A 57,114-nucleotide genomic window follows, 5' to 3' on the forward strand; every position below is an offset into this window, starting at 1 on the left:
TGCTGGCGGCCGGCAGCGTGGCCATGGCGGCCGCGCCGGCGCTGGGCGCGCTGCTGGGCGTGCGCCTTGCCGTCGGCCTCGCGCATGGCGTGTTCATGGCCGTCGCCTCGCACGCGGCCACCAGCCTGGTCGACTCGTCGCGCGCGGGCAGGGCGCTCTCCATCGTCTGGCTGGGCCTGACCCTGGCGCTGGCGGGCGGCGTGCCGCTGGGGACCTGGCTGGGCGCCGTCTCGTCGTGGCGCTGGGTATTCGCCGCCATCGGCGTGCTGGCCCTGTGTGGCGGCGCGGGCTTGCGCCTGGCCATGCCGGCCGCGCGCCAGCCGCTTGCCGCCGCATCGGCCCTGGCCAGCCTGCGCGCCATCCTGCAACCGCCCCTGCTGCTGGCGGCGGGCGTGGCGGCGCTGGTCAGCGTGGCCACCTTCAGTTTTTTCACGTATGTCTCTCCCTTCCTGCTGCAGCTGGGTGGACTCGATGCGGGCTGGCTGGGCGCCGCCATGCTGTGCTTTGGCGTGTGCGCCATCGGCGGCAACCTGCTGGGCGGCTGGTGCGCGGATCGCCCGTCCGCGCTGCGCGCCACCATGCTGGCCCTGGCCGCGCTGGCGCTCAATCTGCAGGCCTTTTATCTGCTGCGCGCCCATCCCCTGGCCTTGCTGGGCCTGTGCGGCACCCTGGGCTTGCTGTTCTTCGCCCTCGTCACCCTGTCGACCATGCGCTTGCTCCGTCTGGCGCAGCAGCATTGCCCGGGCAGCGACGCCGTGGCGGCGGGCTTGAATATCGCCGCCTTCAATGCGGGTACGGCCGCCGGCGGTGCGCTGGGCGGTGCGCTGATCGTCGCCTTCGGCTTGCCCAGCATCGCCATCGGCGGCGCGCTGGCGGCGCTGCTGGCCATGCTGCTGCTATGGTTCCAGTCGCGCAAACTAGACGGCCCGCTCTAGTTTTTGCGTTCAAACGCCCACTGCCTTTGGCGTACACTGGCCTGCGAAAGGCGGTACAAAACAAGGGGAGAGATGGCAATGCAACGCAGATCGTTTCTGAAACTGGGCGTTCTGGGCGCCTGCGCGCTGGCGGCCGGCGGCGCCGCCTACCGGCTGGTGCGCGGACCGGCGCCCCCTGGTCGCTTCGTGCTCGATGGCGAAGCGCGCGCGGCGCTGGCGGCCATCGTGCCGGCCATGCTGGGCAGCGCGCTGCCGCGGGAAACCCCCGCGCGGGCCGCTGCGCTCGATGGCGCCATCGCCGGCGTGGACACGGCCATCCATGGCTTGCCGCTGGCGGCGCAGCAGGAAGTGCAGGATCTGTTCGGCCTGCTGGCGCTGGCGCCCGCGCGGCGCTTCGTCGCCGGCGTAAAAGATGGCTGGCACGACGCCGACCCGGCCCAGGTGGCTGCCTTCCTGCAGGCGTGGCGCACGCACCGTCTGGCCACCCTGCAGACGGCCTACCTGGCCCTGCATGATCTGATCCTCGGCGCCTGGTATGCCGATGCCGCCCACTGGGCCGCCATCGGCTATCCGGGACCGCTGCCCGAACTGAGCGCATAAGGCATCCATGAGCACATCCCCCATTCCTGACCCCATCGCCATCGGCGTGGCCAAAGGCTGGAACGTCACCGACGCCAGCACCCTGGCCGCCGACCGCAGCTTCGAGGCCGATGTCGTCGTCATCGGCAGCGGCGCCGGCGGCGGCGTGACGGCGGAAATCCTCGCGCTGGCCGGCCTGAAGGTCCTGATCGTCGAGGAGGGCGGCTTGAAGTCCTCGCAAGACTTCAAGATGCGCGAAGCGGACGCTTATCCCGCGCTGTACCAGGAATCGGCCGCGCGCAAGACGCGCGACAAGGCCATCAACATTTTGCAGGGCCGCACCGTGGGCGGTTCGACGACCGTCAACTGGACCTCGAGTTTTCGCACGCCGCCCGGCACGCTGGACTACTGGCGCCGGCATTTTGGCTTGTCCGGCTATGCCGTGGACGCCATGGCGCCGTGGTTCGCCATGATGGAAAAACGGCTGCACGTGAGCGACTGGGCCGCGCCGCCCAATGAAAACAACGACTTATTGCGCCGTGGCGCCACGGCGCTGGGCATCCCCACGGCCGCCATCCGGCGCAACGTGAACGGCTGCTGGAACCTCGGCTACTGCGGCATGGGTTGCCCGACCAACGCCAAGCAGTCGATGCTGGTGACGACGATCCCGTCGGCGCTAGCGCTGGGCGCAGGCTTGCTCGTGCATGCGCGCGTCGAGCGTTTCCTCTTCAAGGGCGAACGCGTCGACAGCCTGCAAGTGACGGCGCTCGACGCCGCAGGGCAGGCGCCCACGGGTGTGTGCCTCACGCTGCGGGCCAAACACTTCGTGCTGGCCGGCGGCGCCATCAACTCGCCGGCCCTGCTGCTGCGCTCGCAGGCGCCCGACCCGCACGGCTTGCTGGGCCGGCGCACCTTTTTGCACCCGACCGTGGTGTCGGCGGGCCTGTTTCCGCAGCGCGTAGACGCCTATGCGGGCGCGCCGCAGACGATTTATTCCGACCATTTCCTGCACGTGGCGCCCATCGACGGCCCCATCGGTTACAAGCTCGAAGCGCCGCCTTTGCACCCGCTGCTGATGGCCACCACCATGGGCGGCTTCGGCGACGAGCATGCGCGCACCATGCGCGAATTCCCCCATGCGCATGCCTTGCTGGCGCTGCTGCGCGACGGTTTTCACCACGAGGCGGCGGGCGGCAACGTGTCGATCGACAGCTTTGGCGCGCCCGTGCTCGACTATCCGCTCACGCCCTTTATCTGGGACGGCGCGCGGCGCGCGCTGCTGTCGATGGCGGAAATCCAGTTCGCGGCCGGCGCGCGGAGCGTGTATCCCGTGCATGAGCTGGCCAGCCACTACACGAGCTGGGCGCAGGCGAAGCAGGCCATCGGCGCTTTGCCGATGAAGGCGCTGCTGGCGCGCGTGGTGTCGGCCCACGTGATGGGCGGCTGCGCCATGTCGGACGATGCGCGCCTGGGCGTGACGGGCGCCGATGGCCGCTATCACGGCGTGCGCAACCTGTCCGTGCACGACGGCTCGCTGTTCCCCACCTCGATCGGCGCCAATCCGCAACTGACGATCTATGCGCTGGCGGCGCGCCTGGCCAGCGGCCTGGCGCGGGAGTTGACGGGCAAGCCCGCGCCCGTTCCCGTCGCAGGCATGGCATGATCGCGCGCATTCTCAGGTGGCTGATGCTGCTGCAGGTGCTGGCCGTGCTGGGCGTGGCGTACCTGGCCGTGCGGGCCTGGGGCGTGGCCTCGCCCGCCATGGCCTTGCTGCTGGCGGGCGCCATGCTGCTGGCCGTGCGCGCACTGATCGTGGCGCGCAATTTCTGGCAGAGCCGGCGACTGGGCAGCCCCGTGCCGGCGGAATTTCAATTGGGTGTCGCGGACGCCGCGCGCCTGTTTCTGGGCGAGTTGCGTGCCACCTTGTGGACGTCGTCGTGGGGCATGCTGCGTCCGCGTTTGCACGCGGCCGACACCATCACTGGCCAGAGTCTGCCCGTGTTGCTGATCCACGGCTATGTGTGCAACCGCGGCTACTGGACAAAGCTGAGCCGGCAACTGGCGCGGGCCGGTATCGCGCACGACGGCGTCGACCTGGAACCGATAGGCGCCGACATCGAGGAGTTCGTGCCGCAGGTCGAGCAGGCCATCGAGGCGCTGTGTGCCCGCACGGGCAGCGACCGCGCCATCATCGTCGCCCACAGCATGGGCGGCCTGGTGGCGCGCGCCTGGCTGCGCCGTCACGGCGCGGCCCGCGTGGCGCGCATCATCACCATCGGCACGCCGCACCACGGCACGGTGCTGGCCAATGTGGCGGCGGGCGCCAATGCGCGCCAGATGAGCCGCGTCGATGGCGCGCCGAGCGGCTGGCTGGCGCAGCTGGCCGCCAGCGAGACGCCGGAAACGCGCGCCCTGATCACATCGATCTATTCGCATCACGACAATATCGTCGCGCCGCAATCGTCCGCGCAGCTGCCCGGCGCGCGCAATCTCGCCTTCGGCGGCATCGGCCATGTGGCGCTGGCCAGCGATGCGCGCGTGCTGCGTCAGCTGTTGGCGGAAATTACTATCAAGAACGAAGTCACCCGGCCTGCCTCGCCCCCCCATTTCGCCTGAGTCCTGTTGTGTTTTGTCTGCATGGCAAGACTGTCTCTTTTGACTCTGCTGTTGCCGCTGTTTAACAGCGCAAGGGGCAGAAAATGCTGTTTTCCACTGGCGTAGTGTATTAAGCTAACGTCAGAAGATCACCGGAGAAAATTTGTTCATGAGGCCGCCTGCGCCGTTCCGCAGGCGTCCGGACGCGAGATATTTCTCGGGATGTATGGCAAGATGTTGTAGGATTGCTATGTAGGCGCGCATGCGGAAAGATCAACGCAGGCGGAAAATGAGTCCATGCAGTGTTTATTGGGGGCGCTAATTGTCCGCACGTATCCTGATTATCGAAGATAACGCCACCAATATGGAATTGATGGTGTACTTGCTGCGCGCCTTCGGGTACACGCCGCTGGCCGCCTATGACGGCGAAGAGGGCGTGCGCATGGCGCGCAGCGAATTGCCGGACTTGATCATTTGCGACGTGCATTTGCCCAAGCTCGACGGCTATGGCGTGGTGGCGGAGCTGAAGAAAGATCCGCAACTGCGCAAGATCCCGGCCCTGGCCGTGACGGCGCTGGCCATGGTCGGCGACCGCGAACGCCTGCTCGAAGCGGGCTTCAATGGCTACATCGGCAAACCGATCGAGCCCGACCTGTTCGTCGCGGAGCTGGAATCTTTTTTACCCGGGGCGCCGTCGACGCCAGTTAAAAACGACATCGCCACCATCCTGATCGTCGATGATCATGTGCTCAACCGCGAGTTCCTGACCGCGCTGCTGGGCTACGGCGGCCACCGCCTGCTGGAGGCGGCCAATGGCGCCGACGCGCTGGAAATACTGCGCACCGAGCGGCCGGACCTGATCATTTCCGACATCCTCATGCCGAACATGGACGGCTACGAATTCGTCACGCGCGTGCATGCCGATCCCGCGCTGACCGACGTGCCCATCATCTTTTATACGGCCACCTACCGCGAGCAGGAAGCGATCCTGCTGGCGCAGGCGTGCGGCGTGCGCTGGGTGCTGCCCAAGCCGTCCGACCCCGAGGTCATCGTGCGCACCGTCAACGAGGCGCTGGGACTGATGCCGGCGGCGCTCCAGGTGCCGGCCGAGGCGGGCGCCGGCGCCAATGCGGCGCCTCCCGCCAGGGGCAAGCTGGCCGGCATCGAGCACCAGGTCAGCGGCTACCTCGACGAACTCGAATCGAGCAGCCAGCAGATTTCGCAGCTGGCCACCCAGCGCGAGGGCCAGGCCGCCATGCCCGAAGACCTGGGCGTCATGACGGAGCGCTTGTCGCGTTCGCTGTCCAGCCTGCAGGCGGTCAGCCTGCGCCTGACGGCGCTGATCGAACTGGGCATCGAGCTGGGCGCCGAACGCGATCCGCGCGCCCTGATCGAGGCGGGCTGCAAGGTGGCGCAGAATATCTGCGTCTCCAAGTATGCCTGCATCGGCGTGCTGGAAGAGGGCGCCGAAAAGCTCAGCTATTTTTCTTCGTGCGGCGCCGAGAAAAACCTCGAGCGCATCGCCAGCGCGCCGCGCACGGGCATCCTGAACCGCTTGCTGGAGCAGCGCCAGCCCTACCGCGTCAATGGCTTGAAGGGTGACCCCGGTGCGTTGGGCCTGCCCGACACGCATCCGCCCGTGCATTCCTTCCTGGGCGTGGCCATCGCTTCGCGCGAGCGCAGCCACGGCTGGCTGTACCTGGTCGACAAGCTGGGGGCGAATGAATTTTCCGAGGTCGACGAGCGGGTCGCCGCGACGGTGGCGGCGCAGATCGCCGTCGCCTACGACAACCTGCTGCTGTACGACGAAATCAAGCGCCACCACGAGCAGCTGACCCTGGACATGGCGGCGCGCATCCGCCTCGATGAAGACTTGCGCCGCTTCCGCCTGGCGATGGACGCCACGGCCGACGCGATTTTCCTCGTCGACCGTGCCGGCATGTGCTTCGTCGACGTCAACCAGACGGCGTGCCGCATGCTCGGTTTCGAGCGCGAGGATTTCCTGCGCGTGGGGCCGGGCCGCGCGCACGAGGGCGAAGCCCCGCTGGAAGAGCTGTACAACAAGCTGCTGGCCGGCGACCAGGGCGGCCCGATGACGGAATTGCAGTTGCAGCGCAAGGATGGCTCGCCGCTGTCGGTGGAAGTGCAGCGGCGCACCCTGCGTTCGGGGCAGAGCTGGATCCTGGTGGCCGTGGCGCGCGACATCACCGAGCGCAAGGACGCCGAGCAGCGCCTGATGAAGCTGGCCCATTTCGATACCTTGACGGGCTTGCCGAACCGCAGCCAGTTCTACGCCTCGCTGACCCATTCCCTGTCCCAGGCGGCCGAGCACCAGTGGGCCGTGGCCGTGCTGTTCATGGATATCGACCGCTTCAAGAATATCAACGACACCCTGGGCCACACCATCGGCGACGACCTGCTGCGCCAGTTTTCCAGCCGCCTCGTCGACTGCCTGCGCGTGCGCGATACCATCGGCCGCTTTGGCGGCGATGAATTTGCCACCATCCTGGTGCTGCCCGATGGCGCCCAGCATGCCGTGGGCGTGGTCGACAAGATCCGCGAGGCGATGCGCAAGCCCTTCGACTTGCAGGGCCACGAGGTGACGGTGACGGTCAGCATCGGCATTTCCGTGTACCCCGACGATGGCGTCGATGCGGACACCCTGATTCAATACGCCGACACGGCCATGTACCGCGCCAAGGAGGCGGGCCGCGACGCCTTCCGCTTCTTCACGGCGGAAATGAACGCGCAATCGATGGCGCGGCTGGACATGGAAAATGCCCTGCGGCGCGCCATCGACAACGAAGAATTCGTGCTGTTCTTCCAGCCCAAGGTGAATATCATCTCGGGACGCATCAGCGGCGCCGAGGCGCTGATACGCTGGCGCCGCCCAGGGCACGGCATGGTTTCGCCGGCCCTGTTCATCCCCCTGCTGGAAGAAACGGGATTGATCGTGCGCGTCGGTAACTGGGTGCTCGACGAGGCGTGCAAGAAGATCAGCGAGTGGGGCGCCAGCAGCATCGGCCCCGTGCACCTGTCGGTGAATGTCTCGGGCATCCAGTTTTTCGTCGGCGGCCTGGAAGAGGAGGTGCTCAAGGCGATCCGCAAACACGATATCGCGCCCGAGCTGCTGGAGCTGGAGCTGACGGAAAGCTCGCTGATGTCGAACGCCGAGGAAACCATCGCCGTGCTGCGCAACCTGAAGGCGCTGGGCATCCAGATTTCCATCGACGATTTCGGCACCGGCTATTCCAGCCTGGCCTACCTGAAGCGCTTCCCCATCGACAAGCTGAAGATCGACATCGCCTTCGTGCGCGAAGTGACCAGCAATCCGGACGACGCGGCCATCGTGCTGGCCATCATCAGCATGGCCCACAGCATGAAGCTGGACGTGATCGCCGAAGGCGTGGAAAACGATGCGCAGCTGGCTTATTTGCGGCGCCATGGCTGCGACGAGATGCAGGGCTATTATTTCAGCCGCCCCGTGCCGCAAGAGGAATTCGAGCAGATGCTGATGAAGGGCCAGCAGTTGCAAACGCCGCAGGATGCGGACAGCGAAGAGCAGCAAACCTTGCTGATCGTCGACGACGATGTCTTCATGCTCGACGTGCTCAGCGACTTCCTGGCGCAGGACGGCTACCGCATCCTGACGGCGCAGACGGCCGCCGAAGGCTTCGACATCCTGGCGCGCCACAAGGTGCAGGTGATCCTGTGCGACCAGTGCATGCCGCTCATGAGCGGCACCGAATTCATGGAGCGGGTCAAGCACCTGTGTCCCGACACCTTCCGCATCATGCTGTCGGCCTTTGCCGACCTGACGCCCATCATGGCGGCCATCAACCGTGGCGCCGTCGACCGCTTCTACACGAAGCCGTGGAAAGGCGCCGTGCTGCGCGAAAACATCCGCGAAGGCTTCCGCCTGCACAAGCTGCTGCATGGCCCGGTGAAGGCGGCGGCCTAGGCGCTGTCCGCTCGCGCAACTGTCCTCCGCGTGCGCTGGCGCACCTTCTGAGGCAGCTTTCTATCGGATTAGACTCCCGTCTCTAGTTTTGCTCTCTAGAATAAAAAGTATCCATGAAGTGGCATGGCCTTTCATATGACGGGAGCTGGCGATGGTGAAGAAATTGAAGGAATTGGCGGAAGACAAGGAATTGGCGAACGCCGTGCGCTCGTCCGCGCAGCAGATATGGCAAGCGGGCCTCGGTGCCTTCGCCAAGGCGCAGGAAGAGGGCGGACGCGTGTTTTCCCGGCTGGTGCAGGAAGGCACGGAATTCCAGAAGCGCGCCGAAGACAAGGTGGCCAATGTCAGCGGCACCGTCGGCAAACTGGCCGATGGCGTGGGCAAGCAAGCCAGCGGCTCCTGGGACAAGCTGGAACAGGTGTTTGAAGAGCGCGTCGCGCGCGCACTGGCCACCATCGGCGTACCCACGCAAAACGATATCGCCGCGCTGCACGCGCAGATCGACGCCTTGAGCCGGCAAGTGGCGGCGCTGTCGGCCAAGGCCGCGCCGGCGCCCAGGCCGAAGGCTGCGGTCAAGCCCGCCGTGAAGGCGGCGCCGAGCAGCGTGGCGAAAGCCGCGCCGAAGACGGCGAAGGCGGCCGTCGTCAAGGCTCCGGCCAAGCGGGCAGCCAGCGCCGCGCCGCGCGCCGCCGCCAAAGCCGTGAGCAAGCCGGCGGCGAAGAAAAAAGCGCCGGCCGCCTGAGCTGGCGCCACATCCCTCCAGCCTGCTCGCGCAGGCTTTTTCTTGCCTGCGTCTTTCGCCCGCGTCAGGGGGCACAGTGTTTCATTATGGCTATCTTAGGTGGTATGCTTGAGGCAGAACACAGAGAGATTGCCCGCCATGCTACAAAAAGCACCACGCCGTACCCGCGAACGCATCCTGGAGTTGTCGCTGCGCCTGTTCAACGAGTTTGGTGAGCCGAATATCACGACGACCGTGATTGCGGAAGAGATGAACATTTCCCCCGGAAACCTGTACTACCACTTCCGTAACAAGGACGACATCGTCAATTCGATCTTCGTCCAGTTCGAGGCGGAAATCGAACGCATCCTGACCGTGCCCGACGGGCGCCGTTCGAATATCGAGGATGTCTGGCTGTATTTGCACCTGATGTTCGAACTGATCTGGCGCTACCGCTTTTTCTATCGCGACCTCAATGATTTGTTGTCGCGCAACCGCAAGCTGGAATTGCACTTCAAGCTGATCCTGGCGCACAAGATCAAGGTGGCCACCCAACTGTGCGAAGACTTGCGCAGCGAACAGTCGCTCGAAGCGTCGGACATGGAAGTGGCCGCGATGGCGACGAATATGGTGGTCGTTGCCACCTACTGGCTGTCGTACGAGTATGTGCGCAACCCGCGCAAGTACAGCGAACAGCAATCGATGTCCGATGCGCTGGCGCGCGGCTGCTACCAGGTGCTGTCCCTGATCGGGCCGTATTTGCGCAATGAAACGCATTTGCTGTTTCGCAAACTGTCGGAAGAGTATGTGACCAAACTCAAGAACGACTGACGCGGCTGCTGGCGCCACGTCGTCCATTACAGGAGAGAGAGATGGCTTGGAAACAATTCCCCTATCCGGACGCAGCATATGTCTACACGCCACAGACCCTGGAAGCGGCCTGGGCGCGCCTGCATGCGGGCGACGTGGAACCCTTTCCCACGCACACCGCGCTGGTGCAGGCCTGGCTGGCCTTCCATGCGGGCGACTTCGAGCGCGCCGTGAAGCTGGGCCTGGCCGTTGGCGTGCCCGGCTATGCGGTGGCGCACAAGGCGACCTGCATCTATGCCACGCACCTGGAAGTGAGCGACAGCCAGAAACTCGACATGTACGAAGAGGTGGCGGAGCGTTGCGAGCGCCAGCAGAACGAGCAGCCGGACAACCCGGCCGGCTACTACTGGCATGCCTACAGCCTGGGCCGCTATGCGCTGGGCACCTCCGTCGTCAAGGCCCTGGCGCAGGGCATGGGCGCGCGCGTGCGCAACAGCCTGGACCGCACGATGACGGTGGCGCCCATGCATGCGGAAGCGCATATCGCGTTTGGGATTTATCATACGGAAATTATCGACAAGGTCGGCACCATGATCGGCGGCCTGACCTACGGCGCCAACAAGGAAGATGGCTATCAGCACTTCAAGACGGCGCTGGCCCTGACGCCGTATTCGGCGTTGGCCCACAGCGAGTATGCGCGCGCCTTGAACATGCTCGACGGAAAGAAAAAGCTGGCGGAAGCGCTGGCACTGTATGAAAAGGCGGCCGAGTGCGTGGCACTGGACGCCAAGGAACGCCTTGAAGTCGAGGCGGCGATCGATGAATTGAAAGGATAAGGATTACTGTGATCAAGGCTTTATGTGTGTATTGCGGCGCCAACGCGGGCGTCTCGCCCGACTATGCGGTGGCGGCGCGCGAACTGGCGCGCGTGTTGGTGGCGGAGAATATTTCGCTCGTGTACGGCGGCGGCAAGGTAGGCCTGATGGGCGTGATCGCCGATGAAGTGCTGCGCCTGGGGGGCGAAGTGACGGGCGTGATTCCCACCCAGCTGGTCGAGCGCGAAGTGGGCCACATGGGCTTGACGCGCCAGTTCATCGTGAAGGACATGCATGAACGCAAGGCGATGATGGCCAGCCTGTCCGATGCCTTCATCGCCATGCCGGGCGGCTATGGCACCCTGGAAGAGTTGTTCGAGATGCTGACGTGGGCCCAGTTGGGCTTGCACGCCAAGCCCATCGGCTTGCTCAATGTCGACCATTTCTATGACGGCTTGATCGCTTTTGTGCAAAACGGCAAGGAGCAGGGCTTCATCCGCCCGCAGCATGCGGCCTTCCTGAATGCCGATGCCGATCCGGCCGCGCTGGTGCAGCGCCTGAAGGAGTGTGCGCCGTAATCTTTCCTCATGGGAATGAACAGGGAGCCATGCACTGCGCAGTGCATGGCTTTTTTATTTCCATACGGGAAAATTGATCGTACCCAATGATTCAATTGATAAATATATGGTCAGAATATTTCCCTTGAGGCATGTTATTTTGAAAATGAAGATGCTTTTTAGTTATGGTTGTGGTTTACTGGTCTTGTTCAAAAGTTAGGACTATCGGACACCCGCGAGCGCGACAAGACTCCTAAAAAACGGTGCCGAGCCATTTCAAGTTGCCACAACCACGCTACTTCATCATCTCGAAAGGATGCTATTTTGAAACCTATGACCCTCTTGCGCGCGACCGCTGTCGCCGCCATCCTCGCCGCTGGCGGCGCCCACGCGCAAACCACCACGATCACTTTCGATCCGCTGGAACAGCCGGGCCACTTCGCTTCCGTGTTCCCCTCCTATTCCGAAGGCGGCTACAATTTCGACAGCAGTTTCCTGGGTCTGTTGAGTTCGCCACGTCAAAGCAGCTTCGCCTACGCCGGCTCGGCCGGCCTGGGGGCGACAGTCCTGTCGACAACGACCCTGTCGCGCGCCGACGGCGGCGCTTTCTCGCTGAGCTCGATCAGCCTGGCCGACTTCGTGAGCTTGCCGGGTTCCTTCGACGTCACGTTTGTCGGCCACCAGGTGGGCGGCGGCACGGTAACGCAAACCTTCAGCCTCAACGGCAGCCATACTTTCAGCAATTACAGCTTCACGGGCTTCGACAATCTGCTGTCGGCATCGTGGAAAGAGGGCGCCTTCCATACCTTCCAGGTTGACAATATCGCCGCCAGCGTGAGCGCAGTGCCGGAACCGGCTACCTACGGCATGCTGCTGGGCGGGCTGGGCCTGCTGGGCTTCATGCTTCGCCGCAAGAACGCCGCCTGAGTCTGAAGATGGCGCCGGCCATGCCGGCGCGCATGTAACAAAGCCGCCCGGTGTATGCACTGACCCTCGAAGTCAGTTTATTTGTCAGACGGCTTTTTTATGCCCGCAGGCACTGATGGTCACGACCACAGGCGCTGGCCCGACAGGTCGAGCTGGGTCAGGTACAGGCGCACGTCGAATTCGTACTGATGGTATTGCGGTTCCATATACGTGCACAGCTTGTAGAACGCCTTGTCATGCTGCTTTTCCTTGACGTGCGCCAGTTCGTGCACGGCGATCATGCGCAAAAATTCCAGCGGCACTTCCTTGAACATGGTGGCCACGCGGATTTCATGCTTGGCCTTGAGCTTGCCACCCTGCACGCGCGAGATCGAGGTATGCAAGCCCAGCGCGTGCTGGATCACATGGATCTTGCTGTCGAACGTCACTTTGTTGATGGGTTCGGCGTTGCGCAGGAATTCATTCTTCAAGTCCTGCACGTACTGGTATAAAGCCTTGTCGTTGCGCACATCGTGGGCGTTCGGATAGCGTTTCAACAGGACGTCGCCCAGCTTGTCCTGCGCGATCAGTTGCTGCACTTGCGCTTGCGTTTGTTCGGAATAGGCGCTCAGGTATTTCAGGGATGGCTGCATGCGGGGAAGGGCGGGACGTGGCGCGGAGGTGTCGGTAAGGCGAGAATGTACCATACCGCCGCACCCCGCGCTGCGCCGGCCCTTGCACGGGCCGCCTGGCTAGCCCCTTTAGCCTTTCTCCTCCTCGTCCTTGCCGCCCTGGCGCCCAGTACCGCCGCTGCGCGCCGCCGTGCCGCCGCGGCTTTCATTGGCGCGCTGGGCCGATTGCCGGCTTTCGCCGCCCTTGCGGCCGATTTCCGCCATGTGTTCGCGGTTGCGGCTGACGGCTTCGCCGCCTTTTTGCCCGGCACGGCGTGCTTCTTCCGAGTCGAACTCATGCGCCGTGCCCTTTTGATGGGCTGCCTGGCCGCCCTTGCTGGCGATTTCGCGTTGCTGCTCTTCGTTCATGGCGGCAAAGCCGCGCTTGGCCGGGCCTTTGCCGCTGCCCGATTCGCCGGCTTTCTGGCTGCTGCCAGCGCCTTTGCCCTGTTCATTACCTTGATTGCTAGCCATGTCGCTCTCCTTGCTGTCGAGTGGGGTCAAGTGGTCAATTCAAGTGTTCAATGCGCCTGATCGGATTGCCTGCCGGTATCGCGGCTGCGGCCGGCGCCGTCGCGGGGACCCGTGGCATGCATTTTTTCGATCATTTCACGCTGGCGCTGCGTGGCTTTTTCCGTTTCCTCGGCCGTCTTGCGCACCAGTTCGTCAGCGAAAGCCACGGCCGTGCGGCTCGCTTCGGGCAGGTGGTTCTCTGCCGTGCGGTTCATCTCGACATTGGCGTTGGCGACGAGGTTGCCAAGTTGCTGCCGGTACTGTTGCAGCTTGTTGCTGCTCGGCTGTAACTGGGCCGCGGCCAGCGACAGGAATTCGCCCGTATCGCGCGCGCTCAGTAGTTGCTGGCTGGCGCTGCTCCATTCCTGCAGCAAGTCTTGCGCCAGCCGCAGATGCAGCTCGCTCAGTTGCTGCGCCGTATCGAACATCTTGCGCGATAGTTCCGTGGCGAAATTGCACTGGGCCTCGAGGTGGGACTTCAGGGCGGGGCTGAAACCGGGGGACATACTGTTTGTGAACATGTTCTACCTCAATGAAAATCTGGTCCGAGAAACACCCGGTGCACCGGATGCGGCGTATGGTGAAACAAGCAAAGGGATAGACGCCGGATGGCGTGCCAGGTTCCATGCCAGCTGCCCGTTTGGCGCGAGAATGGGGCTCGGCAGGCGGAAAAATGCGATGACTTTGCGCCAGATCAAATGAACGTGAATCGGCTCGCCGCCGTCGGCAGCCATGCCGCTTGTGTGGAAAATGCAGATTTACAGGCCCGGCCGTGCGACAATAGCCGGCTCGCGGCAGCGCAGCCGATGGCCGGCGCGCGTGGCTGAGCCGAGCATCGCCCACCTTTTTTACCTGATTCCGCGACCATGACGCATCCCGAATACATCCTGACCCTGTCCTGCCTGGACCAGCGCGGCATCGTGCACCGCGTCTCCGGCTTCCTGGCCGAACGCGGCTGCAACATCCTCGATTCCGCCCAGTTCGGCGACCAGGAATCCCAGCTGTTCTTCATGCGCGTGCATTTCGCGCTGGAAGACGGCGCCGTCAGCGACGCCCAGTTGCGCAGCGACTTCGCCGACCTGTCGCAAGCCATGCAGTTGAATGGACCCTTCCACGGCCAGTTGCACGATGCGCGCGTCAAGCCGCGCGTCATGCTGATGGTGTCGAAGATCGGCCATTGCCTGAACGATTTGCTGTTCCGCTACAAGAGTGGCTTGCTGAACGTGGAAATTCCCGCCATCGTGTCGAATCACATGGAGTTCTACCAGCTGGCGGCCAGCTACAATATTCCCTTCCATCACCTGCCGCTGGCGGCCGGCGCGCCGGAAGCGGCCAAGCTGGCGCAGGAAGCGAAAGTCATCGAGCTGATGGACACGCACAAGATCGACCTGGTGGTGCTGGCGCGCTACATGCAGATACTCTCGCCCGGTCTGTGCCAGGCGCTCGACGGCCGCGCCATCAATATCCACCATTCCTTCCTGCCCAGCTTCAAGGGCGCCAAGCCGTACGCGCAGGCGCATCACCGCGGCGTCAAGCTGATCGGCGCGACGGCCCATTTCGTCACGGGCGACCTCGACGAAGGCCCGATCATCGAGCAGGACGTCGAGCGCGTCGACCATGCGATGGATGCCGAGACCCTGACGGCCATCGGCCGCGACGTCGAGTGCGTGGTGCTGGCGCGCGCCGTGAAATGGTTCGTCGAGCGCCGCATCCTGAAAAATGGCGACAAGACCGTGGTTTTCCGCTGATACCGACTTCACTATTCACTTTACCGAGACAGAAACACGATGGCCCTCAAAGCAACCATTTTCAAAGCCGATCTGCAGATCGCCGACATGGACCGCAATTACTACCAGGATCACGCGCTGACCCTGGCGCGCCACCCGTCCGAAACGGACGAGCGCATGATGGTGCGCCTGCTGGCGTTCGCCATCCACGCCGACGAGGCGCTGACTTTCACCAAGGGCTTGTTCGATACGGAAGAGCCCGACTTGTGGCAGAAAGACTTGACGGGCGCCATCCAGCTGTGGATCGAAGTGGGCCAGCCGGACGAAAAGCGCATCCTGAAGGCGTGCGGCCGTTCCGAGCAGGTCATCGTCTACAGCTATGGCGCAACCAGCCACATCTGGTGGAAGCAGATCGCGAATAAACTGGAACGGGCGAAGAACTTGACCGTGATCAACTTGCCGTCGGAAGCGGCGCAAGACATGAGCAAGCTGGCGCAGCGCAGCATGCAGCTGCAATGCACGATCCAGGATGGCCAGATCTGGCTGACCGACAGCGTCAACACGGTGCTGATCGACCGCGAACCGGTGAAGCCGGCGCGCTGAGCTTGACCGTCTGAAACGCACAAAGCCCGGATCGCTCCGGGCTTTTTTCGTTGTGAACGATCAATTCGGCGCGGCGCCCAGGCGCTTGATGCTGCTCGAACGCTGCATGCTGCGGCTGATGCGCGGATCGCCGTAGTAATTCACTTCGCCCGAGCCCCCGATGCTGATGTTCAAGTCATCCTTGGCCCACACGGTGGCCTCGCCCGAGCCGCCGATGCTGACCTGCACCTCGCGCGCGGCCAGGCGGCCCGCCTGGATATTGCCCGAGCCGCCGATCGACGCCGTCAGCTGCTCCGTCTTGCCGCTGGCCTTGAAGTTGCCGCTGCCGCCAATGGCCACGGCCACCTGGCGGCTGTCGAGGCCGCGCGCGTCGATGGAGCCGGAGCCGCCCACGTCGAAGCGCAGATTTTCGGCGCGCAAGCCCGTTGCCGTGATGTTGCCCGAACCGCCCACGCTGACGCGTTCCACCTGGCGCGCCTGGATGACGATGGTCAGGCTGCTCTGGCGGAAGTTGGTGTTGCGCTTGGCGGGGCGGATGCGCAAGGTGCCGTTTTCCACCGCCGTGTCGATCAGCGGCAGGATATTGTCGTCGGCCTCGATGGTGACGCTGTCCGTGTTGCCGATGCGCAGTTCGACGGTGCCCGGCACGTTCAGCGCCACGGCACGGAAACTGCCCACTTCGCGCGTCTGTTTTTGCAGTTTGCCGCTGCCCTGGATGCTGTTGCCGGAAATCCAGTCCAGCGGCGAGGCCAGCGCCGGCGCGGCAGGGATGGCCAGGGCGCAGGCGGCCAGCAGCAGGGCGGTGGCGGCGCGGACATGGCGTGGGTGGAAAAGTGTCGGTGTCATTCTTGCTCCCTGTTTTGAATTGGTCTGCAGGCATGGTATGCCAGCCGGCCGCGCCTGCGTAGCGCGCTGCGACAGACTGCGCCAGTGATGGCATGGAATGCGGGAGGATGCGACAGGATGGCATGAGGTATCATGTCGGTGGGACATACGACGAGCGGCACGCGCCGCTCACACTACTGGAATTACATGCTGATCATCACCATCAAACAGGGCAAGGAAAAGAGCTTGCTGGGCCAATCGTGGATTTATGCATCCGCGATTGAAAAAGTCGAAGGCAAGCCGCAGGAAAAAATGAAGCCCGGCTCGACGGCCATCGTGCAAAGCTCGTCGAAGCAGTTCATCGCCCGCGCCGCCTACAATTCGAAGTCGCAGATCCGCGCGCGCATCTGGAGCTTCAAGGAAGACGAACCGGTCGACCACGCGCTGATCAAGCGCCGCGTCAAGGCCGCCATCGAGAAAAAATTATCTGCCATCAAGAAGGCGGGCGAAAACCAGCTGTTGACCCTGATCAAGGGCGAGGACGAGGGCTTGCCGGGCCTGGTGGTGCAGCTGTTCGGCGGCGTGCAAGGCTACCTGATCTGCGAATTCAACGCCGGCGGCGTCGACGCATGGAAAGTGGCCATCGTGCAATCGCTGATGGCCTCCACCGGTTGCGCCAACGTGTACGAGCGCTGCGACGACCTGATGCGCAAGGGCGAAGGCTTGCCCCTGATCGACGGCGCCCTGGCCGGCGAGGAACCGCCCGATGAAGTCATGCTGACGGACAACGGCGTGCGTTATGCGCTGGACTTGAAGACGGGGCACAAGAGCAAGTTTCGCTGAGAATTGCTGTGGTTCATGAAAAAGCCGGCGCGAGCCGGCTTTTTTCATGTCCGCTACTCCAGCGGCACGCTGCGGTATTTATTGACTTCCAGGGCCGACACGGCCGGCGCATCATTGCCCCACGAGGCGCGCAGATACGTGACCACGGCCGCCACTTCCGCATCATCCATGACGGGGCCGAACGGCGGCATGCCATACGGGCGCGGGTTGCCTTTTGTCCCGGGCGCGAAGCCGCCGTTGAGCACGAGGCGGATGGCGTTCACGGACGACGCCGTCGTCAGCGCGCGGTTGCCGGCCAGCGGCGGGTAGCCGGGCGGCACGCCCTTGCCGTCGGCCTGGTGGCAGCTCGCGCATTGCGCCTCATACAGTTTCGCGCCCAGCGCCAGTTGCTGCCGCGCTTGCTCGGACGTGTCGCGCGGCGCCCGTTGCGCGGGCTGCGCCGGACCGGGCAGGCTTTTCAGGTAGACGGCCATGGCTTGCACGTCGCTCGTCTCCATGTGCTGCAGGCTTTGCCGCACCACCTCGGCCATGGGGCCGAAGACGGTGGCGCGGGGCGACACGCCCGTTTGCAGCAATTCCACGATATGCGCCGTGTCCCAGTCACCGAGGCCCGCTTCCGCGTCCGACGTCAGCGAGGGCGCGTACCAGCCCAGCACGGGGATCAGGCCGCCCGACAGGCCGTCGTCGCTGCCTCCCAGGGTCGTGCGGCTGCTATGGCAGGCGCTGCAGTGACCCAGACCCTGCACCAGGTAGGCGCCGCGGTTCCATTCCATGCTTTTGTCCGTCAGCGGCTGGTACACGCCCGGCTTGAAATACAGGGCGCGCCAGGCGGCCAGCGCGATCTGCTGGTTGTAGGGGAAGCGCAGCGCGTGCGGCGCGTTTGCTTGCCTGTGCGGCGCCACGCTCTGGAAGTAGGCGTACAGGGCGTCGCTGTCCTCGCGCCGCACCTTGGTGTAGCTGGTGTAGGGAAAGGCCGGATACAGCAGCCGGCCATCTTTCGACTTGCCGTTGTGGATGGCGCGCCAGAAATCGTCGGCCGTCCAGTTGCCGATGCCCGTTTCCTTGTCGGCCGTGATATTGGGCGAGAGCACCTTGCCGAACGGGGTCTGCAGGGCCCGTCCGCCGGCGTAGGGCACGCCGCCGCGCGTCGTGTGGCAAGCCATGCAGTCGCCCGCCTTGGCCAGGTAGGCGCCGCGCGCGACCAGCTGTTGCGGGCTCAGGGTGCTGGCGACGGCCGGCGGGCCCACGTCGTCGCCCGGAAACAGCACGAACTTCGCGCCGGCGGCCACGACGGCCACGCCGGCAATTGCGATCAGCCATTTCTTCATGGCGCCACCTGCGCGTTGGAACCGGGCACGCCGCCGCAATGCAGCGGCAGGGGCAGGGCGATGCTGCCGGCGGGGCGCGCGTCGGCGCTGGCTACCTGCGTGCCCAGCCAGGCCGAGACGGCACCCACGTCCGCGTCCGACAGGCGCTGCGCCACTTGCGCCATGCAGTCGGGGGCGTGGGCGCGGCGGATGCCGTTCTTCCAGGCGCCCAGCTGGGCGTTGATATAGTCGCGCGGCAAGCCCAGCAAGCCGGGGATGGCGGGCGCCACGCCGGCCAGCTGCTGGCCGTGGCAGGCGATACAGGCGGGAATTTTTTTGCCGGCATCGCCATGCAGCACCAGCTGCTTGCCGCGCGCCAGGGCCGTCGTGCCGGCGCCGCTCGGCTGGGCCGGCGGCGGTGCCGGGTGCTGTGCCGCAAAATAGTCGGCGATTTCGCGCAGGTAATCGTCAGGCAAGTGTTCCACCATATAGTTCATCATCGGATACTGGCGCCGTCCCTCGCGAAAGTTCAGCAGCTGGTGGTACAGGTAGCCGGCCGGCTTGCCGGCGATGCGGGGAAAGAAGGCATCATGCTTTTCCTGTTGTGCATGACAGGCCGTGCACGCCTTGATGCGCTGTTCCAGGCTGTCGTGGCTGGCGGAGATGGTGGCGGGCGCGGCCTGCGCCGTGGCGGGCGGTGCGACGGCCAGGGCCAGCAGCAGCACGAGGGGGGAATGCAGTAGCATGGAGAGTTGCATGGAAAAGTAACCTGTCTCGTCGGTCGATGATGGCGTGCCGGTGTTGCTGCCCGGATGTTGTTACCCTAGCATATAACGGGTGCTGTCACTGTGACAGGATCAGTTGTGCAATAAAACTACGGATCAGTTTGAGGAGCAGGGTTGAAACGATATGAGGAATTGGCGGAAGAAGTCGCCGCCATGATCAGCACGCAGCTGTTGTTGCCTGGTGATAAGTTGCCTTCCGTGCGCCAGCAGCATGCGCGCAGGGGCGTGAGTCCGTCGACGGTGTTCCAGGCGTATTATTTGCTCGAAGCGCGCGGCATGATCGTCTCGCGGCCCCGTTCCGGTTACTACGTGGCGCCGCAGCGCGCCGCGCTGGCCCCCGAACCGGACAGTTCGCGTCCGCTCGACGCCAGCACCACGGTCGACGTCAGCGACCTCGTGTTCGAAGTGCTGGGCGCCGTGGGCGCGCGCGATATCGTGCCCTTCGGCTCGGCGTTCCCCAGCCCGCATCTGTTCCCGATGGAAAAACTGGCGCGGGCCGTGTCGGCCAGCATGCGCCGCCTCGACCCGTGGAGCACCGTCACGGATCTGTCGCTGGGCAATGCGGAACTGCGGCGCCAGATCGCCCTGCGCTACCAGCTCGACGGCGTGCTCGTTTCCAGCGACGACATCGTCATCACGAATGGCGCGCTGGAAGCGCTGAACCTGTGCCTGCAAGCCGTCACGCGGCCCGGCGACACGGTGCTGATCGAGTCGCCCAGCTTCTATGCGTGCCTGCAGGCGCTGGAGCGGCTGGAACTCAAGGCGGTGGAAATCGCCACCAGCCCGCGCGACGGCGTCGACCTGGCGGCCCTTGAGGAATTGCTGCTGCGCCACCAGCCCAAGGCGTGCTGGCTGATGACGAATTTCCAGAATCCCCTGGGCAGCCTGATGTCGCCGGAAAAGAAGCGCGCACTGGTCGACCTGCTGGCGCGCCATGGCGTGCCGCTGATCGAGGATGACGTGTATGGCGAACTGTACTTTGGCAAGCAGCGCCCCGGCCTGACGAAAAGCCACGACAGCGCAGGCCTCGTCATGCATTGCAGCTCGTTTTCCAAGACCCTGGCGCCCGGCTTTCGGCTGGGCTGGGCCGTGGCGGGCCGCTATGCGCGCCAGGTCGAGCGCCTGAAGCTGACCACCAGCCTGTCGGCGCCCATCCCGCTGCAGATGGCGCTGGCCGATTACCTGGCGGCAGGCGGCTACGACCGCCATTTGCGCCAGCTGCGGCTGACCCTGGCGGCGCAGCAACACACCATGCTGCAAGCCATCGCCGTGCATTTTCCGCCCGGCACGCGCGTGACGCGGCCGCAGGGCGGCTATTTCGTCTGGGTGGAAATGCCTGCCGGTATCGATGCGCTGGCCTTGCACCGCGGCGCGCTGGCGGCCGGCATCAGCATCGCGCCCGGCCCCATCTTTTCCGCCACGCGCGCGTTTCGCCACTGCATCCGCCTCAATTACGGCCATCCGTGGAGCCCGCAGCTGGAAGAGGCCATCGCCACCCTGGGGCGGCTGGCGCTGGCGCTGGCGGCGGCATAGCGGCGAACAAAAAAAAGTCCCTTGCGGCAGCAAGTGTTTCATTTCAAAAAAATATTGCTGATGGATTCGTGTATCGGTCACGAGCCGCTAGCCCTTGACCTTGCGCCTGGTCAAATAAAGTTGCACCGGCCGCCGGGTTTCAGCCCGGGCGGCCAGGCAGCGCCAGGAATGCTGCAAAGTCGGTTGCCACCGCGGTGGTGGCGCCTGTTTCGTGCGACCACAGCACGACCACCGGTTCACCGGCCGGCCCCGTTTGCGCATAGTCAAAACAGTAATAATCGCCCGTGCCGAACTGGGCAAAGGGCAGCAGGGCATGGGCTGCGTCGCCTGCCCCCGTATGCTCCAGGCATTCCTGCCAGCTCGTGTCGTAGTGGCGTGTGATCGATTCCCATGTCTTGCGCGCATGGTCCGCATCGTAGACGGGAAACACGCACAAGGCGCCCAGCGCGCGGCCATTGTTCACCAACAACCATTGCGCGAAGGACGCGGGCAGTTGACGCCCCAGCGCCTGTTCGGCGGCGGCGATCGCGTCAGGCGTGGTGCCGATGGACTTGCTCTTGCTCATGCTGCAGACAGGCGCGCCGCCTCAGGCGGGGGCGGGCGGCGCCGGCGGCGTGCTGGCGCGCGGGGCTTTTTGCGGCGTGACCTTGCCGCCCTCGGCGATCCAGCGGCGGTACACGCGCAGGGCCACTTGCGCATCGTCGGCCGCGTACAGGATCTGCTTGTCCGTCAGGCGCGACGTGGCCCAGTTGGTGGTGGAGATCTTTTTCGATTTCTGCAGGTGCAGGCCGAAGAACTTGGCCACGGCCGTCTTCGCGCCCAGGTCGTTACGCTGGCCGCCGCGCAGGGCGACGGACAGGTCGAGCACCTGGGCCGGCGCGATGCCCAGCTTGTTGCGCAGGCGCTTGACGTCGTCGGACAGGCCAAAACCCACCTTCAGGGTGGTGGTCGACTCGAGGATGGCTTTGAGTTCGGCCAGGGCCGGCGCAGGCGTACTGCCCACCTGGAACAGGTAGGCGATGTCGTCGGTGGCCAGCTGGATCAGGTGCGGTCCCGTGGAGGACTCGCCCTTGACGAAAGTCGGCTTCGATTCCGTATCGAAGCCGATGGCGTCCGCAGCCAGCAAGGCGGCCATGGCCGCCTTTGCGTCATCGCTGGTGCGTACCAGCTTGACGTGGTCGAGTGCGATGCCTTGATACGGGGGCAGTGGCGGTGCGGCAGCTGTATCCATGAAACCGGATCAGCCTTTGCGCGAGAATTTCGCGGTCAGCTGATTCAGTTTTTCCAGGCGCAGACGGTTCGCCTCTTCGGCGGCGGCCGCGTCGCGTTCGGCTTTCTTGCGCTCGGCTTCCTTCTTGAAGCGCTGCTGCAATACTTGCGTGGCGTGGTCGCGGTGGGTTTGCGTCACTTCCGCGCCGGCCGTGCCGTCGAGGTCGTAGCGTATCTTGGCTTTTTCCATCACGCGCAGGTAGCGCAGCGAACCCGTGTGGATGCCCAGCGCCGTGCGCATCAGCTTGCGGTCCAGGTCCGGCAGGCGCGCCAGGATCTGCTTGTCGATACCGATCGACAAGGGCAGGCAATCGCGGAATGGCGGGAATTGCTCCTGGAACTGCTTCAGCAGGGCGCGCGCGGTCAGGCCGGCCGGCGCCGGCGTGGTCGCGGCGGCCGGTGCCGCCGCTGGGGCTGCATCGACTGGCGTGTCAGGAGTGGTGGCTTGCTGGTCTGGCGTGGAGCTGGTCATCGACATCATTGGTTGGGCTATAAAAGGGGAGCATAGCACGCGCCACAGGCAAGTGCATTGTCTTTTTTGGCAACTTGCGCTGCGATCCGCATGCATGTGGCCGCTCGTGCCAAGCGCGAAATGCGGGAAATGTGTATAATGTCGGCTTGCGCTGATGACTGGACCCCGTGTTTGACGGTCTGGCTCAGGTGTGCAGGGGATAGGAGCAGTGCGGTGCAGGGCCATCATTATTGATATTTTTGATACCAGATATTTTGCTTATCAATTATCCAGATAACTGGCCTTCGTGCATAATCTTGCTCTCCGCTGTGTCTTCACTGAACAACAATAGATTCAAGCCCGTTCTGGTACGGGCTTTTTTTCATTCCGCAATGTACATCGCTTATTTATCTGACCCGGCTTCGGCCCCGCCGCCGCTGGATGCGCGGGCTTTGAACGTTCCGATAGACAGGCGCCGCTGCCGTTAACACGGCAGCCGCAACAATACGCTCCATCGAGTCCGGTTTCGCAGGCTTAGGTGGAATCATTCACTTCGCGCCGACACCATCTGGTCTCGCATTAAGAGATATCTCATGAAGAATACGCCAAAAACTTTAACGTTGTCCGCCAAGGCGCCACGCCCAGCCGCGGCACCACTTGCCGTACCCAAAACGACTTTATCTTACTTCATCGATAATGCGCAAGCGAATCCGGAAGCCACCGTCACGACGGCGCCGACCGTCGTCACCGTGGTGAAGAAAAGCCGCTCGCGCCTGGCCGCCGTGCCGCCGGCCGAGCCGGTTGTCGAAGCCGCCGTCAGCGCACCTGTCGCCGAGGCTGCTGCCGAGGTGGCCGACGCCGCACCGGCCAAGACGCCGAGCGTGAAGATCGCCCCGGGCGCCAAGGCCCCGGCCGCGCCGCGCAAGGTCAGCGAAAGCGCCGCCACGAACAAGGTGGTGACGGCAGCCCGCTCGAAAGTCGTGCGCGCCAAGCCGGAAGCGGCCCCCGTGACCATCATCACCGGCGCGCAAGTGGTCAGCAAGACCACCGATGCCGACGCCCTGGCCGCCATCGATACCTCGAATTACTTCTTGCCGACCGTCAAGGTGCCAGGCCGCCGCGGCCGTAAACCAAGCGAATTCACGCCGGAAAACGATGAAGTGGCGGCACTCAACGCCGTCGAGCGCGCCGAACTGAAGGCCGTCTCGAAAGCGCGCGACCGCAAGGCCAAGGGCGGCCTGGCGGACGCATTGGGCGATCCGGAAGCGTCGGCAGCGGACCTGGAACGCCGCCGCAAGCAGATCACGGGCTTGATCAACATGGGCAAGGAACGCGGTTTCCTCACTTATGCCGAGATCAATGACCAATTGCCGGAAAACATCATCGATCCGGAAGCGATCGAAGGCATCATCGCCACCTTCAACGACATGGGCATCGCCGTCTACGAGCGCGCCCCTGACGCGGAAAGCCTGTTGTTGACCGACAACGTCGCCACCGTCACCAGCGACGATGAAGTGGAAGCGGCCGCCGCCACGGCCCTGTCGACCGTCGACTCCGACTTCGGCCGCACCACCGACCCCGTGCGCATGTACATGCGTGAGATGGGTGCCGTGGCGCTGCTGACGCGCGAAGGCGAGATCGAGATCGCCAAGCGCATCGAAGGCGGCCTGAAGGACATGATCCAGGCCATTTCCGCCTGCCCGACCACCATCGGCGAAATCGTCGCGCTGTCGCAAAAAATCGCGCGCGATGAAATCAAGGTCGATGAAGTGGTCGACGGTTTCGTCGACTTGAACGAAAGCAATGCTCCGGCGCCGGCAGCCGCCGCCGCGCCCGTCGCCGCCAGCGGTGACGACGAGGAAGAGGAAGAAGAAGCCGAGGAAGAAGACGGCGACGCCAATGGCGGCGCGGCCGGTTTCTCCAGCGAGCAATTGGCGCAGCTGAAAAAGAATGCGTTGGAGAAATTCAACGTCATTTCGACGCAGTACGAGAAGATGCGCAAGGCGCCCGAGGGTTACAACTCGAAAGCTTACGTCAAGGCGCAGGAAGCCATTTCGCAGGAATTGCTGGGCATCCGCTTCACGGCCAAGGTCGTTGAAAAGCTGTGCGACACCCTGCGCGGCCAGATGGAAGAAGTGCGCCACATCGAGCGCGCCGTGCTGGAACTGTGCGTGAACAAATGCGGCATGCCGCGCGCCCACTTCATCAAGGTGTTCCCGGGCAATGAATGCGACCTGGAATGGGTCGACCGCGAAGTCGATTGCAAGTATCCGTACAGCGCCATCCTCAGCCGCAACGTGCCTGCCGTCAAGGAACTGCAAAAGAAGATGATCGACCTGCAAGCCCGCGTGGCGCTGCCGCTGGCGGACTTGCGCAAGATCAACAAGCAGATGGCGGCCGGCGAAAAGCGCGCCCGTCACGCGAAACGCGAAATGACGGTGGCCAACTTGCGCCTGGTTATCTCGATCGCCAAGAAGTACATCAACCGCGGCTTGCAATTCCTCGATCTGATCCAGGAAGGCAACATCGGTCTGCTGAAGGCCGTCGATAAATTCGAATACCGCCGCGGCTACAAGTTCTCGACCTACGCCACCTGGTGGATCCGCCAGGCCATCACGCGTTCGATCGCCGACATGGCCCGCACCATCCGCGTGCCGGTGCACATGATCGAAACGATCAACAAGATGAACCGCATCTCGCGCCAGATCATGCAGGAAACGGGCAGCGAACCGGACCTGGCGACCCTGGCCGTCAAGATGGAAATGCCGGAAAACAAGGTACGCGAGATCATGAAGATCGCCAAGGAGCCGATTTCCATGGAAACGCCGATGGGCGAAGATGGCGATTCGCAACTGGGCGACTTTATCGAAGACAACACCACGCTGGCGCCGCTGGACGCCGCGCTGCACGCCTCGATGCGCAACGTGATCAAGGAAGTGCTGGACTCCCTGACGCCGCGCGAAGCGAAAGTGCTGCGCATGCGTTATGGCGTGGAAATGTCGAACGACCACACCCTGGAAGAAGTGGGCAAGCAGTTCGACGTGACGCGCGAGCGCATCCGCCAGATCGAAGCGAAAGCCATGAGCAAGCTGCGCCAGCCTTCGCGTTCGGACAAACTCAAAACCTTCCTGACGCAAAACTAGAGACACCTGTCAGAACCTACTGCGCGTCGTGACTTGCGGCCTGCGATGCTCACTGTACTAAAGTACAGTTCCGCGTCTCGGCCACAATTCACTTCCGCTCGCTACGGTTCTGTCAGCTGTCGCGATAGTTGTTGAGTATGTTTAAAAAGAGGCGCAAGCCTCTTTTTTTTCGTCCGTCCCCGGCGTCGCCTTACAGAAAATGCATGCGCTGGCCCGTCACGCCGGCGCGGTGACGGCGCCGCAGCTGGTACAGCGCCACGCCGCTGGCAGAGATGAGGAAGGTGATGAGCAGCCATTCCAGCGGGTTGCGGCGCGGCGGCGGCGCCGGCGACGCTTGCGACGGCACGGCGAAGGCCTGGAATTTATGCCCCGTGTAGATGGCGCCCACCACCAGGCCCGCGTCCGTGATCTTGTTGGTCAGGTACAGGCCATCGTCGCGGCGGCGCACCGTCATCACGCCTTCCTTGTAGACAAAGGTCATCGGTTCAAAGCCCTTGATGCTGACGCTGCCGACCACGTGCCCGGCCGCATTGACTGCCGTGGCGTAGCTGTCGCCCTGGCCGATCATGGCGCCCAGGTCGAGCATGCGCTTGCCGTCCCAGGCAAACGCGTGCCAGCGGCGCTTCTCCGTTTCCGACGCGCCCACGATCAGGCCTGCGTCATTGATGGCGGTGGCCGAGCTGATGCGTCCGCCGGGCAGGGTGCCTATTTCCTGCATGCCCGCGCCGGGCCGGTAGACGAAGGCGCGGCGGTAGCCATCGCCGCGCTGCGCCGTGCCCACCACCACGCCATGGTTGTTCAGGCCGCTGGCATAGCTGCTGGCGCCGCCCAGGGTGCCCAGGTCTTGCAGGCTGTGATCGGCTTTCGTGACGAAGGCGTGGAAGTCGCCGCCGCTGGTATCGGCGTAGCCGGCGATCGTGCCGTCGCGCGTGATGGCCGTGGCATAGCTGCTGGTGCCGCCCAGGGTGCCCAGGTCGCGCATGCCGCCCGCCGCATCGTAGTGGAAGGCGTGCCAGGCGCCGCTGGCCGTCTGCGCCGAGCCGACCACCACGCCATGGATATTGATGGCCTTGGTGAAACCTTCAGCGCCGCCCAGGGTGCCCAGCTCGCGGATGCGGCCATGCTGATACGTGACGGCGCGGCGCCGTCCTTCTTCCTCCATGATGATGCCGGCCACCAGGCCCGCCGGGTTCAGGTCGGACGCGATGCTGCCATTGCCATCCCGCTCGCCAAAGCCGCGTTCGGCATAGATGGCGGCGCTGGCGGTGGGGGCGGCGGCGGCGGCCAGCAGGCACAGGCCGAGCAGTGAGGCATGGAAGCGTAAGAAGCGTGGCGGCATGATAGTTTCCTCAAAGAAAAAACTTACTATACTTCCTTGTGTTGAAAATGCATACTTAATTTGCTACTGTTTTTGCTAATTTTTGTATTTCATCATGCGCGGCCGGCGCGCCTTTCCTCGCGTGCGGCAGGTGGATGGCCAGCACCGTGCCCCGGCCCGCCTGGCTGTCGATGCGCAGTTCGCCGCCCAGCGCATGGACGCGTTCGCGTATGCTTTTCAAGCCGAAGGCGGCCTTCTTGCCGTGGTCGCCGGGCTGCATGCCGATGCCGTTGTCGCTGATGCGCAGCACGATGGCATCTGTATCCTGCGCCAGCGCCACTTCCACTTCGCTGGCCTGGGCGTGGCGCACGATGTTCGACAGCGATTCCTGCAGCACGCGGAAGATGGCCGACGTCTGGCGCTGATCCAGGCCCAGGTCGGGTGCCGCGCTGTCGAGCGAGAGCCGGTAGCGGATGGCGCCGCGCCCCTCCATCTGGCGCAGCAGCCATTCGGCCGCCGGCCCCAGTCCCAGCTCCAGGGTACTGGGATGCAAGTCATTGATGATGGTGCGCACCGAGCGGATGGTGGCGTCGATGGTGTCGAGCACGCGCTGGGCGTGGCGGTGCAGGCGCGGATGGGCCCTGGCCGTGCGCGCATGCAGCAGCGACACGTCGATGCGCAGCACCATCAGGTTCTGGCCCAGGTCGTCATGAATGTCGAGCGCGATGCGGCGCCGCTCCTCTTCCTTGATGGTCTGCTGGTGGTCGCTCAGTTCGCGCAACTGGGCCAGGGTGCGCTGCAGGTTTTCCTCGTTGCGCTTGCTTTCCGTGATGTCGATGGCCATGGCGATGATCATCTGCGGCCGGCCTTGCGCGTCAAACACGGGTTTCTTGTGCGTCTGCAGCAAACGATTTTCCTGCAACCGCGCGTTCCACACCAGTTCTTCGCGGATCACCACCTGGCGGCTGGCAAACGCTTCCTGGTCCGCCGCCTGGAAGTCCTTCGTCTGTTCGTCGGGAAAATGCTGTACGTCGCGCCCGTCGGCGATGTCCTGCTGGCATACCCCCCATTGCTGTTCGCAGGCCTGGTTCATCAGCACGATGCGCGAATCGGCGTCTTTCAGGAACAGCGACAGGGGCATCATGGAAATGATGTCCTGCAGCCGCTCTTCGCTGCGCGCCAGGGCCGCTTCCGTCTGCGCGCGCATGGCGATTTCCGCGGACAGTTGGAGATTGACATCGAGCAACTGGGCCGTGCGCAGGGCCACGCGGCTTTCCAGCTCCGCATGGGCCAGGCTCAACGCGTGTTCGGCCCGCTTGTGTTCCGTGATGTCGCTGATCATGACCAGCGCGCCCGTCAGGGTGCCGTGCCGGTTGTACAGGCGGCGTCCGCTGAGCATGGCCCAGCGCTCCGAGCCGTCGCCATGCCGGTAATGCAGTTCTCCCATGCAGCTATCGGTCGCCGTCTGGCGCAGCGGACACAGGCGCAGCAAGGTGGCCTCGTCGTGGAACTCGTCCATCGCGTGGTCCAGCAACTGTTCGGCGGGAACGCCCAGCATGTCGCACAGGCGCTGGTTGACGTACAGGATGCGGCCGTGCGCATCCGTCTGCCACATGCCGTCCTGCCCCGTTTCGCTCAGGTGCTGGTAGCGCATGAGGCTATCGTCAAGCTGCGCGCGCGTCATGGCGAGATGGCTGCGCAGCGTGCGCATCAGCCAGACGACCGCGCCGGCGGCGGCGGCCAGCAGCAGGGTCAGCGAGACATGCTCCCAGAAGTCGAGCTGTTGCCACGCCACGCCGGCCAGCCAGCCCAGCACGATCAGGATGAGGGCGGCGCATGCCGCGCCCAGCGTTTCAATCGACCATTTGCTCATCCGCGTCCCTGGCGTCATGGTTGGCCGCTGCGGTGCGCATGGGGCCGGAGTGGAAAAGGTGTCAGCCGCTAGTGTAATACCAATTGTTGCTTTCTTGAGAATATTTTGCTTTCTAGCAAGCAAAAGGGCCGGCCCTTGCGGCGCCGGTCCCTGCTTGCCAAAGACGACCGGGCGCGATCAGCCCGTGTTGCGCAGGCCGGCCGCCACGCCATTGATCGACAGCTGGATGCCGCGGTGCACCCTTTCATCGATTCGGCTTTCCGCCGACAGGGCGCGGTTGCGCTTGATCAATTCCACCTGCAAGTGGTTCAGCGGATCGAGATAGGCGAAGCGGTTCTGGATCGAGCGGGCCAGCAGCGGATTACCCGCCAGGCGCTCCGTGTTACCGGTGATCAGCTCGAGGCAGCGCAAGGTGGTGCCATGCTCTTCCGTGATGCGCTTGTAGATGCGTTCGCGCAAGTCCTGATCCGCCACCAGTTCCGCATAGCGCGAGGCGATCGCCAGGTCCGTCTTGGCCAGCACCATGTCCATGTTCGACAGCAGGGTGGCGAAGAACGGCCATTCGGCATACATGGCGCGCAGGGTGGCGATCCTGTCATCCTGCGCGGCGCCGTCGGCCTGCTGGATCCAGGCCTCGATGGCGCTGCCGAAGCCGAACCAGCCCGGCAGCAGCAAGCGGCACTGGCCCCAGGAAAAGCCCCAGGGAATGGCGCGCAAGTCTTCGATGCGCTGGTTGGCCTTGCGCGAGGCGGGACGGGAACCCAGGTTCAGCTCGGCGATTTCCGCGATCGGCGTAGCCGAGAAGAAATACTCGGTAAAGCCCGGCGTTTCATACACGAGGTGGCGGTAGGCGTGATAGGCGAGGTCCGACAGCTGCGCCATCACCGCTTCGAACTGCGCCAGCCGGCTGGTGCGGGCCGGATTGGCTTCCTGCGGCGCCAGGCTCGCTTCCAGGGTGGCGGCCACCAGCAATTCCAGGTTGCGCCGGCCGATTTCCGCGTTGGAAAATTTCGAGGCGATGATTTCGCCCTGTTCCGTCAGGCGGATCTGGCCGTTGACGGTGCCCGGCGGCTGGGCCAGGATGGCTTCGTAGCTGGGTCCGCCGCCACGGCCCACGGTGCCGCCGCGGCCATGGAACAGGCGCAGCTTGACGCCGGCCTTCTGGAAGTCGGCCACCAGCGCCAGTTCCGCCTTGTACAGTTCCCAGTTCGACGTCAGGAAGCCGCCATCCTTGTTCGAGTCGGAATAGCCGAGCATGACTTCCTGCAATTGTCCCTGCTTGGCGATCAGTTGTTTGACCAGGGGCAAGGCCATGAGTTCGCTCATGATGCCGGCCGCGCGCTGCAGGTCGGGGATCGTCTCGAACAGGGGGATGACCATCAGTTCGCACGTGCTGTCGCCGGCGCCACCCGCCTTCCAGTCGGTGCGCAGCAAGCCTGTTTCCTTTTGCAGCAGCAATACTTCCAGCAAGTCGGACACGGTTTCCGTGTGCGAGATGATGTAGTTGCGGATGGCCCGCGCGCCGTAGCGCTGGCGGATGTCGCGCGCGGCGCGCAAAATCGCCAGTTCCGAATCCGTTTCCGTGGCGTAGCTGATGTAAGGCGAGTACAGCAGGCGCGGCTGCGCCAGTTCATTCAGCAGCAGCGCCTGCTTGTCTTCCTCGGACAGGGCCGTGTAATCGGCCGCCACGCCGCTTTTCGCGAACAGGTCGGCCAGCACGCGTTCGTGCACGTCGGACGTCTGGCGCATGTCGAGCGACGCCAGGTGGAAGCCGAAGATGTCGGCCGCGCGCGCCAGGGTGGCCAGGCGCGGGCGCACGAGGGCGATGCCGTGGTGCGACTCGAGCGAGGCGACGATGGTGCGCAAGTCGGCGACAAAGGCGGCCGCATCCGGATAGGCGGCTGCCGCGCCCACTTCCTTGCGCAGGATGTTGGTGGCGCCCAGCGCGCGCGCCGTGGCGGCCAGGCGCGCATAGATGCCGATCAGGGCGCGGCGGTACGGCTCGTCGCTGCGGTGCGGCGAGGCGTCCGGCGACTGGTCGGCCAGCGCCTGCAGTTCGGCGCTCACGCCCACCATCAGGGTCGAGACGGACAATTCCGCGCCCAGCGCGTGCACTTCATCGAGGTAAAAGTCGAGGATGGTGGTGGCGTGGCGCGCCAGCGCATGCTGCATGGTGCCCGCGTTCACGTTCGGGTTGCCGTCGCGGTCGCCGCCGATCCAGCTGCCCATCTGCACGTAGGCGGCGTTGATCGGCTCGATCGTGCCGTCGCCGTTCGGGTACTCGGCGGCGATGTCGTCCTCGATGTCGTCATACAGGCCCGGCAGTTCGCGCAGGAAGGTGATGCGGTAGTAGGACAGCGCGTTTTCGATCTCGTCGGCCACCGTCAGCTTCGAGTAGCGCAGCATGCGCGTCTGCCACAGGGTGGCCACGCGCGAGCGCAGCAGCTGCAGGTTGGCGTGCCGCTCTTTCGGCGTCTGCGGCAAGTCGCGCTCGGCCAGCAGGCGGGCGATGTCGTGCTCGGCGTCGAGGATGCTCTTGCGCTGCACTTCCGTCGGGTGGGCCGTCAGCACGGGGGCGATCAGGGCATCCTGGAAGAAGGTGTCGACCGTCTTGCGCGGCACGCCGGCGGCGCGCAGTTTTTTCAGCGCGAAGCTGACGCTGCCTTTTTGCGCCGGCGAGCCGGCCAGCAGGTGGGCGCGGCGGCGGCGGATGTGGTGCTGGTCTTCCGCAATGTTGGCCAGGTGCGAAAAGTAGGAAAAGGCGCGCACGACGGAAATCGTCTGTTCGCGGCTCAGTTCCTTGAGCATGGCGTCGAGTTCCAGCGCGGCGCCCGCGTCCGCTTCGCGGCGGAAGCGCACGGACGTCTGGCGTATGGTTTCCACCACATGGAAGACGGCGTCGCCTTCCTGTTCGCGCAGCACGTCGCCCAGCAGGCGGCCCAGCAGGCGGATGTCTTCCTTCAGCGGCGCGTCCTTGTCGGAGCCGGCGGCCGGGACTATTTCTGGTGCTACTGCGTCATTGAGCATAATAAAGAACCAAAGTAAGTGTAAAAGCAAGGGAATGTGGATCGCACCGGGCGTTTGGCCGCAGAGGGGAGGGGGCGCATGATAAAATTTGTGGTCTTGAACATGGACGCTAGCCTGACTTGGCCGTATAGGCAAAGGGATAACGATTATAGCGACGCCGGGCGCCATTTCGATACAAATCGGTATCACGTCCGGCGAAATGGCAACGAAAAACGACAACGACAGCGAAAGAACCTTGTTTTGAAAGCATCCGAATTGACCCCGAACGAATTGACGCCGATGATACCCGCCCGCCTGGTGATCGCCACGCGCGAGAGCCGTCTTGCCATGTGGCAAGCTGAACACGTGCGTGCGCGTCTGGCCGCCCTGTATCCGCAGTGTAGCGTTGAAATTCTCGGCATGACCACACGCGGCGACCAGATTCTGGACCGCGCCTTGTCCAAGGTAGGCGGCAAGGGCCTGTTCGTCAAGGAGCTGGAAGTGGCGATGGAAGAGGGCCGCGCCGACCTGGCCGTGCATTCGCTGAAAGACGTGCCGATGGAGTTGCCGGATGGCTTTGCCCTGGCCGCCATCCTCGAGCGCGAAGACCCGCGCGATGCGTTCGTGTCCAACGATTACGCCAGCCTGGCCGAGCTGCCGCACGGCGCCGTCGTCGGCACCAGCAGCCTGCGCCGCCAATCGCTGATCGCCGCGCGCTATCCGCACCTGACGATCCTGCCCCTGCGCGGCAACCTCGATACGCGCCTGGGCAAGCTGGACCGTGGCGATTACGCCGCCATCATCCTGGCCGCCGCCGGCCTGAAACGCCTGGGCCTGGCGTCGCGCATCCGCGCCGTGCTGGCGCCGGAAGACAGCTTGCCAGCCGCCGGCCAGGGCGCCATGGCGATCGAGGTGCGCGCCGGTCGCGCCGACGGCATCGACATGACGGCCCTGCTGGCGCCGCTCAACCATGCCGATACGGCGCACGCCGTCACGGCCGAGCGCAAGGTGTCGAAGATCTTCGGCGGCAGCTGCCAGATTCCGCTGGCCGCGTTCGCCACCGTCGAGGGCGAACAGATGCGCTTGCGCGCCATGGTCGCCACGCCGGACGGCGCGCGCATGGCCAGCGCCGACGTCAGTGGCCCGTCCAGCGCGCCAGAACTGCTGGGCGAACGGGTGGCCGAACTGCTGCGCGGGCAAGATGCCGCCGGCATCCTCGCCTCGTGCGCCGTTACACCCGACAACCATGAAGGCCTGGCGCCGCATGCCTGACAGCGTGGTGATCACGCGGCCCGCGGCGCAAGCGGGGCCGCTGGCCGCCCGGATCGCGGCGCTGGGTTGGCCCGTGACCCTGCTGCCGCTGCTGGAAATCCACGCGCTTGACGGCAAGGAGGAATGCGCGCAGCTGCAAGCCGTGCTGGCGCGCCTGACCGACTACGACCTGGTGGCGTTCGTCTCGCCGAACGCCATCGACTGCGTCTTTGCGCACCTGCCCGCCTGGCCGCCCGGCCTGCCGCTGGCCGTGGTGGGCGAGGGCAGCCGGATGGCCCTGGCCGCGCATGGCGTCACGCAGGCCAACGCCAGCATCACCAGTCCGCTCGACACGGCGCGCAGCGATTCCGAACATTTATTATTGGCGCTGGACTTGCCGGCCCTGCGCGGCAAGCGCGTGCTGATCGTGCGCGGCGATGGCGGACGCGACTACCTGGCCGACGGCTTGCGCGCGGCCGGCGCCGAAGTCGAGTTCGTCACGGCCTACCGCCGCCAGGTGCCGACGCTGACGCCGGCCTTGCGGGCGACCCTGGAAAACCTGTTGCAGCATAATAATGACTGGATCATCACCAGCTCGGAAGCGCTACGCGGTTTGCTGGCGCTGCTGGGCGAAATGGATGCTGAAAAGATGGCTGTTGTGAAAATGCAACAGCAGCATCTGATCGTGCCGCACGCCCGCATTGCACAAACGGCGGCGGACCTGGGTTTTGCCCGTGTCACCTTGACAGGATCAGGCGACGCGGGAGTGCTCGCCGCGTTACAATCACGACCATGAACGAAATGCCTACACTCTCCGAACCGAATGCATCGCCTGCCGGCGCCGTGAAGACGGCGCCGCAGGCGGCCGACCAACCCGCCGGCCGCGCGCCGACCCTGCTCGAACAGCTGCAAAAGCCCATGAGCATCGCCGTCATCGTGCTGGCCGTGCTGCTCGCTGCGCAAAGCTGGTCGACCAGCAAGCAGATCCGCAACCTGCGCGAAGAAGTGGCCAAACGCCTGCAAAAGGGCGATGTCAGCAATGCCGAAACGGGCGTGCTGGCGCGCAACGTGCAAGAAGGCACGAAAGAGCTGCAAATCAAGGTGGGTGCGCTGGAAAACCGCCAGAGCGAAACGCAAAGCCAGCAGCTGGCCCTGGAACAACTGTACAACGACTTGTCGAAGAACCGCGACGAGTGGGCGCTGACGGAAATCGAGCAAGTGCTGTCGACGGCCAGCCAGCAGCTGCAACTGGCCGGCAACGTGCCCGGCGCGCTGATCGCCCTGCAAAACGCCGACCGCAGCCTGTCGCGTTCCGACAAGCCGCAATTCATCACCATCCGCCGCGCCATCGGCCGCGACATGGAAAAACTCAAGGCCCTGCCCAGCGTCGATTCGACGGGCGTGGCGCTGCGCCTCGATGCCGTGATCGCCCAGGTCGATTCCCTGCCGATGCTGTCCGACGAAACGCCGGCCTTGCCGGCCGCGCCGGAAAAGCCGAAGAAGGCCGGGGCCAAGCCCGTGCGCGATGCGGCCGGCAAGCTGGTGGGACCGCCGGCGCCGGAACCGCTGCTGCAAAAAGTGCGCGACGGCTTCAATACCTGGAGCGGCGACATGTGGGCCGACGTGCGTCAATTGATACGCATCCGCCGCGTCGATACGCCGGAAGCGCTGATGCTGTCGCCGACGCAATCGTATTTCTTGCGTGAAAACGTCAAGCTGCGCCTGCTCAATGCCCGCATGGCCTTGTTGTCGCGCAATGAAACGGCCTTCCGCAACGACTTGATCGCCGCGCAGGATGCGCTGGCCAAGTATTTCGACACCCGCGCCAAGAGCACGCAGACGGCGCAAGCCCTGCTGCGCCAGGTGCAGGGCAGCAACCTGGCCATCGAAATGCCAACCTTGTCCGACAGTCTGACGGCTGTGCGCAACTACAAAGCGAAGTCCTGAGCCCATGCGTCTATTTCTCTGGTTACTCGCCCTGATGGCCGCGGCGATCGGTATCGCCGTGACGGCCCGTTTCAATCCCGGCAATGTGGTGCTGTTCTATCCGCCTTACCGCATCGATTTGTCGCTGAACTTCTTCCTGCTGCTGCAGGTCGTGCTGTTCGTGCTGCTGTATCTGCTGGTGCGCGCCGTGCGCGCCACCGTGCGCATGCCGGCGCAAGTGGCGGCCTACCGCCAGCGCAAGCGTGAGCGCGATGGCAACAAGGGCTTGCGCGAAGCCTTGAAAGCCCTGTTCGAAGGCCGTTTCGGCCATGCCGAGAAGGCCGCCTTGCGCGCCGCCGAGCTGGAAGAAAACGCCGGCCTGGCCGCGCTGATCGGCGCGCGCGCCGCGCACCGCATGCGCCAGTCCGAACGCCGCGACAGCTGGCTGTCCCGCGTCGAAGGCGACGCCAGCCTGAAGACGGCGCGTTTGATGACGGTGACGGAATTGCTGGTCGACGACCACCAGCCGGAAGCGGCACTGGCCGCCGTGCGCGAACTGAACGCCAGCGGCACGCGTCATATCCACGCGCTGCAATGGTCGCTGAAAGCCGAGCAGCAGGCGAAGAACTGGCCGGAAGTGCTGCGCCTCGTGCGTTCGCTCGACAAGCACCGCGCCCTGCATCCGGCCCTGTCGTCGCGCCTGCGCGAGCTGGCCTACGACCATCTGCTGTCCGACCCATCGCATGACGCTGAATCGCTGATGCGCGTGTGGTCCACCGTGCCGAGCAGCGACCGGGTCAAGCCCTACATCGCCTGCCGCGCCGCCACGGCCCTGAATGCGCGCGGCTTGCACGACGAAGCGCGCCTCGTGTGCGAAGAGTCGCTGGCGGCCGACTGGGACGAGCGCGTCGTGCGCGCCTACCGCGAAGCGGCGGCGCCGAGCGGCACGCCGGCCTTGCTGCTGCAGATCGAGCATTGCGAGCAATGGATGAAACAGCGTCCGCTGGATGCGGAACTGGCGCTGACCCTGGGCACCTTGTGCCTCAAGCAAAAACTGTGGGGCAAGGCCCAGCGCCACCTGGAGCAGGCTTTGTCCGACGCGAACGAGCCGCAAATGGTGCGCGACGCCCACCTGAAGCTGGCGCAGATGCACGACGCCTTGCAGCAGACGGAACAGGCTGCCGCCCATTACCGGCAGTGCGCACTGGCCACCATCCTGTAAGCTCATTCTTCAGACGTAAAAAAGCCGTTCAGTGCAGACTGAACGGCTTTTTTTGTGCGCGCACTCCATGGCGGAGCGCGCTGTTACCTGTTTACTTCTTCGCTACGGCGGTGCCTTCGGGCAAGGCATACGCGACCAGGGTGTCGCTCATCTTCGTGCCCAGCGAACCGTGGCCGCCGGCCATGACGACGACGAACTGGCGTCCCGACTTGTTCGACACATAGCTCATCGGCGTAGCCTGGCCGCCGGCTGGCAGGCGGGCTTTCCAGAGCACCTTGCCGTTGCTGACGTCATAGCCGCGGATGTAGTAGTCGAGCGTGCTGCTGAGGAAGGTCACGCCGCCACCGGTGGTGACCATGCCGCCCAGGCTGGGCACGCCCAGTGGCAAGGGGATCGGCACGGGACCGCTGTCGCGCGTGGTGCCGTTCTTGTGCATCCACACTTTCTTCATGGTGCGCAGGTCGACGGCGGCCACATAGCCCCACGGCGGCGCCTGGCATGGGAAGCCCAGCGGCGACAGGAAGGCCTTGATTTCCACGGCGAACGGGACGCCCGTCTGCGGCTGCAAGCCCATTTCGCCACCGGTGCCGCCCTTGGCCGTCGTTTCCGCGCGCGGCACGAGTTTTTCCAGGAAGCCCATGTAGTCAGGGTTGACGATCAACAACTGGCGCACGGGGTCGATGGCGGCGCCGCCCCATTCGAAGATACCGAGCGGGCCCGGCGAGATGACGGCGCCCTTGCCGGCCGTTTGCGGCGTGAACGGGCCTTCATAGCGGCGTTCCTTGAAGATGATGCGGCAAGCGAGCTGGTCGAACGGCGTGGTGCCCCACATGTCCGCTTCGCTGATATTGCGCTCAGGCAAGAAGGTGAGGGCCGAGAATGGCTGCGTGGGCGACAGGGTGTCGCCGGCGGCAGGATTGCTCGTCGGGACGGGTTTTTCCGGCGCCGGCACGACCAGGCTGCCGTCGCGGCGGTCGATCACATAGATGTCGCCGCGTTTCGTCGTGGCCACGACCGATGGCACTTTGCCTTTCGGCGTGTCGATGTCGACCAGCGAAGGCTGTCCGCCGATATCCATGTCCCAGATATCGTGATGCACGGTCTGGTAGACCCAGCGCACTTTACCGGTCGCCAGGTCCAGCGCGACGATGGCGCTGTTGAATTTCTCGCCATTCTTGTTGCGGTTGCCGCCCCAGGTATCGGGGGTTTCATTACCCATCGGAATGTAGACCATGCCCAGCTTTTCATCGATGCTGGCCACGCCCCACGAGTTGGGCGAGTTGTTCGTGTAGTTCTTGCCTTCAGGGAAAGGCGCCGTATCTTCCGGCGTGGCCGGGTCCCAGTTCCACATCAGCTTGCCGGTGACGGGATCGTAGCCGCGGATCACGCCCGATGGCTCTTCCGTCGAATGGTTGTCCGTCACGCTGGCGGCGATCACGGCCATTTTCTGCGAGACGGCTGGCGGCGAGGTCGGCATCAGGAAACCGCGCTTGATCATGGCCATGTTCTTATACAGGTTGACGACGCCGTTGTTGCCAAAGCTCTTGCACGACTCGCCCGTATCGGCGTTGACGGCGATCATGGTGCCATCCATGGTCGGCGCCAGGATGCGGCGCGGGCATTCCATGCTGGCAGCTTCGGGTGCGGGATTGTTTTTCGCGCGGCCCGCGTTGACGTCCCAGTAGGCGACGCCGCGGCAGATCATGTGCTGGTAGCTGGCCGCATCGCGGTTGATCTTCGGATCGTGGCGCCAGATTTCCTTGCCCGTGTCCGGATTCAGGGCGATGACGATGTTGTGCGGCGTGCACAGGTACAGCATGTCATTGACCTTCAGCGGCGTGACTTCATTGGCGATCTCGCCCGGGTCGTTCGGCCCCTTGAAGTCGCCCGTGTGGTAGGTCCAGGCTTCTTTCAGGCCGGAGATATTGGCCGGCGTGATCTGCGCGGCCGGCGCATAGCGGTCGCCATAGCCGGAGCGGCCATACGCGGACCAGTCGTTGTGCTCGACGCCGGGCGCCAGGTCGCCCGTGGCTGTGGCGGCCATGTTTTCGGCAGGCACGTCGCCATGCAGGTCATGGTAGTCCTGGAACAGGGCGATGACGCCGGCGATGACGGTCAGGGCCACGGCGGCGGAGAGGGCCGTCTTGCCCGTTTGCGGCCGTTTTGCGGAGGCGGCTGGCGCCAGGCGGCGGCTGACGAAGGGCAGCAGCAGCCAGACGGCGGCGACAAACCAGATGTCGAGGCGCGGCAGCAATTGCCACCAGTCGAATTTCACTTCAATGAGGGACCAGATCAGGGTGGCGAGCAGCAGGACGGCCATGAACGGTTGCGCGCTACGCTTGCCCTGGAACACCAGCGCGCCGGCGATCAGCATGCCGATACCGGCCAGCAGGTAGTACCACGAGCCGCCAAGACTGGCCAGCCAGATGCCGCCGCCCAGCAGGGCGAGGCCAAACAGAATGAAAATAACGCCGGTGACCTTTAATAAAGGCCCGGGCCGGAAAGAGGGAATCATCATATTCCTTTTTGCAAGGATTTATCGGTAGCGCGTTGATGCGCCATATTGAATTCAGGGAAGGCGTCGATTGCAGAATCTGCAAAGTTTGGAATCACCAGAATGTGATAGTTTATCAGAATTGATGATTGTCTTCTGGTCGCGCAATTTTTTGGAAGGCCCGCCATTTGAATCAAATAAATACTTCAAATAAGAGCAAATATTATGCTGGATGAGCGAGTTTCGGGGCTGGGAGGGGTGATGGCCATGGATGTTGAGGCGGCCGCCTCATCACGTGCTGGCAGCTCGGGGAGAATAAGCCTGAAACAGTTGTTATAAGTGGCTGCAAGAAATGCAATGCCGCTTATAATAACCCTATCTGCCGCATGGTAATATTGAAATGAAAATATGACGATATTTCAGATATTAACTCGGGGCTGACCGTAGTAATGCTTAAGTGTTTCTACTTATTATTCCAAATGACCTGTTTATTCTCTCGACAGCAACTTGCGCGTGCAGGACGGCCGTGCTGGCGAGTGTTGCTGGCCGGACGCGCAAAACACCGGCGGGCCGCTGCTGCATCGCACAAGCTGCCTGTACTTCGCTATAATTGCGCGGTTAAAACACCATCCGCTAATGAGGAACCCCATGAGTTTGAATAACGTCTCTTCCGGCCGCGACCTGCCGAACGATTTCAACGTCGTCATCGAAATCCCGATGAATGCCGATCCGATCAAGTACGAAGTCGACAAGGAAAGCGGCGCGATCTTCGTCGATCGCTTCATGGGTACCGCCATGCATTACCCGTGCAACTACGGCTACGTGCCGAACACCCTGTCGCCGGATGGCGACCCGGTTGACGTGCTGGTCATCACCCCGTTCCCGCTGATTCCAGGCGTGGTCGTGCGCTGCCGTCCTATCGGCGTGCTGAAAATGACCGACGAGTCGGGCGAAGACGCGAAAGTGCTGGCCGTGCCAGTCGACAAGGTCCTGTCGATCTACAGCCACTGGCAAAAGCCGGAAGACTTGAACGAACTGCGCCTGCGCCAGATCCAGCATTTCTTCGAGCACTACAAAGATCTGGAAAAAGGCAAATGGGTCAAGATCGACGGCTGGTATGGTCCTGAAGTGGCCAAGGAAGAAATCCTGAACGGCGTCGCCGCCTTCAAGACTGACGCCGCCAAAGCCTAAGAACACCCAGTAAAAAAACGCTCCCCGCCAGTCATGGCCGGGAGCGTTTTTTTATGCGCGAAACGGACTGTGCTCGTTCAATTCATCGAGGTAGGCGTCGATGCCGCCCCGTTCGCGTTCGAGGAAGCGTTGCACGGCGTCCGCGAAGGCCGGGTGCGCCAGCCAGTGGGCGGACCACGTCTTTTGCGGCAGGAAGCCGCGCGCCATCTTGTGCTCGCCTTGCGCGCCACCCTCGAAGGTGGCGATGCCGTTGGCGATGCAGAATTCCAGCGGCTGGTAATACGCCGTCTCGAAATGCAGGCAGGGCACGTGTTCGAGCGCGCCCCAGTAGCGGCCATACAGGGTCTCGCTCGTGTGGATCAGCAGCGAGGCGGCAATGGCCCGGCCTTCGCGTTCGGCGATCACCAATAGAATGTTCTGCGGCATGCTGAAGGCTATGCGCTGGAAGAAGTCCAGGCTCAGGTAGGGCGAGGAGCGGTGTTCCGCATAGGTATTGCTGTAGCAGCGGTGGAACAGTTGCCAGTCCGTCTCCGTTGCGTCGCTGCCGCGCACCTGGCGCAGGGTCACGCCCGCTTCACGCACCTTGCGCCGCTCGGCGCGGATATTCTTGCGCTTCTTGTGTTCCAGGGTGGCGAGGAATTGCTCGAAATCCGTGTAGCCGGGATTGAGCCAGTGAAACTGCACGCCACTACGCATCAGGTAGCCAGCCTCCGCCAACTGGCGCGCTTCGCTTTCCGGCGGGAACAGGATGTGGCAGGACGACACGTCGGCCGCTTGCTGCTGGGCCTGCAGGAAGGCCAGCAGGGCCGCGCGCGCCTGCCCATCGCGGGCCAGCAAGCGCGTGCCGCTGACGGGCGTAAACGGAATGGCCGACAACAGTTTCGGGTAATATTCGAGACCATGTTGCTGATAGGCATCGGCCCAGGCCCAGTCGAACACGTACTCGCCATACGAATGCATCTTCAGATACAGGGGCAGGGCGGCGGCCAGCACATCGCCTTGCCACAGCGCCAGGTAATTCGGCTGCCAGCCCGTGTCCGCGCTGGCGCAGCCGGACTCGTGCAGCGCGTGCAGGAAGGCGTAGGAAAGGAAGGGATTGGCCTCCGCCTGGCTGGCCAGTAGTTCAGACCAGGCCGCTTCGCCAATTTCAGCCAGGGTAGAGACGATAGCCGTGCGATAATTCATTGTTGTAGTGTGCATTCATCACTCTCGGGGCGCCGCCGTCGGCCTGCGCGCCCCTGTCTTGTTTAATAGAACGAAATATCCATCATCATCATGACAGTCAAAGTCGCAATTGCTCAAATGAATAGTACGGTCGGCGATCTGGCCGGCAACCGTGCCAAGATCTTCGACCTTTCCCGCCGCGCCTTTGAGGCGGGCGCCGATATCGTGCTCACGCCGGAACTGTCGCTGGTCGGCTATCCACCCGAGGACCTGTTGCTGCGCAATGCATTCTACGCAAAAACGCAGGAAGCGTTTGCGGCGCTGGCCTTGGAGTTGGCCCAGTTCAAGGATTTGCACGTGGTGGTGGGCTTGCCCCTGCAGGACGAGAAGGGCGTGCGCCACAATGCCGCCTCCGTGCTGCTGAACGGCGAAGTGCTGGGCACCTACCGCAAGCATGACTTGCCGAATACGACCGTTTTCGACGAAAAACGTTACTTTACGTCGTCGGACCAGGCTTTCGTGTTTGGCGTGAAGGGCGTGCGCTTCGGCATCAATATCTGCGAAGACACGTGGTTCGAGCACGCGCCGATGCGCGCCCGCGCGGCCGGCGCGCAAGTGCTGCTGGTGCCGAATGGTTCGCCCTACCACATGAACAAGCAGCATTTGCGCTATGAAACCATGCGCAGGAATGTCAGCGCGCAAGGCATGGCCCTCGTGTACGCCAACCTGGTCGGTGGCCAGGACGAACTGATTTTCGATGGCGACTCGTTCGTCATGGATGCGGCCGGCACCATTTGCGCCCAGCTGCGCCACTTCGCGGAAGACTTGCAGCTGGTTGAGTTCGATGGCGCCACGCCCGTGCCGCAGCCGCTGGCCGCGCCGCTGACGACGGAGGCGCAGGTGTACCAGGCGCTGGTGCTGGGCGTGCGCGACTATATTGGGAAGAACGGCTTCCCTGGCGTGCTGATCGGCATGTCGGGCGGCGTCGATTCCGCGCTGACCCTGGCCATCGCCGTCGATGCGCTGGGCGCCGACAAGGTGCGCGCCGTCATGATGCCGTCGCAATTCACGGCCGATATCTCGTGGATCGATTCGCGCGACATGGTAAAACGCCTCGATGTGCGCTACGATGAAATTCCGATCAAGCAAACATTCGACGCCTTCCGCGCCACCCTGGCTGACGAGTTCGCCGGACTGGCGGAAGACGCGACGGAAGAAAACATCCAGGCGCGCATCCGTGGCACCTTGCTGATGGCCTTGTCGAACAAGCATGGCAGCATCGTGCTGACGACGGGCAACAAGAGCGAGATGGCAGTCGGCTATTGCACCCTGTATGGCGACATGGCGGGCGGCTTTGCCGTGATCAAGGATATCGCCAAGACGCTGGTGTACCGTTTATGCGCGTATCGCAACAGCGTGTCGGACGTGATCCCCGAGCGCATCCTGACGCGCGGACCGTCGGCCGAACTGCGCGCCGACCAGCTGGACCAGGATTCCTTGCCGCCGTACGACGTGCTCGACGGCATCATGCAGCTGTACATGGAAGAAAACCGGCCGATCGCCGAGATTATCGAGGCTGGCTACCCGCCGGCCGATGTGGCCCGGGTCACGCGCCTGATCAAGATCAATGAATACAAGCGGCGCCAGTCGCCGGTGGGCATCCGCGTCACGCACCGTGGCTTCGGCCGCGACTGGCGCTATCCGATTACCTCCAAGTTCTACGAGTAATGAGGGGAACCCCGCCAAACCTACTGCGCAGCTCACTACCGGGCATCCGTTGCTCACCGTACTAAAGTACGGCTCCGCTACTCAACCCGGTATTGAACTTGCTCGCTACGGTTTCGCAGGGTCCCGTTAAGCCAGTTGGTGAAGAATTGACGATTATCAATAAGGAGAAAGCCATGAAGCAGATTACAGCCATCATCAAACCATTCAAGCTCGACGAAGTACGCGAGGCGCTGGCCGATGTGAACGTGACGGGCTTGACCGTGACGGAAGTGAAGGGCTTCGGCCGCCAGAAAGGCCATACCGAGCTGTACCGTGGCGCCGAGTACGTGGTCGACTTCCTGCCGAAGGTCAAAGTCGAAGTGGTGGTGGATGACAGCGTGTCGGAACTGGTGGTCGACGCCATCATCAAGGCGGCCCGCACGGGCAAGATTGGCGATGGCAAGATCTTCGTGCGCGACGTGGAACAGGTCATCCGCATCCGCACGGGCGAAACGGGTCCAGACGCGGTGTAAGTGTTTCAGCTTGGGCCGCTGACCTTCAGCGCCCAAGCATAGCCGGATCCTATCCGGTTAGCCGTCAGCGCCCCAGGCGCATGTCGAATTTCCAGCAGATCAGGCGCAGAATCGTGATGCCGCTGGCGCTGGTCCACAGCGCGAAGTCGTGCTCGGCGCCGAAGTGCATCTGCAGCAGGTAGGCCCAGCAGCCGAAAAACGCGCAGATGGCGTACGGTTTGCCGTCGCGAAACACCATCGGCACTTCGTTGCAGACGATGTCGCGCATCACGCCGCCAAAAATCCCCGTAATCACCCCCATCATCGACGCGATGAAGAGCGGCATGCCGGCGCGCGTCGCTTCTGCCACGCCTGCGATGGCGAACATGCCCAGGCCGATGGCGTCGGCCACGATGATCAGGCGCTCCGAGACGATCTGGCGCAAGTGCTGGATCAGGGGTGCGGCCGTCAGGGCCAGCACGAAGATGAGAATCGCGTATTCCTGGTGCGACACCCAGAACAGGGGCCGTTTGTCGAGCAGGATGTCGCGCAGGGTGCCGCCGCCAAACGCCGTGATGAAGGCCACGACGAACACGCCGACGAGATCCATGCGCTTGCGGCGCGCCTCGATGAAGCCGGAAAACGCGCCCACCAGGATGGCGATGATCTCGATGATCTTGATCAAGGAGCCAGGCGGCAATTGGGGTGGCATCATGGGTGGAGCGCTTGAGCAGGAAATAATTGTCACAGGTTAACATGACACGGCCCCGAATGGTGACAAACGGGGCCGTGTGCAGGGTGTAACTTGTGACTGAATGGTGTTTTCTTGCCGGCAAGCTCAGCGAATGGGTTGCAGCGCGGAAGAAAGCAGTACCACCAGCGCACCATCGCCCCCTTCGGAGCGGCGCGCCTGGCAAAAGGCGACGACTTCATCCTTTTGCACGAGCCAGCTGTGCACCATCGATTTCAAGACCGGTTCCTGGCCTTTCGAGCCGAAACCCTTGCCGTGGATCACGCGCACGCAGCGCAGCTTGCGCCGCGTCGCCTGGTTCAGGAAGGCGCCGATGCCGTCGCGCGCCTCGTCGCGGCGCAAGCCGTGCAAGTCCAGCTCATCCTGGATGGGCCAGTGGCCCTTGCGCATCTTCTTGACCACGTCCGGCCCCACGCCGGGGCGGGCGTAGTTCAGGGCCGGATCGTTTTCCAGATAATGGTCGACTTCGAACAAGTCCGACAACGACTCGCGCAGCACGGCCGCATCGTCCTCTTCCGGAGACAGCTTGCGGGCCGGCTGCTGGGCGCTTGCCGCACCCGTCTTGGGCAGGCTGGGCACGTAGCGGTCCGATTCGGGCAGGCGCTTGACGCCGCCGATGCTGGCCTTGAACAGATTGCTTTCCACGGCCTGCACCTTGACTTGCTTGATGCGCTCGGCCTCGGCCTGGGCGCGCGCGTCCGCCTGTTCCTTGAGCTGCTTGCTGACCGCTTTCAGGTCGGCGAAGTCTTTCATCGACGCCATGCGACGCTTACTCCTGGCCTTCCAGATAGCGCTGGGCGTCCAGTGCTGCCATGCAACCCGTGCCGGCGCTGGTGATGGCCTGGCGGTAGATATGGTCTTGCACGTCGCCGGCGGCGAACACGCCCGGTGCGCTGGTGGCGGTGGCCATGCCTTCCAGGCCCGTCTTGGTCTTGATGTAGCCGTTGTGCATGTCCAGCTGGCCTTCGAAGATGCCCGTGTTCGGCTTGTGGCCGATGGCAATGAACACGCCGTGCACGCTCAATGCTTCGACCTTGCCATCGATGGTCGACTTGATGTTCAAGCCCGTCACGCCGCCTTCGTTGCCCGTCACTTCGTCCAGAGTGTGGTTATATTTCAACACAATCTTGCCTTCGGCGACCTTGGCATTCAGGCGGTCGATCAGGATGGCTTCCGCGCGGAACTTGTCGCGGCGGTGGATCAGGGTGACTTTATTGGCGATGTTCGACAGGTACAGCGCTTCCTCGACGGCCGTATTGCCGCCGCCGACGACGGCCACTTCCTGGTTGCGGTAGAAGAAACCATCGCAGGTGGCGCAGGCGGACACGCCCTTGCCCATGAATTCCGCTTCCGATGGCAGGCCCAGGTATTGCGCCGATGCGCCCGTGGCGATGATCAGGGTGTCGCACGTGTATTCGTGGCTGTCGCCCTTCAGGCGGATCGGTTTTTCATTCAGGAAGGTGGTGTGGATGTGGTCAAACACGATTTCCGTATTGAAGCGCTCGGCGTGCTGCAACAGGCGCTGCATCAAGTCCGGACCTTGCACGCCCATCGGGTCGCCTGGCCAGTTTTCCACGTCGGTGGTGGTCATCAGCTGACCGCCTTGTTCCACGCCGGTGACCAGCATCGGGTTCAGGTTGGCGCGAGCGGCGTAGACGGCGGCGCTGTAGCCGGCTGGGCCGGAGCCGAGGATCAAAACGCGGGCGTGTTTGGTAGTGGTCATAATGAGGCTTCTCTATGAGTGGGGTCTATCCGAATTGGGGGCATACGCGCGAAGAACAAGGGCGTATTGCGCTTGCGCAAGCAATCCACGATTATAGACCAAGCCGCCTGTAGCGACGAATCGTGGGGCCGTCCGGGGCATATATGGCTTAGAATACTTCCTTATTATGGGAAATTCCCTTTCAGAAACATTTTTCACCTTGCAGCGCTTCCCAGAATGACTAAACCAGCCCAGGCCAATCAAAATAGCTACACCCGAAAACCGGTCGAACGCCGGCCCCTGCCCAACCGGCTGGTGCGGCTCTTGTCCGAGGCGCGCTGGTTCGCGCTGGCCGCGTTTGCCTTGTACTTCGTGCTGATACTGGCCAGCTTCAACAAGCTCGACCCTGGTTGGTCGCACGCCACCAATGTCGACAAGGTGGCCAACCTGGGCGGCAAGCTCGGCGCCACCTTCTCCGATCTGTTGCTGTACATCTTCGGTTTTTCCGCCTGGTGGTGGTGCGTGTGGCTGCTGCGCACCGTGTGGAACGGCTATCGCCGCCTGAGTAAGCGCTTCCTGCTGGAAGAGGAAGAAGTGGAGCGCGAGCACCATGTCGAGATGCTGATCCGCATCGTCGGCTTCTCCATCATGCTGATCGGCAGCATGGGCCTCGAATACCTGCGCATGGCGAAAAGCCTGCACGTGCAGCTGCCGCGCGAGCCGGGCGGCGTGCTGGGCCAGCTGGTGGGACACTCGGCCCACGTGGCCTTCGGTTTCACGGGCGCTACCTTATTACTGTTGCTGCTGTTCGGCCTGGGTTTTTCCCTGTTCTTCCATGTTTCTTGGTTGCAAGTGGCCGAGCGCATCGGCGGCGCCATCGAAGATGCGTTCAACTGGTTCGTGCTGCGCTACCAGGACCGCGAAGACCGCCGCCAGGGCGAAGTGGCCGCCGTGCGCCGCGACGAAGTGGTGGTGATCGAACGGGCCAAGCACGTGGAAAAGCATGTGGCCGCGCCACCCGTGAAGATCGAGCCGCAAGTCGTGACCGTGGTGAAATCGGAGCGCGTGGAAAAGGAACGCCAGGCCCACCTGTTCGAGAACCTGGGCGATGGCAAGCTGCCGCCCTTGTCCTTGCTCGACGAAGCGCCGCCCGTGGTGGAAACGGTGTCCGTGGAAACCCTGGAATTCACGAGCCGCCTGATCGAAAAGAAATTGTCGGACTTTGGCGTGGATGCCAAGGTAGTGGCCGCTTACCCCGGCCCTGTGGTGACGCGCTATGAAATCGAGCCGGCCACGGGCGTGAAGGGTAGCCAGATCGTGGGCCTGGCGCGCGACCTGGCCCGTTCGCTGTCCCTGACGTCGATCCGGGTGGTGGAAACCATTCCTGGCAAGAATTACATGGCCTTGGAATTGCCGAACAGCAAGCGCCAGATCGTGCGCCTGACGGAAATCCTCGGCTCCAAGGTCTACAACGATGGGGTGTCCAGCCTGACGATTGCGCTGGGCAAGGATATCGCCGGCAAGCCCGTCGTGGCCGATTTGGCCAAGATGCCCCACTTGCTGGTGGCCGGTACCACCGGTTCCGGTAAATCCGTGGGCATCAATGCGACGATTCTGTCGCTGCTGTACAAATCCGACCCGCTCGACGTGCGCCTGATCCTGATCGATCCGAAGATGCTGGAAATGTCCGTGTATGAAGGCATTCCGCACTTGCTGGCGCCCGTCGTCACCGACATGCGCCAGGCCGGCCACGCGCTGAACTGGGCCGTGAACGAGATGGAGCGCCGCTACAAGCTGATGAGCAAGATGGGTGTGCGTAACCTGGCCGGCTATAACGCGAAGATTGCCGACGCGAAAAAGCGCGAAGAACACATCCCGAATCCGTTCAGCCTGACGCCGGATTCGCCGGAGCCGCTGGAAAAATTGCCCACCATCGTCATCATCATCGACGAGCTGGCCGATTTGATGATGGTAGTGGGCAAAAAAGTCGAGGAATTGATCGCGCGTATCGCGCAAAAGGCGCGCGCCGCCGGCTTGCACTTGATTCTGGCCACGCAGCGCCCATCTGTAGACGTGATCACGGGTTTGATCAAGGCCAACATTCCGACGCGTATCGCTTTCCAGGTATCGTCGAAGATCGACTCGCGCACCATTCTCGACCAGATGGGCGCGGAAACCCTGCTGGGTATGGGCGACATGCTGTACATGCCGCCCGGCACCGGCCTGCCGATGCGCGTGCACGGCGCGTTTGTTTCCGATGAGGAAGTCCACCGTGTCGTCAGCCATTTGAAGTTGCAGGGCGAACCGAATTACATCGAGGGCATCCTCGAAGGCGGCACCCTGGAAGGCGATGGCGCCGAAGGCGGCGCGCCGGGCGAGGGCGGCGGCGAGGCCGATGCCCTGTATGACCAGGCGGTGGCGGTGGTGCTGAAAAACCGCCGCGCTTCGATTTCGCTGGTGCAGCGTCATTTACGCATCGGCTACAACCGCGCCGCCCGTCTGCTCGAGCAGATGGAGCAGAGCGGGGTGGTATCAACCATGCAATCCAATGGCAACCGGGAAATCCTGGTGCCGGCGGCAAGTGCCGAACAAGGGTAAAGAATGAAAAGCAATACTTTCGCAGCAAAAATGATGATCGGCGCGGCCAGTGTCGCCTGCAGCCTGCTGTTCGCGGCCAGCGCCTCGGCCAGCGCGTTGGAACAGTTCAAGAGCTTTGCGGCCGGCACCAAGTCGGCCAAGGGCGAGTTCGTGCAGCGCCAGATCAAGAAAGCGGACGCCAGCGGCAAGGCGAAAGTGTCCACGCCAGCCAGCGGCACGTTTGAATTCGCCCGTCCGGGCAAGTTCATCTGGACGTACCTGAAGCCGTACGAGCAGTTGCTGCAAGCCGATGGCGACAAGCTGTATATCTACGACAAGGACTTGAGCCAGGTGACGGTCAAGAAACTGGGCGACGCGCTCGGTTCCTCGCCAGCCGCGATCTTGTTCGGCAGCAACGACCTGGAAAAGAATTTCACCCTGGCCGAAGCGGGCACGCGCGATGGCCTGGAATGGCTGAAAGCGACGCCGAAGGCCAAGGACACGACCTTCGATGAAATCACCATCGGCTTGCGCAACGGCGTGCCGGAAGCGATGGAATTGCGCGACTCGTTCGGCCAGACGTCGGTGCTGGCGTTCAAGAACTTCCAGAAAAATCCTGCGCTGGCGGCGAACCATTTCAAATTCGTGATGCCAAAAGGCGCAGACGTCATTAATAACTGATTGTTGACGTCCTGTTGTTGACCGGCCTCGCAGCGATGCGGGGCCTTTGCATTCTTACCCGGTAAATATTATGGCGGATCTCTTTTCCACCGCACCGCGCCAGCCGCTGGCCGAAGCCTTGCGGCCTGCTACCCTCAACGAAGTCATCGGCCAGACGCATTTGCTGGGCGTGGGCAAGCCGCTGCGCCTGGCGTTCGAGGCGGGCAAGGCCCATTCGATGATTCTGTGGGGGCCGCCCGGCGTGGGCAAGACGACCCTGGCGCGCCTGATGGCAAATGCCTTCGACAGCGAATTCATCGCCCTGTCGGCCGTATTCGCGGGCGTGAAAGATATCCGCGCCGCCATGGACCAGGCCCGCCACAGTCTGGACCAGTTTGGCAAGCACACTTTATTGTTCGTCGACGAGATCCACCGGTTTAATAAATCGCAGCAGGACGCCTTGCTGCCCTTCGTCGAATCGGGCCTCGTGACCTTCATCGGCGCGACGACGGAAAACCCCAGTTTCGAGGTGAACTCGGCGCTGCTGTCGCGCGCGCAAGTGTATGTGTTGAAATCGCTCAACGAAGACGAGATGAAGCAGTTGCTGGCCAAGGCGCAGTCCACGGCCTTGACGCACCTGAGCTTCGACGAGGCGGCGGCCGACACCCTGATCGGCTACGCGGACGGCGATGCGCGCCGCTTCCTGAATTTGCTGGAGCAGGCCGAGACGGCCGCCAGCTCGACGGGTACGACCACCATCGACGCGGCCTTCGTCGACAATGCGCTCACCTTGAATTCGCGCCGCTTCGACAAGGGCGGCGACAATTTCTATGACCAGATTTCCGCCCTGCATAAATCCGTGCGCGGCTCGAACCCGGACGCGGCCCTGTACTGGTTTTGCCGCATGATCGACGGCGGCGCCGATCCACGCTACCTGTCGCGGCGCATCGTGCGCATGGCCTGGGAAGACATCGGCCTGGCCGATCCCCGCGCTTTGACCATGGTCAATGACGCGGCCGAAACCTATGAACGGCTCGGTTCGCCCGAAGGCGAACTGGCCTTGGGCCAGGCCGTGATTTACCTGGCGATCGCCGCGAAGAGCAATGCCGGCTACAACGCCTTCAACACGGCCATGGCCTTCGTCAAGAAGGATAAATCCAAGGAAGTGCCCGTGCACTTGCGCAATGCGCCGACCAAGCTGATGAAGGAACTCGGTTACGGCCATGCCTACCGCTACGCGCACGACGAGCCGGACGCCTACGCTGCCGGTGAAACCTACTTTCCGGACGGCATGGCGGAACCGGGCTGGTACCAGCCCGTGCCGCGTGGCCTGGAAAGCAAGATCGCGGATAAATTGGCGTGGTTGCGCGAGCTGGACAGGAAAGCAGGAAAGCCAGCAGGGAAGGGCTGAGGCTTACAGACCCAGCAAAGTGAAACCGTCATCCTGCGGCGCGTAGCCGACCAGCTGGCGCGTCGCCGCGATCGACAAGCGTTTATAGCGGTTGTCCGACACGCCATGCACGACGTGATAGCCGGCCGGCACGTCCGCCGCCACGCAGCCCGCCAGCAATTGCACCACGTCGCGCTCGCTGATGAAGGCGGCGATGTCGCGCGCGCTGTGCTGTTGACCTGGCGCAAAGTGGGCCACGTTGGCGATGCGCACGGCGATCGCCGTCATGCCATGCTGGTGGGCGAATGCGCAGGCCACGCCTTCGCCGAAGGCCTTGCTGGCGCCATACATGTTCGCCGGGCGCGCCGGCATGTGCTCGTGCACCTGTACGTCCAGCGGATAGCCTTCCACGGCTTGCGCGCTGCTGGCAAATACCACCCGTTTTACGCCTTGGGCCTGCGCCGCGCGGAAGATATGGTGCGTGCCGACGATGTTTGGCTGCAGCAGTTGCGCATCGAAATCGGCGCTGGCGTGCGGCACGCCGGCCAGGTGCAGCACCACGTCGATGTCGGCGCAGGCGGCCAGGCAGGCGGTGTAATCGCCGACATCGAGGTGCAGGGAGGGGCAGGGCGCTTCGGCCAGCTTGCCTGTGTGCAGGTCGGCCAGGCGCAGGGAGAATTCCCCGTGCCGGCGCTTCCAGAAAGCGGTGCCGATGATGCCGGCGGCGCCCGTGACGAGGACGCGCAAAGGTTGTTGAATCATGTATTCCTTGTATTCAGTGTGTGAGGCAGTGCCAGGTGCAGCCAGCGCAGCAGCGCGGGGCGCGGCGCGGCCGTCCCGTGCACGCGGATGCGTCCGTTGCCCACGGCTTCGACCAGCACCAGGCCGTCATTCGGTATCGTGTAGCGTTCGCCGCTGCGCAGCACGCAATCCTCGAACTGGGCGTAGGCCGTGATCCACGCCATGCCGGAAAGGCATTCGATGACCTTGGCGTGCGCTTGCTCCAGGCGCAAGGGCCGTTCGCTGGGTAATTCGTGGTCGGTATGCATGGCATGCTCCTGTTGTGCTGACAGGAACAGCTTAGGCGCATGCGGCAAACCATGACAGATGCAGGAAAACGAAATTGTGATGCATACAGTGTGCTTCGTCGTACACTGTGCTTGTCAAAAAATCGGGCAACTGTATCTGTGCGTGCCGCGCGCGGCAGCCGCATACTGAAGGGATGAACATGAGCGCGCACTTGAATCTGTACGAGCACCTGGCCAACGAGCTGGGTGCCTTGATCGACTCGCGCGTGTTCGCGCCCGGCGACCGCCTGCCGTCGATCCGCCACCTGGCGCAGCAAAAGCGCATCTCCGTCAGCACCGTGATGCAAGCCTTGCGCCTGATGGAAGACCGCGGGCAGGTCGATGCGCGGCCCCAGTCCGGCTATTTCGTGCGCCACCGCGCGCCGCGCCGGCCCTGCAGTGCCGACGCCCAGCATTTGAAGGAGCCGGCCTTTGTCGGCATCAACAATCTGTTGATGCGCGTGCTGAAGGACAACGAGACGCCCGGCATCGTACAACTGGGCACGGCCTGGCCGCCTGACGAAATCCTGCCGATCAAGCGCATGCAGCGCACCATCAGCGCGGTGGCGCGGCGCGAACCCGTCTTGTTGAGCAAGGTCAGCTGCTATGACGTCAGCGAAGGCAATTTCCTGCGCCAGGTGGCGCGCCGCGCGCTGGACTGGGGCAAGCTCGATCCGACGGAAATCGTCGTGACGAATTCCTGCACGGAAGCGATCAGCCTGTGCCTGCGCGCCGTGGCCAGGCCGGGCGACACCATCGCCATCGAGTCGGCCACGTATTTCGTGCTGCTGCAGATGATCGAAAGCCTGGGCATGAAGGCGCTGGAAATTCCCACCGACCCGAAGACGGGGCCGTCGCTCGATGCGCTGGAGCTGGCCCTGCGCGCCGGCCTCGTGCAAGCGTGTTTGTTCGTGCCGAACGCAAATAATCCGCTGGGTTGCGTCATGCCGGAAGCAAACAAGAAGCGGCTGGCGGGACTGCTGTCGGAATTCAATATTCCGCTGGTGGAAGATGATGTGTATGGCGACCTGTGTTTCGCCCCGCAGCGGCCGTGGCCCGTGAAAGCCTACGATACGAGCGGCAACGTTTTATTGTGCTCCTCGTTTTCCAAGGCGATCACCCCCGCGTCGCGCGTCGGCTACGTGCTGGCCGGGCGTTTCGCGCAGGAAGTGGCGCTGCTGAAAACCGTGTCGAGCGGTGCCACCAGCCATTTCTTCCAGGCCGTGCTGGCCGACTTTTTGGAAGGCAGCAGCTACGACCAGCAGCTGCGCAAGATGCGGCGCACCCTGGTGCAGCGCATCGCCCGCATGTCCGACGCCGTGGTGGCCAGCTTTCCGGCGGACTGCATGCTGTCCGAGCCGCAGGGCGGTTTCGTGCTGTGGGTGCAGATGCCGCCGCATATCGATGCGCTGGCACTGCACGGCCAGGCCATCGCGGAAGGCGTGGCGTATATGCCGGGCCAGCTGTTCTCGGCCTCGGGCAAGTTCGGCAATTATCTGCGTCTCAATTGCGGCAATGCGTGGACGCCGCGCATCGAGCAGGCCATTGGCCGCCTGGGCCGTCTGGTCAAGGATGCCTTGTAACTATTCTCTGCGCTTCAGTCCCCGTTTTTCACCGTTCGCTCCCTGTTTTTCGCCGCTGGTCGCAAGCCGGTGGCGTTGTTCGCGGCCGTTGGCTAAAGTACCACCATACCAGCAGCAGTCAACGAAACAAACCAACCAGGAGTCACATCATGCACGCACTGAAAAACATGGAAATCACCTTTGTCGCCGCCGCCATCATCGCCATCGGCGCCAGCTTCGCCACCGCCGGCGCGAATACCGTGGAAGTGAGCGCCAGCAGCAATGTCATCGCTCAAGCCGTGGACGCGAAAATGCCCGTCGTTACCGTCAGCGCCCGCCGCCTGACCGCTGCCGAAAAAGCCGCCTTTATCTGAACACTGCTTGTAAAGCGGGCGCGAGTGCCCGGCCATGCCGCCATGACGATGGTTGGCCATGTGCAAAACTCATAAAGAACTGAACGGGTCTTGGTACAATGAGTGCTTTCGATACATCGGCACCGCCATCCACCCATGATAGATATCCAACTTCTCCGTAAAGACATCGCCACCGTCGCAGAACGCCTGGCGACGCGCAAATTCCAGCTCGACGTGGCAGGTTTTACCGCCCTCGAAGCCGAACGCAAGGCGATCCAGACGCGCACCGAAGAGCTGCAGGGCAAGCGCAATGCGCTGTCCAAGCAAATCGGCATGTTGAAAGGCAAGGGGGAAGACACCTCGGCCGTGATGGCGCAAGTGGCCGGCCTGGGCGATGAGCTGAAAGCCGATGAAGCGGCCCTGACCCTGGTGCAAGCCAAGTTGAGCGATTTCATCATGGCCGTGCCGAACTTGCCGCATGAATCGTCGCCCCTGGGCACGGACGAGTCGGGCAACGTGGAAGTGCGCAAGGTCGGCACGCCGCGCACCTTCGATTTCGAGGTCAAGGATCACGTCGACGTGGGCGCCCCGCTGGGCCTGGACTTCGAAGTGGCGACCAAGCTGACTGGTTCGCGCTTCTCCGTCATGAAGGGCGGCATCGCCCGCCTGCACCGTGCGCTGGCGCAATTCATGCTCAACACGCACGTGGACGAGCACGGCTACACGGAATGCTATACCCCGTACATGGTCAACGCCGATTCCTTGCGCGGCACGGGCCAGCTGCCGAAATTCGAAGCCGATCTGTTCTCGGTGAAAAAAGGCGGCGCGGAAGGCGAGGGCGAGACCTTCTACCTGATCCCCACGTCGGAAGTGTCGCTGACCAACATCGCCCGCGATGAAATCCTCGCGCTGGATCAACTGCCCCTGAAAATGACGGCCCACACGCCATGCTTCCGCTCGGAAGCGGGCAGCTATGGCCGCGACACGCGCGGCATGATCCGCCAGCACCAGTTCGACAAGGTGGAAATGGTGCAAGTGGTGCATCCAGACACCTCGTACCAGGTGCTCGATGAAATGGTCGGCCATGCGGAAACGATCTTGCAACGCCTGGGCCTGCCATACCGCGTGATGTCGCTGTGCACGGGCGACATGGGTTTCGGCGCCACCAAGACCTTCGACCTGGAAGTGTGGCTGCCGGCGCAAAACACCTACCGCGAAATCTCGTCCCTGTCGAACTGCGAAGCCTTCCAGGCCCGCCGCATGCAGGCACGTTTCCGCAACGCGGCCGGCAAGCCGGAACTGGCGCACACCCTGAACGGCTCCGGCCTGGCAGTGGGCCGCACTTTGGTGGCCGTGCTGGAAAACTACCAGCAAGCGGACGGCAGCGTCGAGATCCCCGCAGTGCTGCGCCCGTACATGGGTGGCCTGACGCATCTGAAGGCTTGAAAGGTTCGGGCAGCCGCTGCGATGGAAGGCGAAAAATAGTCCTTCCATTTTTTCAAGCGGCTGCTATAATCTTGCCTTCCCGCAGCAATGCAGGAAAAGACCGCAGCAAATGGAGAGGTGGCAGAGTGGTCGAATGTACTTGACTCGAAATCAAGCGTACGTTAAATCGTACCGTGGGTTCGAATCCCACCCTCTCCGCCAGAACAAATAGAGAAAGCTCCCGCAAGGGAGCTTTTTTTATTTGTGGCGGCGAAGAGGAGCAAGGCGCCTGCGCGCCTTGCGCGTGGGATTCGAAGACGAGCGCGTACTCGCGCGAGGCTCCCCGAATCGTCCAATTGATTTTCACGCGTGCGCCAAGGCGGCGTCTACAAAGGCGAGCTGCGCCTTGTACGAGGCTCCCCGAATCGCCCATATGGTTTTTGCTTTGATGAGCAAGATTAGCAATAAACCCCCTACCCAACCCAACAACACCCATGCTAAAATAGCGCCTCGTTCAAACCGGCACGCCAGTTTGAATGAATAGACCGCAGTAAACGGAGAGGTGGCAGAGTGGTCGAATGTACTTGACTCGAAATCAAGCGTACGTTAAATCGTACCGTGGGTTCGAATCCCACCCTCTCCGCCAGAATACATAAGAGAAGCTCCCGCAAGGGAGCTTTTTTTATGCCCACAACAGATGCCAGCCACCAGCGCATCAAACCCAGGTAGAAAAACCGCCCAAAGCGCGCAGCGCAAGGCGTTTTTTCCTCCTTTCAAGCAGTAATTCCCAGCATCCCCGCCCCCTTGATCTGCCACAGCCATGGTAACCTAGCCCCTCCCATCCTGCCCCCATACCAAAGTACAAAGCAATGAGCCGATTCTGGAGCACCATCGTCAGCGAGCTGACCCCCTACATCCCGGGCGAGCAACCGAAACTGCCTGGCCTGGTCAAACTCAACACCAACGAAAACCCTTACGGCCCGTCGCCGCAGGTGCTGGCCGCGCTGCGCGACGCCGCCAACGACACGCTGCGCCTGTATCCGGACCCGTCCGCCAGCGAACTGAAGCAAACCCTGGCCGACTACCACGGCTTGAACAGTGCGCAAGTGTTCGTCGGCAACGGTTCCGACGAAGTGCTGGCGCTGGCCTTCATGGCCTTGCTCAAGCACGATGCGCCGCTGCTGTTCCCGGACATCAGCTACAGTTTCTATCCCGTGTATTGCAAGCTGTACGGCATCGCATACCGCACGGTAGCGCTCGACGAGTCCATGCGCATCCGCCCGGAAGATTACCAGGGGCCGTGCGGCGCCATCATCTTCCCCAATCCCAATGCGCCGACGGGCGTGGACTTGCCGCTGGCCGGCGTGGAAGCGCTGCTGCGCGACCATCCCGATGCCGTGGTGGTGGTCGATGAAGCGTATGTGGATTTCGGCGGCGAGAGCGCCGTGGCCCTGGTCGACCGTTATCCGAACTTGCTGGTGGTGCAGACGTTCTCGAAATCGCGCTCCTTGGCCGGCTTGCGCGTGGGCAGTGCCTTCGGCCATCCTGACCTGATCGAGGCGCTGGAAAGAGTGAAGAACAGTTTCAACTCGTATCCGCTGGACCGGCTGGCCCTGGCCGGCGCCGTCGCTTCGCTGCATGACGAAGCGTATTTCCAGCAGACGCGCCAGGCCGTCATCGCCAGCCGCGAACAGCTGACGGCGGACCTGGCGGCGCTGGGCTTCGAGGTGCTGCCGTCGGTGGCCAACTTCGTGTTTGCCCGCCACCCGCTGCACGACGCGGCGCAGCTGGCCGCCGGCTTGCGTGCCCGTTCCGTGATCGTGCGCCATTTCAATGCGCCGCGCATCAGCCAGTATTTGCGCATCAGCATCGGCAACGAGGGCGAATGCGCCGCGTTGATGGCGGCGCTACGCGAAGTGCTTTGAACTTGCGCAAGGTAATGCAACAATAATCGGATTCATTCATCGACAGGACGGGCAATATGGCAAAAGTGGCATTCATCGGTTTGGGCGTCATGGGTTTCCCCATGGCAGGTCACCTGGCGGCGGGCGGACACGACGTCACCGTGTACAACCGCAACCCGGCCCGCGCGGCCGCCTGGCTGGAGCAGCACAAGGGCAGCAGCGCCGCCACGCCGGCCGCGGCGGCCGCGGGCGCCGAGTTCGTGTTTACCTGCATCGGCAACGATAACGACCTGTATCAAGTGATCCTGGAAGAGGGCGGATTGCTGTCCGCCATGGCGCCGGGGAGCATCCTGATCGACCATACGACGGCATCGGCCGAAGCGGCGCGCACCATCCACGCGGCGGCGAAAGAGAAGGGCGTGTTCTTCCTCGACGCGCCCGTGTCCGGCGGCCAGGCGGGCGCGGAAAACGGCAAGCTGACGGTGATGGTGGGCGGCGACGCGGAAGCGT

General features: G+C 63.4%; 49 protein-coding genes and 2 tRNA genes (1 of these 51 only partly in view). 32 read left to right on the forward strand and 19 right to left on the reverse strand.

The features are described from left to right. The 10 genes from GCN78_RS19650 to GCN78_RS19695 form a co-directional block, all read left to right on the forward strand. A partial coding sequence (locus GCN78_RS19650) for an MFS transporter (protein ID WP_193316800.1) occupies positions 1-935 on the forward strand: 935 nt, incomplete at its 5' end. 72 nt (positions 936-1,007) lie between these two features. Then, the gene (locus tag GCN78_RS19655; protein WP_152253206.1) at positions 1,008-1,535 is read left to right on the forward strand and encodes a hypothetical protein; all 528 of its coding nucleotides are present in this window, start codon (positions 1,008-1,010) and stop codon (positions 1,533-1,535) included. 7 nt (positions 1,536-1,542) lie between these two features. Next, positions 1,543-3,177, forward strand: a complete 1,635-nt coding sequence (locus GCN78_RS19660; protein WP_152253207.1) for a GMC family oxidoreductase — start codon at positions 1,543-1,545, stop codon at positions 3,175-3,177. Continuing rightward, positions 3,174-4,130 carry an esterase/lipase family protein gene (locus GCN78_RS19665; protein ID WP_152253208.1) on the forward strand — a complete coding sequence of 319 codons (957 nt, stop codon included), beginning with the start codon at positions 3,174-3,176 and terminating at the stop codon, positions 4,128-4,130. Before GCN78_RS19660 ends, GCN78_RS19665 begins: the two co-directional genes overlap by 4 nt. A gap of 301 nt (positions 4,131-4,431) precedes the next feature. Further along, complete coding sequence (locus GCN78_RS19670) at positions 4,432-8,070, forward strand: EAL domain-containing protein (RefSeq protein ID WP_152253209.1); 3,639 nt, start codon at positions 4,432-4,434, stop codon at positions 8,068-8,070. 151 nt (positions 8,071-8,221) lie between these two features. Continuing rightward, a complete protein-coding gene (locus GCN78_RS19675) occupies positions 8,222-8,812 on the forward strand; it encodes a phasin family protein (RefSeq protein WP_152253210.1) in 591 nt (196 codons plus the stop codon). A gap of 138 nt (positions 8,813-8,950) precedes the next feature. Next, the gene (locus GCN78_RS19680) at positions 8,951-9,622 is read left to right on the forward strand and encodes a TetR/AcrR family transcriptional regulator (RefSeq protein WP_034758777.1); all 672 of its coding nucleotides are present in this window, start codon (positions 8,951-8,953) and stop codon (positions 9,620-9,622) included. A 41-nt stretch (positions 9,623-9,663) separates the two neighbouring features. Further along, on the forward strand, positions 9,664-10,437 hold the full coding sequence (locus GCN78_RS19685) for a tetratricopeptide repeat protein (RefSeq protein WP_152253211.1): 774 nt from the start codon (positions 9,664-9,666) through the stop codon (positions 10,435-10,437). 11 nt (positions 10,438-10,448) lie between these two features. After that, on the forward strand, positions 10,449-10,994 hold the full coding sequence (locus GCN78_RS19690) for an LOG family protein (RefSeq protein ID WP_193316805.1): 546 nt from the start codon (positions 10,449-10,451) through the stop codon (positions 10,992-10,994). A 312-nt stretch (positions 10,995-11,306) separates the two neighbouring features. Continuing rightward, positions 11,307-11,900: a PEP-CTERM sorting domain-containing protein gene (locus tag GCN78_RS19695; RefSeq protein ID WP_152253318.1), complete on the forward strand. Its 594-nt coding sequence runs from the start codon at positions 11,307-11,309 to the stop codon at positions 11,898-11,900. A 119-nt stretch (positions 11,901-12,019) separates the two neighbouring features. Here GCN78_RS19695 and GCN78_RS19700 read toward each other — a convergent pair whose 3' ends face one another. From GCN78_RS19700 to GCN78_RS19710, 3 genes are all read right to left on the reverse strand, one after another. Next, the gene (locus GCN78_RS19700) at positions 12,020-12,532 is read right to left on the reverse strand and encodes a YgjP-like metallopeptidase domain-containing protein (RefSeq protein ID WP_152253213.1); all 513 of its coding nucleotides are present in this window, start codon (positions 12,530-12,532) and stop codon (positions 12,020-12,022) included. 108 nt (positions 12,533-12,640) lie between these two features. Beyond that, positions 12,641-13,024 (reverse strand): KGG domain-containing protein, encoded by a 384-nt coding sequence (locus GCN78_RS19705; RefSeq protein WP_152253214.1) that lies wholly within the window; start codon positions 13,022-13,024, stop codon positions 12,641-12,643. 47 nt (positions 13,025-13,071) lie between these two features. Beyond that, on the reverse strand, positions 13,072-13,584 hold the full coding sequence (locus tag GCN78_RS19710; RefSeq protein ID WP_152253215.1) for a phasin family protein: 513 nt from the start codon (positions 13,582-13,584) through the stop codon (positions 13,072-13,074). A gap of 345 nt (positions 13,585-13,929) precedes the next feature. On the opposite strand from GCN78_RS19710, the gene purU reads away from it, so the two are divergent. Both purU and GCN78_RS19720 read left to right on the forward strand, forming a co-directional pair. After that, entirely contained in the window at positions 13,930-14,811 is an 882-nt protein-coding gene (gene purU / locus GCN78_RS19715; protein ID WP_152253216.1) for a formyltetrahydrofolate deformylase, read from the forward strand. A 39-nt stretch (positions 14,812-14,850) separates the two neighbouring features. Then, positions 14,851-15,393: a YaeQ family protein gene (locus GCN78_RS19720; RefSeq protein WP_034786185.1), complete on the forward strand. Its 543-nt coding sequence runs from the start codon at positions 14,851-14,853 to the stop codon at positions 15,391-15,393. 60 nt (positions 15,394-15,453) lie between these two features. Here GCN78_RS19720 and GCN78_RS19725 read toward each other — a convergent pair whose 3' ends face one another. Beyond that, entirely contained in the window at positions 15,454-16,239 is a 786-nt protein-coding gene (locus GCN78_RS19725) for a head GIN domain-containing protein (RefSeq protein ID WP_152253217.1), read from the reverse strand. Between the two features lie 186 nt (positions 16,240-16,425). Here GCN78_RS19725 and GCN78_RS19730 point away from each other — a divergent pair, with 186 nt between their 5' ends. Then, complete coding sequence (locus GCN78_RS19730) at positions 16,426-17,061, forward strand: SAM-dependent methyltransferase (RefSeq protein ID WP_152253319.1); 636 nt, start codon at positions 16,426-16,428, stop codon at positions 17,059-17,061. A 53-nt stretch (positions 17,062-17,114) separates the two neighbouring features. Here GCN78_RS19730 and GCN78_RS19735 read toward each other — a convergent pair whose 3' ends face one another. Both GCN78_RS19735 and GCN78_RS19740 read right to left on the reverse strand, forming a co-directional pair. Beyond that, positions 17,115-18,389: a cytochrome c gene (locus GCN78_RS19735; protein ID WP_152253218.1), complete on the reverse strand. Its 1,275-nt coding sequence runs from the start codon at positions 18,387-18,389 to the stop codon at positions 17,115-17,117. After that, complete coding sequence (locus GCN78_RS19740; RefSeq protein ID WP_152253219.1) at positions 18,386-19,114, reverse strand: c-type cytochrome; 729 nt, start codon at positions 19,112-19,114, stop codon at positions 18,386-18,388. The genes GCN78_RS19735 and GCN78_RS19740 overlap by 4 nt, the downstream gene beginning before the upstream one ends. A gap of 153 nt (positions 19,115-19,267) precedes the next feature. Between GCN78_RS19740 and GCN78_RS19745 the strand changes: the two genes are divergently transcribed. Further along, entirely contained in the window at positions 19,268-20,686 is a 1,419-nt protein-coding gene (locus GCN78_RS19745; protein ID WP_152253220.1) for an aminotransferase-like domain-containing protein, read from the forward strand. Between the two features lie 139 nt (positions 20,687-20,825). Here GCN78_RS19745 and GCN78_RS19750 read toward each other — a convergent pair whose 3' ends face one another. From GCN78_RS19750 to GCN78_RS19760, 3 genes are read right to left on the reverse strand one after another with little or no spacing between them, the layout of a single operon-like run. Then, positions 20,826-21,251 (reverse strand): SMI1/KNR4 family protein, encoded by a 426-nt coding sequence (locus GCN78_RS19750; RefSeq protein WP_152253221.1) that lies wholly within the window; start codon positions 21,249-21,251, stop codon positions 20,826-20,828. A gap of 21 nt (positions 21,252-21,272) precedes the next feature. Then, a complete protein-coding gene (locus GCN78_RS19755) occupies positions 21,273-21,917 on the reverse strand; it encodes a 3'-5' exonuclease (protein ID WP_152253222.1) in 645 nt (214 codons plus the stop codon). Positions 21,918-21,926: 9 nt separating this feature from the next. Then, positions 21,927-22,436, reverse strand: coding sequence for a ProQ/FINO family protein (locus GCN78_RS19760; protein WP_070224995.1), 510 nt, complete (start codon positions 22,434-22,436; stop codon positions 21,927-21,929). A 563-nt stretch (positions 22,437-22,999) separates the two neighbouring features. Between GCN78_RS19760 and rpoD the strand changes: the two genes are divergently transcribed. Further along, the gene (gene rpoD / locus GCN78_RS19765; RefSeq protein WP_152253223.1) at positions 23,000-25,549 is read left to right on the forward strand and encodes an RNA polymerase sigma factor RpoD; all 2,550 of its coding nucleotides are present in this window, start codon (positions 23,000-23,002) and stop codon (positions 25,547-25,549) included. Positions 25,550-25,739: 190 nt separating this feature from the next. On the opposite strand, the gene GCN78_RS19770 is transcribed toward rpoD, so the two are convergent. The 3 genes from GCN78_RS19770 to ppc all read right to left on the reverse strand — a co-directional run bounded on the left by GCN78_RS19770 (position 25,740) and on the right by ppc (position 31,767). After that, on the reverse strand, positions 25,740-26,888 hold the full coding sequence (locus GCN78_RS19770) for an HAF repeat-containing protein (RefSeq protein WP_152253224.1): 1,149 nt from the start codon (positions 26,886-26,888) through the stop codon (positions 25,740-25,742). Between the two features lie 55 nt (positions 26,889-26,943). Then, on the reverse strand, positions 26,944-28,758 hold the full coding sequence (locus GCN78_RS19775) for a PAS domain-containing sensor histidine kinase (RefSeq protein ID WP_152253225.1): 1,815 nt from the start codon (positions 28,756-28,758) through the stop codon (positions 26,944-26,946). A gap of 159 nt (positions 28,759-28,917) precedes the next feature. Continuing rightward, the gene (gene ppc, locus GCN78_RS19780; protein WP_152253226.1) at positions 28,918-31,767 is read right to left on the reverse strand and encodes a phosphoenolpyruvate carboxylase; all 2,850 of its coding nucleotides are present in this window, start codon (positions 31,765-31,767) and stop codon (positions 28,918-28,920) included. Positions 31,768-32,046: 279 nt separating this feature from the next. Here ppc and hemC point away from each other — a divergent pair, with 279 nt between their 5' ends. The 4 genes from hemC to GCN78_RS19800 are packed head-to-tail and all read left to right on the forward strand — an operon-like array spanning position 32,047 to position 36,145. Further along, on the forward strand, positions 32,047-33,018 hold the full coding sequence (hemC, locus tag GCN78_RS19785; RefSeq protein WP_152253320.1) for a hydroxymethylbilane synthase: 972 nt from the start codon (positions 32,047-32,049) through the stop codon (positions 33,016-33,018). Next, positions 33,011-33,793, forward strand: coding sequence for a uroporphyrinogen-III synthase (locus GCN78_RS19790; protein WP_152253321.1), 783 nt, complete (start codon positions 33,011-33,013; stop codon positions 33,791-33,793). The genes hemC and GCN78_RS19790 overlap by 8 nt, the downstream gene beginning before the upstream one ends. Next, entirely contained in the window at positions 33,790-34,944 is a 1,155-nt protein-coding gene (locus tag GCN78_RS19795; protein WP_152253227.1) for a uroporphyrinogen-III C-methyltransferase, read from the forward strand. Before GCN78_RS19790 ends, GCN78_RS19795 begins: the two co-directional genes overlap by 4 nt. A 4-nt stretch (positions 34,945-34,948) precedes the next feature. Continuing rightward, positions 34,949-36,145 (forward strand): heme biosynthesis protein HemY, encoded by a 1,197-nt coding sequence (locus tag GCN78_RS19800; RefSeq protein WP_080698801.1) that lies wholly within the window; start codon positions 34,949-34,951, stop codon positions 36,143-36,145. A 91-nt stretch (positions 36,146-36,236) separates the two neighbouring features. On the opposite strand, the gene GCN78_RS19805 is transcribed toward GCN78_RS19800, so the two are convergent. Continuing rightward, positions 36,237-38,663 (reverse strand): membrane-bound PQQ-dependent dehydrogenase, glucose/quinate/shikimate family, encoded by a 2,427-nt coding sequence (locus GCN78_RS19805; protein WP_226939732.1) that lies wholly within the window; start codon positions 38,661-38,663, stop codon positions 36,237-36,239. Between the two features lie 624 nt (positions 38,664-39,287). On the opposite strand from GCN78_RS19805, the gene ppa reads away from it, so the two are divergent. Continuing rightward, positions 39,288-39,830, forward strand: a complete 543-nt coding sequence (gene ppa / locus GCN78_RS19810; RefSeq protein WP_034786159.1) for an inorganic diphosphatase — start codon at positions 39,288-39,290, stop codon at positions 39,828-39,830. Between the two features lie 51 nt (positions 39,831-39,881). Here ppa and GCN78_RS19815 read toward each other — a convergent pair whose 3' ends face one another. Beyond that, on the reverse strand, positions 39,882-41,015 hold the full coding sequence (locus tag GCN78_RS19815; RefSeq protein ID WP_152253323.1) for a GNAT family N-acetyltransferase: 1,134 nt from the start codon (positions 41,013-41,015) through the stop codon (positions 39,882-39,884). 90 nt (positions 41,016-41,105) lie between these two features. On the opposite strand from GCN78_RS19815, the gene GCN78_RS19820 reads away from it, so the two are divergent. Together GCN78_RS19820 and GCN78_RS19825 are read left to right on the forward strand one after the other, a co-directional pair. Continuing rightward, positions 41,106-42,722 carry an NAD+ synthase gene (locus GCN78_RS19820; RefSeq protein ID WP_152253228.1) on the forward strand — a complete coding sequence of 539 codons (1,617 nt, stop codon included), beginning with the start codon at positions 41,106-41,108 and terminating at the stop codon, positions 42,720-42,722. Between the two features lie 173 nt (positions 42,723-42,895). Next, positions 42,896-43,234 carry a P-II family nitrogen regulator gene (locus tag GCN78_RS19825; protein WP_034758685.1) on the forward strand — a complete coding sequence of 113 codons (339 nt, stop codon included), beginning with the start codon at positions 42,896-42,898 and terminating at the stop codon, positions 43,232-43,234. 64 nt (positions 43,235-43,298) lie between these two features. On the opposite strand, the gene GCN78_RS19830 is transcribed toward GCN78_RS19825, so the two are convergent. The 3 genes from GCN78_RS19830 to trxB form a co-directional block, all read right to left on the reverse strand. Beyond that, a complete protein-coding gene (locus tag GCN78_RS19830; protein WP_152253229.1) occupies positions 43,299-43,928 on the reverse strand; it encodes a trimeric intracellular cation channel family protein in 630 nt (209 codons plus the stop codon). A gap of 123 nt (positions 43,929-44,051) precedes the next feature. After that, positions 44,052-44,726: a Smr/MutS family protein gene (locus tag GCN78_RS19835; RefSeq protein ID WP_152253230.1), complete on the reverse strand. Its 675-nt coding sequence runs from the start codon at positions 44,724-44,726 to the stop codon at positions 44,052-44,054. 7 nt (positions 44,727-44,733) lie between these two features. Next, complete coding sequence (gene trxB, locus GCN78_RS19840; protein WP_034758671.1) at positions 44,734-45,687, reverse strand: thioredoxin-disulfide reductase; 954 nt, start codon at positions 45,685-45,687, stop codon at positions 44,734-44,736. Positions 45,688-45,903: 216 nt separating this feature from the next. Between trxB and GCN78_RS19845 the strand changes: the two genes are divergently transcribed. From GCN78_RS19845 to GCN78_RS19855, 3 genes are all read left to right on the forward strand, one after another. Next, on the forward strand, positions 45,904-48,264 hold the full coding sequence (locus tag GCN78_RS19845) for a DNA translocase FtsK (protein ID WP_152253231.1): 2,361 nt from the start codon (positions 45,904-45,906) through the stop codon (positions 48,262-48,264). 3 nt (positions 48,265-48,267) lie between these two features. Continuing rightward, positions 48,268-48,924 (forward strand): outer membrane lipoprotein chaperone LolA, encoded by a 657-nt coding sequence (gene lolA, locus GCN78_RS19850; protein WP_152253232.1) that lies wholly within the window; start codon positions 48,268-48,270, stop codon positions 48,922-48,924. Positions 48,925-48,994: 70 nt separating this feature from the next. Continuing rightward, on the forward strand, positions 48,995-50,314 hold the full coding sequence (locus tag GCN78_RS19855; protein ID WP_152253233.1) for a replication-associated recombination protein A: 1,320 nt from the start codon (positions 48,995-48,997) through the stop codon (positions 50,312-50,314). Positions 50,315-50,317: 3 nt separating this feature from the next. On the opposite strand, the gene GCN78_RS19860 is transcribed toward GCN78_RS19855, so the two are convergent. Next, the gene (locus GCN78_RS19860) at positions 50,318-51,055 is read right to left on the reverse strand and encodes an NAD-dependent epimerase/dehydratase family protein (RefSeq protein WP_152253234.1); all 738 of its coding nucleotides are present in this window, start codon (positions 51,053-51,055) and stop codon (positions 50,318-50,320) included. Then, positions 51,052-51,342, reverse strand: coding sequence for a DUF2917 domain-containing protein (locus GCN78_RS19865; protein ID WP_152253235.1), 291 nt, complete (start codon positions 51,340-51,342; stop codon positions 51,052-51,054). Before GCN78_RS19865 ends, GCN78_RS19860 begins: the two co-directional genes overlap by 4 nt. 179 nt (positions 51,343-51,521) lie before the next feature. On the opposite strand from GCN78_RS19865, the gene GCN78_RS19870 reads away from it, so the two are divergent. The 7 genes from GCN78_RS19870 to GCN78_RS19900 all read left to right on the forward strand — a co-directional run. Beyond that, positions 51,522-52,943 carry an aminotransferase-like domain-containing protein gene (locus tag GCN78_RS19870; protein ID WP_152253236.1) on the forward strand — a complete coding sequence of 474 codons (1,422 nt, stop codon included), beginning with the start codon at positions 51,522-51,524 and terminating at the stop codon, positions 52,941-52,943. Positions 52,944-53,092: 149 nt separating this feature from the next. Further along, positions 53,093-53,296, forward strand: a complete 204-nt coding sequence (locus GCN78_RS19875; RefSeq protein WP_152253237.1) for a hypothetical protein — start codon at positions 53,093-53,095, stop codon at positions 53,294-53,296. A gap of 135 nt (positions 53,297-53,431) precedes the next feature. Continuing rightward, the gene (serS, locus tag GCN78_RS19880) at positions 53,432-54,721 is read left to right on the forward strand and encodes a serine--tRNA ligase (RefSeq protein WP_152253238.1); all 1,290 of its coding nucleotides are present in this window, start codon (positions 53,432-53,434) and stop codon (positions 54,719-54,721) included. Positions 54,722-54,832: 111 nt separating this feature from the next. Then, positions 54,833-54,922 (forward strand) — tRNA-Ser (locus GCN78_RS19885). A 334-nt stretch (positions 54,923-55,256) separates the two neighbouring features. Next, positions 55,257-55,346 (forward strand) — tRNA-Ser (locus GCN78_RS19890). A gap of 223 nt (positions 55,347-55,569) precedes the next feature. Further along, positions 55,570-56,625 (forward strand): histidinol-phosphate transaminase, encoded by a 1,056-nt coding sequence (hisC, locus tag GCN78_RS19895; protein ID WP_152253239.1) that lies wholly within the window; start codon positions 55,570-55,572, stop codon positions 56,623-56,625. Between the two features lie 56 nt (positions 56,626-56,681). After that, positions 56,682-57,114 carry the beginning of an NAD(P)-dependent oxidoreductase gene (locus GCN78_RS19900; protein ID WP_128139945.1) on the forward strand. It continues 437 nt past the right edge of the window, so only the first 433 of its 870 coding nucleotides appear in the window; the start codon lies at positions 56,682-56,684; the stop codon falls past the right edge of the window.

The organism is Janthinobacterium rivuli, from assembly GCF_009208735.1.
Lineage (GTDB): Bacteria > Pseudomonadota > Gammaproteobacteria > Burkholderiales > Burkholderiaceae_D > Janthinobacterium.

Coding starts and splice junctions, on each gene's coding strand:
- serS (WP_152253238.1), top strand. CDS start 53,432: ATGATAGATATCCAACTTCTCCGTAAAGACATCGCCACCGTCGCAGAA.
- GCN78_RS19755 (WP_152253222.1), bottom strand. CDS start 21,917: ATGGATACAGCTGCCGCACCGCCACTGCCCCCGTATCAAGGCATCGCA.
- GCN78_RS19825 (WP_034758685.1), top strand. CDS start 42,896: ATGAAGCAGATTACAGCCATCATCAAACCATTCAAGCTCGACGAAGTA.
- GCN78_RS19685 (WP_152253211.1), top strand. CDS start 9,664: ATGGCTTGGAAACAATTCCCCTATCCGGACGCAGCATATGTCTACACG.
- GCN78_RS19775 (WP_152253225.1), bottom strand. CDS start 28,758: ATGACGCCAGGGACGCGGATGAGCAAATGGTCGATTGAAACGCTGGGC.
- GCN78_RS19800 (WP_080698801.1), top strand. CDS start 34,949: ATGCGTCTATTTCTCTGGTTACTCGCCCTGATGGCCGCGGCGATCGGT.
- GCN78_RS19870 (WP_152253236.1), top strand. CDS start 51,522: ATGAGCGCGCACTTGAATCTGTACGAGCACCTGGCCAACGAGCTGGGT.
- GCN78_RS19735 (WP_152253218.1), bottom strand. CDS start 18,389: ATGAAGAAATGGCTGATCGCAATTGCCGGCGTGGCCGTCGTGGCCGCC.
- GCN78_RS19725 (WP_152253217.1), bottom strand. CDS start 16,239: ATGACACCGACACTTTTCCACCCACGCCATGTCCGCGCCGCCACCGCC.
- hemC (WP_152253320.1), top strand. CDS start 32,047: ATGATACCCGCCCGCCTGGTGATCGCCACGCGCGAGAGCCGTCTTGCC.
- GCN78_RS19830 (WP_152253229.1), bottom strand. CDS start 43,928: ATGATGCCACCCCAATTGCCGCCTGGCTCCTTGATCAAGATCATCGAG.
- GCN78_RS19865 (WP_152253235.1), bottom strand. CDS start 51,342: ATGCATACCGACCACGAATTACCCAGCGAACGGCCCTTGCGCCTGGAG.
- GCN78_RS19835 (WP_152253230.1), bottom strand. CDS start 44,726: ATGGCGTCGATGAAAGACTTCGCCGACCTGAAAGCGGTCAGCAAGCAG.
- purU (WP_152253216.1), top strand. CDS start 13,930: ATGACGCATCCCGAATACATCCTGACCCTGTCCTGCCTGGACCAGCGC.
- GCN78_RS19860 (WP_152253234.1), bottom strand. CDS start 51,055: ATGATTCAACAACCTTTGCGCGTCCTCGTCACGGGCGCCGCCGGCATC.
- GCN78_RS19680 (WP_034758777.1), top strand. CDS start 8,951: ATGCTACAAAAAGCACCACGCCGTACCCGCGAACGCATCCTGGAGTTG.
- ppc (WP_152253226.1), bottom strand. CDS start 31,767: ATGCTCAATGACGCAGTAGCACCAGAAATAGTCCCGGCCGCCGGCTCC.
- GCN78_RS19700 (WP_152253213.1), bottom strand. CDS start 12,532: ATGCAGCCATCCCTGAAATACCTGAGCGCCTATTCCGAACAAACGCAA.
- GCN78_RS19665 (WP_152253208.1), top strand. CDS start 3,174: ATGATCGCGCGCATTCTCAGGTGGCTGATGCTGCTGCAGGTGCTGGCC.
- GCN78_RS19720 (WP_034786185.1), top strand. CDS start 14,851: ATGGCCCTCAAAGCAACCATTTTCAAAGCCGATCTGCAGATCGCCGAC.
- trxB (WP_034758671.1), bottom strand. CDS start 45,687: ATGACCACTACCAAACACGCCCGCGTTTTGATCCTCGGCTCCGGCCCA.
- GCN78_RS19770 (WP_152253224.1), bottom strand. CDS start 26,888: ATGCCGCCACGCTTCTTACGCTTCCATGCCTCACTGCTCGGCCTGTGC.
- rpoD (WP_152253223.1), top strand. CDS start 23,000: ATGAAGAATACGCCAAAAACTTTAACGTTGTCCGCCAAGGCGCCACGC.
- GCN78_RS19660 (WP_152253207.1), top strand. CDS start 1,543: ATGAGCACATCCCCCATTCCTGACCCCATCGCCATCGGCGTGGCCAAA.
- GCN78_RS19795 (WP_152253227.1), top strand. CDS start 33,790: ATGAACGAAATGCCTACACTCTCCGAACCGAATGCATCGCCTGCCGGC.
- GCN78_RS19655 (WP_152253206.1), top strand. CDS start 1,008: ATGGCAATGCAACGCAGATCGTTTCTGAAACTGGGCGTTCTGGGCGCC.
- GCN78_RS19695 (WP_152253318.1), top strand. CDS start 11,307: ATGACCCTCTTGCGCGCGACCGCTGTCGCCGCCATCCTCGCCGCTGGC.
- GCN78_RS19790 (WP_152253321.1), top strand. CDS start 33,011: ATGCCTGACAGCGTGGTGATCACGCGGCCCGCGGCGCAAGCGGGGCCG.
- GCN78_RS19675 (WP_152253210.1), top strand. CDS start 8,222: ATGGTGAAGAAATTGAAGGAATTGGCGGAAGACAAGGAATTGGCGAAC.
- GCN78_RS19760 (WP_070224995.1), bottom strand. CDS start 22,436: ATGATGTCGATGACCAGCTCCACGCCAGACCAGCAAGCCACCACTCCT.
- ppa (WP_034786159.1), top strand. CDS start 39,288: ATGAGTTTGAATAACGTCTCTTCCGGCCGCGACCTGCCGAACGATTTC.
- lolA (WP_152253232.1), top strand. CDS start 48,268: ATGAAAAGCAATACTTTCGCAGCAAAAATGATGATCGGCGCGGCCAGT.
- GCN78_RS19740 (WP_152253219.1), bottom strand. CDS start 19,114: ATGCTACTGCATTCCCCCCTCGTGCTGCTGCTGGCCCTGGCCGTCGCA.
- GCN78_RS19855 (WP_152253233.1), top strand. CDS start 48,995: ATGGCGGATCTCTTTTCCACCGCACCGCGCCAGCCGCTGGCCGAAGCC.
- GCN78_RS19845 (WP_152253231.1), top strand. CDS start 45,904: ATGACTAAACCAGCCCAGGCCAATCAAAATAGCTACACCCGAAAACCG.
- GCN78_RS19815 (WP_152253323.1), bottom strand. CDS start 41,015: ATGAATTATCGCACGGCTATCGTCTCTACCCTGGCTGAAATTGGCGAA.
- GCN78_RS19730 (WP_152253319.1), top strand. CDS start 16,426: ATGCTGATCATCACCATCAAACAGGGCAAGGAAAAGAGCTTGCTGGGC.
- GCN78_RS19820 (WP_152253228.1), top strand. CDS start 41,106: ATGACAGTCAAAGTCGCAATTGCTCAAATGAATAGTACGGTCGGCGAT.
- hisC (WP_152253239.1), top strand. CDS start 55,570: ATGAGCCGATTCTGGAGCACCATCGTCAGCGAGCTGACCCCCTACATC.
- GCN78_RS19705 (WP_152253214.1), bottom strand. CDS start 13,024: ATGGCTAGCAATCAAGGTAATGAACAGGGCAAAGGCGCTGGCAGCAGC.
- GCN78_RS19805 (WP_226939732.1), bottom strand. CDS start 38,663: ATGATGATTCCCTCTTTCCGGCCCGGGCCTTTATTAAAGGTCACCGGC.
- GCN78_RS19750 (WP_152253221.1), bottom strand. CDS start 21,251: ATGAGCAAGAGCAAGTCCATCGGCACCACGCCTGACGCGATCGCCGCC.
- GCN78_RS19710 (WP_152253215.1), bottom strand. CDS start 13,584: ATGTTCACAAACAGTATGTCCCCCGGTTTCAGCCCCGCCCTGAAGTCC.
- GCN78_RS19875 (WP_152253237.1), top strand. CDS start 53,093: ATGCACGCACTGAAAAACATGGAAATCACCTTTGTCGCCGCCGCCATC.